This window comes from Vibrio sp. 10N.222.52.B7 (assembly GCF_041474275.1).
Taxonomy (GTDB): domain Bacteria; phylum Pseudomonadota; class Gammaproteobacteria; order Enterobacterales; family Vibrionaceae; genus Vibrio; species Vibrio crassostreae_C.
Window position 1 is genome coordinate 1 of sequence record NZ_JBFRTU010000004.1, and the last position, 47,339, is coordinate 47,339.

Sequence of the window (47,339 nt, forward strand, 5' to 3'; positions counted from 1 at the left end):
TAAATTGTTAAAGAGCTTTACTTGTTGAGCCTTCCTTTTAGTAAGGAGCCTCTCGAAGTGGACGGCCATTCTAGCGGATTAGATTCCAGTGTCAAACACTTTTTCCAGCTAATTTTTCAAAGCATCTTAAATGCTTATCACCGTCTTGTTACTCAGTTCAAACCGCTTGGTTATCCTTGGCAACGGAGGCGCATTATAGAGAGAATAATCCTTTGTACAAGGCTAAAAACGAAAAAAAGCCGCCACCGGCGACCGTTCGAACACTATTCACACAAAGCGTTTAAAATAGGTACGATTAAGCCTTAATTTCGGCCAATCGTACCTACCGTTCTTACTTCAACTATTGGTGAGCAATAATGCGGTCGTTGTTTACTAATAGCTGCACTTTCTTATCTGGATTAATTTTTCCTGCCAGTATCGCTTTCGCTAACGGGTTCTCGACACTTTGTTGAATCGCTCTTTTCAAAGGTCGTGCACCATATACTGGATCAAAACCAACTTGAGAAATTAACTTGAGTGCTTTATCCGAAACTTCAAGCTCATAACCATTGTCTTCCATTCTCTTCTTAAGGTGCTCAAGCTGAATAGCGGCTATCGACTGAATGTGCTCTTGACCCAATGGATGGAACACCACGCTTTCATCAACTCGGTTCAAAAACTCAGGACGGAAATGTTTACCTACCACTTCCATCACTTCATTCTTTATTCCTTGGTAGTCGAGCGTATTGAAGTTCTCTTGAATTCTCGAAGAGCCAAGGTTGGATGTCATGATCACTACCGTGTTTCTAAAATCGACTGTACGACCTTGTCCATCAGTTAAGCGTCCATCATCAAGCACCTGCAATAAGATATTGAAAACATCAGGATGCGCTTTCTCTACTTCATCTAGCAAAATCACTGAATAAGGCTTGCGACGCACTGCTTCTGTTAAGTAACCACCTTCTTCATATCCAACGTAACCCGGAGGAGCACCAACCAAACGAGCAACAGAGTGTTTCTCCATAAACTCAGACATGTCGATACGCACCATTGCATCGTCACTATCAAACATGAAGTTCGCGAGTGTTTTACACAACTCCGTTTTACCAACGCCAGTTGGACCAAGGAATAAGAAAGATCCAATCGGCTTGTTTGGATCAGATAAACCTGCACGGCTACGACGAATCGCATTCGATACCACTTCGACTGCTTCCGCTTGGCCAATAACTCGCTTATGTAGAACACCTTCCATGTTAAGAAGCTTCTCTTTCTCGGCTTCTAGCATTTTAGAAACAGGTATGCCTGTTTGCTTCGATAGCACGTCTGCAATTTCTGCATCAGTGACCTTATTACGCAGCAGCGTCATTTCTTGCATTTCAGCTTGAGTCGCAAGATCTAACTGCTTCTCTAATTCTGGGATTCGACCGTATTGCAATTCAGACATTCGGTTAAGATCACCAGCACGTCTCGCAAAATCCATATCCATACGAGCTTGTTCTAGCTCTGACTTGATGTGTTGCGTGCCAGAAAGCGCGGCTTTCTCTGCATTCCACACTTCTTCAAGCTCTGCGAAATCTCGTTCTTTGTCAGAAAGCTCTTCTTGTAATGTTCGAAGGCGTTTTTCACTGGCTTCATCATTTTCATTGGTAAGAGCTTGCTGCTCGATCTTCAATTGAATGATTTTACGCTCGAGCTTATCTAGCGACTCAGGTTTTGAGTCGATCTGCATACGGATACTCGAAGCCGCTTCATCAATCAGATCAATCGCTTTATCCGGCAGTTGACGATCAGAAACGTATCGATGAGATAGTGTTGCTGCAGCCACGATTGCTGGGTCGGTAATTTCTACATGATGATGAAGTTCATAGCGCTCTTTCAAACCACGAAGAATCGCCACCGTGTCTTCAACCGTTGGTTCATCGACAAGCACTTTTTGGAAGCGGCGCTCTAACGCTGGATCTTTCTCTATGTATTGACGGTATTCATCAAGAGTCGTTGCGCCAACACAGTGGAGTTCACCACGAGCCAACGCTGGTTTTAGCATGTTACCGGCATCCATAGAGCCTTCACCTTTACCAGCGCCGACCATAGTATGAATTTCATCGATGAAGAGAATGATATTGCCCTCTTCTTTAGACAATTCATTGAGGACTGACTTCAAACGCTCTTCAAACTCACCACGATATTTAGCGCCAGCTACCAAAGCACCCATGTCTAATGAAAGTACGCGTCGGCCTCTTAAACCTTCTGGCACTTCATTGTTAATAATGCGCTGAGCCAAACCTTCAACGATAGCTGTCTTACCAACACCAGGTTCACCGATAATGACTGGGTTGTTCTTAGTACGACGCTGAAGTACTTGGATAGTACGGCGGATTTCGTCATCTCGGCCAATTACCGGATCCAGCTTGCCTTGCTCCGCTCTTTCAGTCAGATCGATGGTGAACTTCTCTAACGCTTGGCGTCGGTCTTCGGCATTTGGGTCATCAACTTTTTGACCGCCACGAACCTGCTCGATAGCTTGAGATAATTTTTGCTCAGTAAGACCTAGCTCTTTAAGCAGGTTACCTAAAGGGCCTTTATCTTCAATTGCGGCAAGTAGGAAGACTTCCGAAGAAATGTATGTGTCTTGACGCTTTTGTGCGACCTTGTCACATAGGTTGAACAAAGTACCCATTGCATTCGACAGTTGAACATCACCACCGATACCACTTACTTTCGGTACACGGTCTAATATTTCGCTTAGCTTTGAACGCAATTGAACCACATCAATATTCAGCATGGTGAGCAATGGACGAATTGCACTACCATCTTGATTAAGCAAAGACACCATTAGGTGCACAGGCTCTATATATTGGTGATCACGACCTAATGCGAGCGACTGAGCATCAGATATCGCAATTTGGAATTTACTAGTGAATCGATCGAGACGCATGCCAACCTTCCTACTCTTAGATATGTTTATCTTATGGTTAGAAGATGGATACGGTAACGCGGATTTTCAAGGGATAAGAATGAAGAATAGAGCTGTTATAAAAATATAAATGAGCTGGATGACTGGTTGCACTAGTTAAAGGTTACTCTAACCAAATAAAAGTAGCTTGGCGTCCAGTAATACCATCACGACGATAAGAATAGAACGCATCGGCATCAGCGAAGGTACATAGATTAGAGTCTGTCACAGAAGTTACACCAACTTTGTTCAGTCGTTGCGTTGCAAGCTGAGACATATTCGCTAGCCATTTGCCTGGTTCAGCTTTGGCTTCAAATGCGAGCTTAGCTTGAGAGTCAAAACTAACGAAAGCTTCCAACACATCATCGCCTACTTCAAAAGCTTGTTTGCCTATTGCAGGACCAAGCCAAGCAATGATCTTATTCTCTGAACCTAAGTTTGAAAACTTTGCGACGGCATTTTCAAGAATACCACCAGCAAGACCACGCCAACCAGCATGAACTGCAGCAACTTGAGTGCCTTTGGTATCAGTAAGGATTACAGGTAAGCAATCGGCTGTCATCGCAGAACAAACAACATCTTTAGCTGTGGTAAATGCACCGTCAGCATCAAGAATATCTGCCGTAGGGTGTAAAACCGTTACGACATCTGTTGAGTGAGTTTGATGTAGCCATACCGGAGCGGCAGGCATATTAGCGTGTTGCTTGAGCCAGGCTCTGTTGTTTTCAACAAGCGAAGCATCATCCCCAACATGCGTACCTAGGTTTAATCCTTGATACGCACCAGTAGAAAAACCATCAAAACGTGTCGAAGCAAATGCTTTCACGTTTTTTGGTGCATTCCAGTTAGGGATGATCATCGACATGATTAAATGTCGTCTTCCAAGTTTTCGCGCGCATCAACACGTAACGCTTCAGCCATCACGACCATGTCATTTGGCACAGGAGCGTGGAACTCAACTTCTTCACCTGTAATTGGGTGAACAAATTTAAGCATAACGGCGTGCAGTGCTTGGCGATCAAAAGAACGAATCATTGTTGTTAGTTCTTCAGATGCACCTTTTGGAATACGAGCACGACCACCGTATGCAACGTCACCTAGCAGCGGATGCTGAAGGTATGACATGTGAACACGAATTTGGTGAGTACGACCCGTTTCTAGGCGTAGACGAATACGAGTATGCTCGCGGAAGTGCTCAGCAACACGGTAGTGAGTTACCGCTGGCTTTCCTAATTCATTTACATCCATCAAGGTACGCTTAGTTGCATGACGGCTAATGCCTTTCTCTACCACACCACCAGCGGTCATTTTGCCAATTGCAATTGCTTCATATTCACGAGTAATACGACGCTTAGCAAGAGCACGCACAAGACGAGTTTGAGCTGGAACCGTTTTAGCCACAACCATAAGACCTGTTGTGTCTTTATCAAGACGGTGCACAATACCTGCACGAGGCACTTCTGCAATCTGTGGGTAATGGAAAAGCAATGCGTTTAGTATGGTTCCATCCGGTGTGCCTGCGCCTGGGTGTACAACCAGATCGCGAGGCTTATTGATAACCAATAAGTCATCATCTTCGTAGACAATGTTTAGAGGAATATCTTGTGCTTCCCAGCGCTCTTCATCTGCAAGTTCAGCTTGCAAGATGATCTCTTCACCGCCCAAAACCTTAACGCGCGGCTTTGTAATAACTTCGCCATCCACTTGGATTTTGCCGTCAAGAAGCCACTCTTTAATGCGAGAGCGAGAAAAATCGGTAAATAGTTCAGCGACAGCTTGGTCTAAACGTTGACCTAACTGGCTGCTTTTTACTGTGTCTGTTAATGTGATCTGCTGAGCCATATCGAACTTTTTTAAAAACCGTGAGACTAATACCCATTAGTATGGATAAAATAGAATAATTGCATCATTGTATCTGTTACTGGTTAGAAAGTAACGGAAGCTTACGAAATATTTAATTCAAGGAATCGACGCCTGACATGAAACACCTTACTTTATCGGGTCTATTAGCCGTATCACTCTTGGTTGGTTGTTCAAGTAGTGAAGAGATAGTGCCAGATGTACCACCATCGGTTCTCTACTCTGACGCTCAAGAATCACTGCAGAGCGGTAGCTGGCTTTCAGCAATAGAAAAGCTAGAAGCCCTAGACTCACGTTACCCATTCGGCGCCTATTCTGAGCAAGTACAGCTCGATCTGATTTACGCTTACTACAAAAATGATGACTTGGCACTTGGCCTCGCTACCATTTCACGTTTCCTACGTTTGAACCCAACGCATGAGAAACAAGACTGGGTTCTTTACATGCGCGGCTTAACGCACATGGCGCAAGACCGAAACTTCATGCACGATATTTTTAATATCGACCGTAGTGACCGAGATCCTGAACCAGTGAAACTTGCGTTTGCTGACTTCAAGCGACTACTCGAACGTTTCCCTAGTAGCCCTTATGCTGAAGATGCACAAAAACGCATGTTCGCACTTAAGAACCGCCTAGCAGAGTATGACTTAGCAACCGCTGATTTCTACCTACGCCGCGAAGCTTGGATTGCTGCGATCAACAGAACGCAAGAGCTGCAAAAAACTTACCCAGACACCATTGCTGCGCGTAAGTCTTTAGATATCCAGCTAAAAGCTTATCAACAACTCGGCCTAGATGACGCTGTGTTAAGAACAGAAAAGTTGATTGAGTTAAACCCACTACCTTAATCAAACCTCTTACATCTCAATCCTAAAAGCGCGCTAATTTACTAGCGCGCTTTTTTTCATCTACATATCGCAAACTTGATGGATCGCATAATACACGGTATCTTCAAAAGATAACTTTTAACAAAACATCAACATGGAGTGTGGATGTGAGTAGGTTGTTATTATTTATCTGGATATCGCTATTTAGCCACTTATCCTACGCATTAGAACTGTCTCCATTAAGCAATAAGCCTTACATGGGTGACTTGGATGTGCTCAAAACCAAAGGAACGGTTAGAGTGCTAGTGTCTGCCGATCTTGGTTTCTATTACATCGAGGATGGCAAGCCAAAAGGCATCGTGGCAGAAATGCTCTACCACTTTGAGAAAAGCCTTCGTAAGAAACATCCCTATCTCAATGTTCAAATCATCCCCGTGCAACGAGATGATCTACTTCCCTCTTTAGAGTCTGGCTATGGTGATGTCGCTGTCGCTAACCTAACGATCACCGATAAACGATTACGAACCATCGATTTTTCGGATCCGATGATTAAAGATGGTAAAGAACTCATTATCACAGGGAAAAAGGCCGAACCTATCACCGAAATCAAGCAATTGAGTGGCAAAGAGGTGTGGATACGAGCAAGCTCGAGTTACTTCGAGAGTGTACAAAGAGTTAATAAGGAGCTTAACGAGCTAGGTTTACCACCACTGCATGTCCACTTTATCGAGGAGTCATTACAAGACTACGAGCTGATAGAACTGGTTAACCAAGGTTATATACAAGGCACAATTCTGGATAACCATAAAGCCAAGCTCTGGATCGATGTAATGGAAAACATTCAAGTCCATAACGACTTACCTTTACGAGAAAATGGTCGTATTGCTTGGGCTTTAAGAAAAGACAGCCCTCAACTGAAGAAAGAGATAAACAAATACGTCAAGACCGCACGAACAGGCACCCTGCTTGGGAATGTCATCTACCAGAAATACATCGACAATACTCGCTGGTTAGGCCGAGCACTCAACCCCAATAAAGTAGACCGAGTAGCTAAACTCTCAGATGTCTTTGAAAAGTATTCGAGCAAGTATGAATTTGATCCTTTGATGATGTCAGCTCAAGGTTTCCAAGAATCAGGACTGGATCAGAGCCGGATTTCTCATCGCGGGGCTATTGGTGTGATGCAGGTATTACCGAGTACCGCCAAAGATAAAAACGTCAACATCAAGAACATCCATAAGGTGGATAACAACATCCATGCGGGTGTGAAGTATATGCGCTTTATCAAAGACCGATATTTTGACGACCCGGCAATATCACCCGACAATCAAATCTACTTTACCTTGGCTTCTTACAACGCTGGTCCTGCTAAGATCAGAAAGATGAGGAGCATTGCCAAGCAGAAAGGTTACAACCCAAACATCTGGTTTAAAAACGTAGAAATCATCACTCGCAAATACGTGAGTAAAGAACCCGTAACCTATGTTGCCAACATCAATCGTTACTTCGTAATCTATAAACAATTACAAGCTATCAATGCTATCCGAGAGGACGGCACAGCGAGATTACTGAACACTAACGACTAGGATCGCCTCCATCCCAGAGCTGGGGAGCCAAAGGTATTAGGTAAAGCTAAAAAACACAAAAGCCGCATAAGAATACTTATGCGGCTTTTGTTTATCTAATTCTGAAGAAGCTTATGTAGCGACCTATATTACAAGACCTATATCACAAAACACTATTGAGTAAATTTCAATCAAGCACTTTCCATAGGCTGTAGGACGCCCCTAAAAACTGATTTAATTTTTAGCGAAGCCTTGCCTCCAAGTTATCGTTTTTCATAAGGATAACAAGCATTTTTCGCCAAAAAGATACTAAGACTTGCGTAAGATCACATTTGATTTTAATGCTTATCCTACCCAACCAAAACAAGATCTAGATCACATTCTTTATTCCTAAAAGTCGTAATCTGAAGTTAACCCATGAGGGATACAACAGAGGAAAACTTCTATGAAAATGAACATCACTGGTAAAAACATCGACATTACCTCTGCAATCCGTGATCACATAGAAAGCAAATTTAAAAAGCTAGATAAATGGCAAGTAGACATCATTGGCTGCCAAGCGAGCTTTAGCGAAGAACCAAACAAGAAGAAGAAATTTGAAGCGGTACTAACCGTACCAAAAGGCCAACTTGTTGCTTCATCAATCCATGACGACCTCTACGTAGCGATCAACGAAGTAGAACAAAAACTAGAGCGTCAACTCAACAAGCTACGCCATAAACCAGAAGCGCGCCGCGCTGAAAAGCCTGAAATCGAAGAGCTAGAAGCTGAAGTAGAATAAGGAAAGAGAACAGATTAAAAAATAGCGCCTCAGGGCGCTATTTTTTTGCTTGACGCTCGTAGCTCGCTTGCTTATTGTGTTTAAACATTCATAAAACAATCACTTTTTATGCACACTCAATCTTTGTTTATTTTTGACTTCTTTTTTCTTCCGTAAATCGGAGGCTAAGTCGTTTTAGAAAAACAAGTCAAAAACGAACAAGAAGCCTCCCACACTAGGGAGGCTTTTTTATAAGGACACATTTATGACTGACCGCTCAATTTCACTGGATGATATCCGCCTTCGTCTTAATGATTTAGACGACGAACTCCTGAAGTTACTTTCAGAGCGTCGCAAGCTAAGTATCGAAGTCGCTAAAAGCAAAGTAGAGACATCAAAACCAGTTCGTGATGCAGTACGAGAACAACAACTATTAGTTAAGCTGATCAACAACGGCAAAGATAAATACGAACTTGATGCGCAGTACATTACCAAGCTGTTTCACACCATCATCGAAGATTCCGTTTTACTACAACAGTCATACTTACAAAACCTAGCGAACCCGCAAAGCCGTAAACCATTGGCTCGCGTTGCATTCTTAGGTTCTAAGGGATCGTATTCTCACCTTGCGAGCCGCGAATACTTCAGCCGCAAGAATATGGAATTGATTGAGCTGAACTGTAATCACTTCAAAGAAGTCGCATCAACAGTAGAGTCTGGCCATGCCGACTACGGTGTCCTGCCGATTGAGAACACCAGTTCAGGGTCAATTAACGAGGTCTACGACCTGTTACAGCATACGACTCTATACATTGTTGGCGAACTTTCTCAACCGATTGAGCACTGCCTTGTTGCTAAAAGTGATATCCGTTTAGAAGACATCAAAACACTCTACTCGCACCCACAACCTCATCAACAATGCAGTGAGTTCTTGAGCCGCCTTAAGGGTGTCAACCTTGAGTCTTGCGCAAGCACCGCTGATGCAATGAAAAAAGTTAAAGAATTGGGTGGTAATGACGTAGCTGCTATTGGTAATGCATCGAGCGGTAAGCTTTATGGACTACAGCCAATCCAGAGCAATATTGCAAACCAAACAGAGAACCACACTCGTTTCATCGTTGTGGCGCGTAAGCCTGTTGAAGTATCGACTCAAATACCAGCGAAAACAACGCTCATCATGTCGACATCTCAAGAGGCGGGGTCTTTGGTAGAAACACTACTGATCCTGCAACGCTTAGGCATCAACATGACTAAGCTAGAATCTCGTCCTATCATGGGTAACCCTTGGGAAGAGATGTTCTATGTCGATTTAGAGGCGCATCTGGATTCAGATAATATGCAACAAGCGATAACGGAACTAACAGCCATTACTCGCCACCTTAAGGTGTTGGGTTGCTACCCAAGTGAGAACATCAAAGCGACTCAAGTTAAGTTGTCATAGCTGAAAGTGAGTATCAGCTTTTAGCTAACATAAGTATTTGGCCTACAGCAGGCCAAATACTTAAATCACCCTCTAGTCGAGTACTATTCTCGCTAAGAAAACTCACCCTAGCATGCCTGAAACACAATTCACTTGTTTCGCACATTCGGCACGCTTACTCTCTCCACTACTTGAGCCTTTCTAACAAAAACTCATTAGTGGCTTTTTTTATCAATAAAGACAAAACCTTACCCCCTTCACAGGAAATCATCGAACTACGTATAATTAATAGCGAGTAAGCATTAAGTAACATAAACTTATGCGCTTAATTTATAAATAGTGTTGTCATTAACTATGAAGCTAAGTACTAAAATCTTACTACTGATAGCCCCTGTGATACTGATCAGTACCGCGGCTTCTAGCTATATTATTTATTCGACGCAAAAAAGCAGTTTCATCAAACGCGAAGACAACGCACTTCAACTGAACATGGAAAAACTAGCCGGATACTTTCGCCAATCTCGTTCGTTCCTCAATAGCTACTCTTACACCTTGACCCAGAGTGATATGGTGAAGCGTTATTTTCTCACTGACCAAAATCTATCTCGCGATCTTGAACTGGTCAGTAACCTTCGAGAAGCCATTCATTTCCTGCAAGATGACGATGAAAGCTATACAGGTTTAGCGCTTCTTAATGGTGATCGAAAACTGCGTTATTACGCGGATAATAGCAATGACTCACGCACTCAGATTGACAGTAAGATATTGGAGTATGTTGACCTGCACTATCAAGACACCTTAGCAACATCGAGTACCAACTATATTCAAAACTCCCAAGGCGAAGGGATGTTGGTTCACTATGACAAGGTAGATAGAAAAGCGATTTTCCCAACCGTTAACAATCAACCCGACGATGTGTTCTTTGTTGTTGTCTCTGTCTCTCTCGACAAATTTAATGCGCTGAGAAAACAGATAGAGTTCGACTACCAAACCAGTTTATTCTTCACATCCATAGCGGTTTCTTTGGAAAATGATGTCACCCACTCAGTCAAGCTTGCTCCAGAACTGTACGCCACGGTCGATCCGGCGCAATTCCTATTAGAAAACAAGCTCGATTCAATTTGGAACAAGCTGAGTTTGTCGTTTGCCCTGTCTGCGTTTGTGACTGTCGCTCTGCTACTCATGCTTCTGTCTCGCACTGTGATTACTCCAATAACGCGGCTCGATCGACAGCTACAGCAAGTCGAAAAAAAACAACGTAAGAACATCGAACGCTTGGGCACTCGTGATGAGCTTGGCCGCCTATCACAGCGTTTTTATGACATGTACCAAGAGTTAGATAACACCTACCAACAGACCAAGCTCTTGGCCGAAAATGATCAGTTAACCCAAATAGCCAATAGGCATCAGTTTCAAACCTTCGTTCAGCAATCGTTGCCAAAACCGAGTTCGAATACCGAAACCTGGGTTCTCTATTTTGACTTGGACAACTTCAAGTTTGTGAACGACAAATACGGACATCAAATCGGCGACTCGATTCTGGTCTCTTTTGCTCAGCGTATTTCAGATATTTGTCGTCACTATAAAGAGGAATTCGACGCTCATTGTATGCCAGCCCGACTTTCTGGAGACGAGTTCGTTGTCTACATTAACGCTCCTAGTCACCGAGGAAATGTCGCGCATCGATTCTCGAACGATTTGCTCACTCCACTGCAAAAAGGTTTTGTCACCGAATCAGGCAGCTTTCCGATCACGGTCAGTATTGGTATTGCGACCTACCCTAATGATGGCAACTCAATCGAGAAGCTACTGTCCAACGCGGATACTGCGATGTACCAAGCCAAGCGTGCCGGTAAAAACCAATTTGCTGACTATTCACGGGATTTAGACAAAGCCATTCAGCGCCAAGCAGACATTGAACGTGCGCTTAGAGGTAAGAATTTTGATGATGAATTCAGGCTCGTTTACATGCCCTACATGGATTCTACCGGGACTGATGTTATTGGCGTTGAGGTGTTATTACGTTGGAATTCAAAGCAACTTGGTTTGGTTCCACCGGATGAGTTCATTCCAATAGCCGAACAAACCGGGCTGTTCGAACATGTTGACCGCTGGGTAATACAGAATGCGTTTGCTTCATTCCATCGACTTCAGACTCAATTTGATCACTCGATTCAATTGTCGATCAACTTATCTTCTGCTGGCATTGAAACCACTCACCTTGCGGGTTTCATTAAAGAACACGCGGAGTTAAATCGAATTCCACCAAGCCTAATCGATTTTGAAATCACTGAAACCTTTTACTCAAACTCAGAAGGCTTCCCATTGCTGAATGAGCTGTCATGCATGGGTTATCGACTGGCGATTGATGACTTTGGTTCCGGTTACACCTCTATCACTCAACTGGTGCAGTATCCAACTCAGAAAATTAAATTGGATAAAGCGTTTTTGGATACCTTAATTGAAACCGATAACCAGAACATCGTAAAACCAGTTATCGGGTTGTGTCATGCTCAGGGAAAAAAGGTCACCGCCGAAGGGATTGAAACTCAAGACATGCACCAGTGGTTACAGGATGCACAGTGCGATATGCTGCAAGGCTATTACTTTGGTAAACCCATGCCACTAGAAGAGTTGAGTGACTGGTACCGACAACATCAACTCAATCTAATCGACAACAAAAAGAATCCGACACATGAAATCTGTAATCATCGCATCGCTGAACCCAGCTAAAATAAACGCCGTTAAAAGTGCGTTCTTATCTGCTTTTCCTGATACTGAATTTGATTTCAAAGGCATCAGCGTCCCTAGTGGTGTCGCCGATCAACCGATGAGCAATGATGAAACCTATCAAGGTGCCGTGAATCGAGTTCACAACGCAACTCAAGCTCAGCCTGATGCAGACTTCTATGTTGGTCTAGAAGCGGGAATAGAAACAAACGTCACCTTTGCCTGGATGGTGATCGAAACGAATGGCCAACGTGGCGAGTCTCGTTCAGCAAGTCTGATGCTGCCACCAGCCGTGCTTGAGAAACTAGAGCATGCAAACGAGTTAGGGGATGTGATGGATGAAGTGTTTGGTACCGACAATATCAAACAGAAAGGTGGTGCCATTGGCCTACTGACACATAACCAATTGTCACGCAGTTCGGTCTATCATCAAGCTTTAATTTTGGCTCTGATCCCATTTGTGAATCCTGAACACTTTCCTATTTAGTATTTGAGGCTTCCTTAAACTTCAAAAGATTCCAAGAACAATCTTCAGAAACAAAAAACGCTAACATCCAGTTAGCGTTTTTTATCGAATTCGTATTCATACTATCGCGTGATAGCTTAATTCCATTATTACTTTAGCAATAGGTCGGCGATCACGACTTTCTCTTGCTCAGATTTGGCCTTTAGCTCATTTGAGCCTCTGGTTATCGTCGCTACGCCTACGCCCAGCATTTGACTCACCTGTCGTTGAGACATATCGCCTTTCATCAGCTCACAGAAGATATTAATTCGAGCAACCAGAGCATCTCGCTCGTCTGGTGTCATCATCATAGTCAACAACAGCTCGTGCTGATCTTTTTCGACAGCCGTCTTTACCAAGTCCATCAGTTGTTGCCAATTATCATATTCAGGTTGTGATGCCATATCTCTACACTTACTTTTAAATTCTGACTTTAAAGAGTCGCTTAACGATTGAAAGCGTTTAACACTTTATACCGAAACACTTGATGCGATCCAATGTAAAAAGGCAGTAAGTGGAAATGGTTAGCACTCACTGCCTTTATTCTTACTCAGTTTCGGGCCAAATGCCGAAGGCTTAGTATTTCGTTTTTGCCTCATGGGGCGCTAAAAACGTCCCTTTCTCACCCAAGATATCTCGATAGTAGGTCTCAAACATCAAGATATTCTGAACGTAGCCACGTGTCTCTTTGAATGGGATCATTTCGATAAATGCAAAGGCATCGAGCTTTTCATCGCTGCGTGAACGCCACTGTTTCACACGGCTAGGTCCAGCATTATAAGCCGCAAACGCAAAGATACGGTTGTCATCATATTGAGCGAGTAAACCATCTAAGTAGTGACTGCCAATCTCAATGTTTTTGCCGACATCATAAAGATCATCGCTGCCCTGATACTTAATCTTATGTTTGTTCGCTGTGTATTGCGCCGTCTTGGGCATAATTTGCATAATGCCACGCGCGCCAACTGGAGAGCGAGCTTCTGAATCCATCGCACTCTCTTGTCTTGCTAAAGACATCAAAGTGATTGGATCGAGATCGTGCTTTTCAGCGTAGAAGTTAAACCACCACTTATGAGCAACAGGGAAGCGCAGCGCAATGTTATCCCACATCTTCGCAGAGATACTCGCTGTTACGGTAAAGTGATTCCAACGCTGTGTCGCAGCGTAAGCGGCAAGCATCTCTTTTTGCTCTTTATCTGCATTGGTCAGTAACCAGCGCCATTCACTTTTCGCTGCCGCAATTTTGTCTCGGTCAATCAGTTCACCAATACGCACCAAAGAGGTGTCGAATGGCTTCACTGTTTCAGCATTGTATTTAAGTGTCGATGTTGGATATTGAACTGGCTTACCTAACTGCTTAGCCGCAGCCACACTGTAGAAATTACGCTGACCCAAGATATCTGACAGTCGCTTATTGCCTTTGTCAGTATCGCCCGTCGCGATTTCAGCTCTGCCCTGCCAATATTGCCAACGAAGCGAAGCCTGATGTTTATCATCCAAGCGCGCTATCCACTCTTTCAAACCCGTCCAATCGGCATGTTGAATTGCTAAGCGAGCACGTCGTTCCAGCAGAACTTGCTTTGATGAACTCGCGAGCATTTTGTCGCGCCACACCATTAACTCTTCAGAGTCGGTGTTGATCAGACGAAACGTTAGGTAATCAGCGAGCTCTTGAGATTTCTCTTTCGAAAACTTCTGAGCCTTGATGACATCATCAAACACCTTTTGAGCACTGCTTGATGATTTCCTTGCTAGCTTCTCGAAAGCAAACTCGGTTTGAGCTTGGTAGAATTCATTCGCTGGATGTTTTTTAGCAAACGCGAGTACATTTTCAGGCTTGTTGTACAACGCCTTCATCTGCTTCGCTTGAGCAATTGACTCATCATGATCCAATTGCTTAATCAGATAGCTCATTAACTTACCGTTACGGCCCTCGAACGCTAGCAGCATTCTATCCAGAATCAGCTCATCAGTTCTTAGCCCAGCTTGATCCCAGCTTTTAAATAAAGGGTCACAAGCGTCATCAACACCACTACCACTCAACCAAAGTTGTTTAGCTCCTTTAAAGGCAAGCTCTTGGTTACCTTGCTCGTAATGCGCTCGATAATAAATACATTGGTATTTTTCACCGACAGGCTCTTTGGTTTGAAACTCAAGGATCGTCTTCCACTGTTTTTGAGAAGCCAATGAGTCCAAATAAGGTGCGCGCATTCGATTGGAGAAAGGCAATGCCTTGTTCTCTTCAATGAAAGCATCGACCTCAGCAGGTGTGCGATCACCTAAGCCAATCAGAAAGGCCCGATAATCGGTGTAAGGTGTTAAAGGGTATGTTTGAATTTTGTTACGCAGCGCGGAGTAAGCTTTTAGATCACGGCTGTCTAAAACCTCTTGCGCTTTGTCATAAACGTCACGCTGCATTTCAAGCTCGGATGCATTGCTAGCCATAGCGACCGGAGCCAGTGAAACCGAAGACAAAATTGCCGATGCAGCCACAGCAATTTTCGTATTACCAATGCGGAAAAACATTCGCTCTTTCCTTAGTGCGTGTATGAATACGTGAAGTCTATTTACGCCCGACATCACATCAAATGTAAAGGATTTGAGTGTAAATATTATTAATATTTAACACTTCGCCTCAGAAGCCCATTAAATATAGTTTTAATGACCAATGTGACAATAATAGGTAAGGATTAGTTCAAGAGTGGCTTTTCTGCCCTAGGAGTAACATCTTTGAGGATATTGGTATAAAATAGCAGACAATTTTGAACAATAATTAGGATCGATCGGCAATGGCTGAATACGTATATACCATGTCTCGGGTGAGCAAAACTGTTCCACCTAAGCGTCAAATTCTTAAAGACATTTCTCTTAGCTTTTTTCCTGGCGCTAAAATCGGTGTTTTGGGTCTAAATGGTTCAGGTAAATCTACCCTACTACGTATCATGGCTGGTATTGATACTGATATTGATGGTGAAGCACGTGCACAACAAGGCCTTAAAGTAGGTTATCTACCACAAGAGCCTGTGCTAGACGAATCAAAAACTGTTCGTGAAATCGTAGAAGAAGCGGTTTCTGACGTTGCTGACGCACTTAAGCGTATTGATGCGGTTTACGCAGCTTACGCAGAACCAGATGCAGACTTCGATGCACTGGCAAAAGAGCAAGGCGAACTAGAAGCTCTGATTCAAGCAAAAGACGGTCACAACTTAGAGACTGCTCTAGAGCGTGCTGCTGATGCACTTCGTCTTCCTGAGTGGGATGCGAAAATTGAATTCCTATCAGGTGGTGAGCGTCGTCGTGTTGCTATCTGTCGTCTACTTCTTGAAAAGCCAGACATGCTGCTTCTTGATGAACCAACCAACCACTTGGATGCAGAATCAGTAGCATGGCTTGAGCACTTCCTTGTTGATTACAGTGGTACTGTTGTGGCGATTACCCACGACCGTTACTTCCTAGACAACGCAGCTGGCTGGATTCTAGAACTTGACCGTGGTGAAGGTATCCCATGGGAAGGTAACTACACGTCTTGGCTAGAGCAAAAAGACGAGCGTCTTAAGCAAGAAAAAGCGGGCGAAAGCGCACGTCAAAAGACAATCGAGAAAGAACTTGAATGGGTTCGTCAAAACCCTAAAGGCCGTCAAGCTAAGTCTAAAGCTCGTATGGCTCGTTTTGAAGAATTGACAACTGGCCAATACCAGAAGCGTAACGAAACTAACGAACTGTTTATCCCGCCAGGTGAGCGTCTAGGTGACAAAGTTCTTGAAGTGAACAACCTAACTAAATCGTTTGGTGATCGCGTTCTTATCGACGACTTATCGTTCAGCATGCCTAAGGGTGCAATCGTCGGTATCGTTGGTGCCAACGGTGCAGGTAAATCAACACTATTCAAGATGCTAAGCGGTGCAGAACAGCCAGATTCAGGTACAGTTGAACTAGGCGAAACCGTTAAGCTTGCTTCTGTTGATCAGTTCCGTGACAGCATGGACGACACTAAGACAGTATTCCAAGAGATCTCTGAAGGCGCTGATATCATTAAGATCAACAACTTCGAAATCCCTGCGCGTGCTTACTGTTCTCGTTTCAACTTTAAAGGCAACGACCAACAGAAGATCATCGGTGAGCTTTCTGGTGGTGAACGTAACCGTGTTCACTTAGCGAAACTGCTAAAAGCGGGCGGTAACGTACTGCTACTCGATGAGCCTACCAACGACCTTGACGTTGAAACGCTACGTGCTCTTGAAGAAGCACTGCTTGAATTCCCGGGCTGTGCAATGGTTATCTCGCATGACCGTTGGTTCCTTGACCGTATTGCGACCCATATCTTAGACTACCGTGATGAAGGTCAAGTTAACTTCTACGAAGGTAACTATACTGAGTACACTGAGTGGCTTAAGCAGACTCTAGGCGCACAAGCGGCAGAGCCGCACCGTATCAAGTACAAGCGTATAGCTAAGTAAATAAGCTTGTATTTTGAACAAAGGCCGCGATAATAGCGGCCTTTGATATATCTGGCTTACGTGTAATGCATCGATATAGAGAGATTACTTATGGTTGAAAGACGTCAATTTTCACGAGTTATTTATCAAGTCCCGACTGAGATCTCACAAGGACAAGTAAAGGTATCAGGCTCAGTGCAAGACTTATCACTCCATGGTTTACTCATTCAATGCAATGAATCAAAACAACTTAGCCATGATGTCCCTGTTCAAGTGAGCTTTAAACTCGAAAACAGTGATATCAATATTCAGTTAGAAGCAACGATAGTCTCTACCATCAATACCTCAATGCGTTTACGCATAGAGCATTTAGATATTGATAGTATCAGCCACCTTAAGCGCCTTGTTGAGCTTAATGTTGGTGACGATGACCTGCTTTATAGAGAGATTGAACACCTTACCGACTTAGGTAAGGAATAATATCTCCATTACCCTTTTTCTATTAGAAGCATTTAGTTAATACAGAACCATGTCTAAAAAAGTGTCCATTACTATTCCCTCTAGTCAGGGGGAACAGACGTTTTACTTCGGCCGTAAAGCCGTGCTCATTTGCACTACTGCCATTTTTTCAGTACCGCTATTGATTGGCGGAGCGGCGTACATGCACTTCGAGAGTAAACAAGAACTCGCACTGCAAGCGGGTGATGCCCAACAGTTGATTGAAACACTGATTGTTGAAAAAGAACAAACAGAATTTCTTTATGCTGAGCAAGTAGAAACCAACCATTCGCTATCGCAAACACTGACCGAGAAAGAAGGCACGATTCAGCTACTTGGTAAGCGTGTATTCGATGTGGAATCAGTACTGGGTCTTGCTGATGAAGATCTGCTTACCGATGATATTTCTTTAGAAGATCGCATTGATGCGGCTGCAGTCGATTCAGCAGTAAGAGCCACAATGTTCCGCTTGATTCCAAACGACAGTCCGATGGCTTATCAACGTATATCTTCTTCTTATGGTAGCCGCACTAACCCTATTTCAGGGAAACGCCATGTACATACTGGTATCGATCTAACGTGTAAGCGTGGTGAAGATATTGTCGCGCCCGCAGATGGAGTCATTGAAACGGTACGCCCAAGTAAAAAAGGCTTCGGCAACTTTATTACTATGCGTCACTCGTTTGGTTTCATGAGTTCTTATGCGCACCTACAGAAGTTCAAGGTACGTAGCGGTCAGTTTGTCAGTAAAGGTGATGTGATTGCGAGCTGTGGTAACTCAGGTAACTCAACTGGGCCACATCTGCATTATGAAGTACGCTTCCTTGGTCGCTCATTGAACCCTCAATACTTGATGGATTGGACACCAGAAAACTTCAATTACGTGTTTGAGAAAGAGAAAAAGGTGAAATGGGGCCCACTCGTTCAGCTGATTGATAACGTGGTTCGCTTGCAGATCAACCTAACTAACGTGCCTTACATCAGTTCAACTATCGACACAGTATCCAGCGATGATAACCGAGTATCGAACGAGAATAACAAAGAGCCTATCGTGACTAACTAGGTTTGTTCGTTTGGCCCATAATGATCCAAATGCATTTCGCCTACTATAGGCCAGATGCAATATCGGCATTCAACACAAACAAAAAGAGCGACCAAATGGTCGCTCTTTTTTATTTTTCAAACCACACTATTAACCGCGATGAATCGAGTCATGTGCTTGTTTTAACAGGCTTTGGCTCTCTTGTAAAAATTGTTGTGAGTAGTCACCAAACCAATCACTCACTTGGTTGAAGCTCTCAACAAACTTAGCCTTATCTTTGCCATCTAGGATTTCTAACGCTTCTCCGAAACAGCTATGGAAGCGTCGAATCATCTCTATATTCTCATCCGAAGACAGAATGATATCACCGTACAAGTTCGGGTCTTGAGCAAATAGACGACCAACCATCGCAATCTCAAGTCGGTAGATTGGTGAGCTTAGCTTCAGAAGCTGATCAATATTCGGGTTCTCTTTACTCAGGTGTAAGCCGTAAGCAAAAGAGGTGAAGTGACGAAGTGCTTGAATCAAGGTCATGCCGTGATCGTGTTCAGCTGCATCCATCTGGCAAAGGCTCGCGCCCCAAATACCAAATTGATTCAGTAGCCATTGGTAGCTCTCAGAACCACGACCATCACTGTAAACAATCACCTGCTTAGCAAGGCTTGGAACATCAGGACCAAACATTGGGTGCAATCCAACCACTGGGCCTTGGTGCATGTTCATCATTGCTTGCAGCGGTTTAGATTTAATTGACGTCAAATCACATAGAATACAATCACTTGGTAGATTACCTAGCTTCGCAATCACACCTTCGGTTAAGTGAATTGGAACAGTCACAACCACAAGTCCTGCATTATCCAAGATTTCATCGGCTGTATCCCAATCTTGGCTGCCAAGGACTTTCACTTCGTAGCCAGACAGTTTGAACATACGACCAAACAAGCCACCAAGTTGACCATTGCCACCAACGATCACCACTGAACGTAACTCTGGGTTAAGACACTTAAAGCCAGAATCTTTCTCACTGGCATAAGACTCACGCATAGTACGACGCAAAATATCTTCGATTAACTGTGGTGGAACCCCTATTTTCTCGGCTTCTTGACGACGAGATGCCAGCATCGCAGCTTCACGTTCTGGTACATAAATAGGTAAACCATGTTCACTTTTTACTTCGCCTACTTTCTCTACTAGAGCAAGGCGTTGAGCCAGTAAATCCAACATTTGTTTATCGACAGCATCGATTTGGTCGCGTAATTCGTTCAGTTCAACGGCCATTTTATTCCTTACTAATCTATAAGCCCGTGCCAATCTATCATCCCACAATCACGTAGGTTCGCTAGCAACAGATCTTAAAATGCCCCATTAGATGAGGCACTTAAATTTAAACTCTGACTAACCTTTCAAGCGGTTCTCTAAGAACGGGACTAATTCCGTATGTGCATGTTTTAATAGTGCCTCAGTTGAATCCCAATTGATACACGCGTCGGTAATAGAAACGCCGTATTTCATCTCATTGAGAGGTATATCCGAAGATTGATTTCCTTCGTTAATATGGCTTTCAATCATCAGGCCGATAATCGACTTGTTGCCTTCACGAATTTGGTGAATCACATCTTCTGCAACTAAAGGTTGGCGACGGAAATCTTTACGAGAGTTCGCGTGGCTACAGTCGACCATTAGCGCGGCCTCTAAGCCAGATTTACCCAGCTCTTGCTCACATTCGTGTACCGATACTGAATCGTAGTTCGTCTGCTTACCGCCACGTAAAATCACGTGACCATTTGGGTTACCTTGCGTTGTTAGTAGTGCAACTTGACCTTCGCGGCTGATACCCATGAAACGGTGGCTAGAAGAAGCCGCCTGCATTGCATTGATTGCAGTGCCTAGGTTGCCATCGGTACCGTTTTTAAAACCGATTGGCATTGAAAGACCACTTGCCATCTCACGGTGAGTTTGAGATTCAGTCGTACGTGCGCCAATTGCCGCCCAGCTGAAGGTATCTGCTAGGTATTGCGGGCTGATTGGATCTAATGCTTCAGTCGCCAATGGAATTTCCATCTCAGCGAGTTCAACAAGTAGCTCACGACCCACATGCAGACCATGCTCAATATCGAAAGTGCCGTCTAGATGCGGGTCATTGATCAAACCTTTCCAACCTACAGTGGTACGAGGTTTCTCAAAGTAAACACGCATAACAATATACAGTTGATCGCTAAGTTGCTCAGATAAGGCTTTAAGGCGTTTCGCGTACTCTTTCGCAGCTTCAATGTCATGGATAGAACATGGGCCACATACAACAAGCATGCGATGATCTTTCTTATGAATGATGTTTGCGATAGTTTGACGAGACTCTTGAATGAAACGACGAGCATTATCACTCAAAGGCAGTTTTGCTTTTAACTCCTCAGGAGTAATCAGTACCTGTTCGTCGATGATATTGACATTGCTTAATTCACTTTTCTGCATAACTCAACCTGTATATTTATTTTTACACCCAACATTTCCATTTGGGCTAACAATCTTTAAAAACACAATAACAGCTAAAAAAACGATTGCAAGTGTAAACAATAAAAAACATTACTGTAAATTTTATATTACACATTGAATTTAGTTCACTCTAAGAGATAAATAGGTTTAAACCATGGATCACACATACAAAAAAGGCGATATTTATCATATCGCCTTATCTAAAATTATTATGTGTTTATTTATCACTCACTGCCTAGCATTCGCTTAATCGTCTCTGAGGTCTCTTTCCACCTAGCATCCGAGTGAAGTGTCGACAAATCAAAGCTGTGTTTTTTAAGCAATGAGTTGGCTAAAGGCACCTCTTGAATCGCTAAGTTATCCAGAGCTTCAATTTGTGCATCTCGTTTATTACACATCAACACCATGTCACAACCTGCATTCAAGGCCGCTTTCGCTCTGTCGGCTGGTCCACCCATAATGGCAGCGCCTTCCATCGTTAAATCGTCAGAGAATACCAAGCCTTTAAACCCAAGCTGCTGCTTCAATACTTTCTGTAGCCAATACTGTGAACCACTCGCAGGTTGATCATCATAGTGAGAGAAAACCACGTGAGCTGGCATCATGGCATCCAATATTCCAGCTTCAATTTGCGCCTTGAAGATTGCCATATCGGTTTCGAAGATGTCGTCTCTAGGGTCATATGGCGTCTCTAAGTGTGAGTCAGCAATCACGCCACCATGTCCAGGGAAGTGCTTGCCTGTCGTCGCCATGCCAACCGACTTCATGCCTTTGATGAAAGCGCTGCTATGACGAACAATGGTATCAATATCTTCACCAAACGCTCGGCTACCAATCGCTTTACACTCGTGGCCTTTGTCTAATACTGGCGCAAAGCTCAGATCGATATCATGGGCAATCAATTCTGCCGCCATCAACCAACCCGCTTGTTCTGCTAACTGTTCGCCATTATTCTTAGTCGCGAATTCTTGAGCAGCTGGGATAATTGAAAAGCCATCGCGGAAGCGCTGAACTCGGCCACCTTCTTGATCGACACCAATCAAAATAGGACGTTTCGCTACCTTGCGAATTTCTTTGTTTAACGCCGATAACTGTTTGCTATCGTGGTAGTTTCGAGCAAATAAGATGAGACCACCAACAGTTGGGTGCTCTAAAATCTCTCTGTCTTCAGCGGTCAGCTCGTAGCCTGCAACATCAACCCACAACGGTCCCATATTTATCCCTTATTAAACCTAATTTCATAAACTTCCCGAGATTATTCTCTTTAAATTTGCTTTACAATGTTTTTAAACCAATCTGTGGAAGACTTTAAGAATGCAGTGCAAGAGCTTAGAAATGGATCATAAAGAACTGTATATCGGTGTGATGTCAGGGACGAGCATGGACGGTGTTGATACTGCCTTAGTGTCGATTGAAGATACGCGCATCACATTGCTAGCTCATGATGAGTTCCCAATGCCTGACGACCTAAAAGCGCGTTTGCTTGAAGTTTGTATTGGTCAAAAAACCGATTTGATTTCCATTGGCGAACTCGACCACCAGCTTGGCCACCTGTTTGCTGATGCGGTTCTGCAACTTCTCGAAAAGTCAGGTACACCTGCATCTTCTGTGACTGCGATTGGTAATCATGGTCAAACGGTATTCCACCAGCCAAGCGGCGAATCTCCATTTACCATGCAGTTGGGTGATGCCAACATCATTACCGCTAAAACACAGATTCAAACGGTTGCCGATTTCAGGCGTAAAGACATGGCATTAGGCGGACAAGGTGCGCCATTAGTCCCTGCCTTCCACCATACAATTTTCCAGCCGCAAGACAGCTCAGTTGTAGTGTTGAATATTGGTGGTATCTCGAATATTTCAGTGCTGCGCCCAAATCAGCCAACACTTGGTTATGATACTGGTCCGGGCAATATGTTGATGGACGCTTGGGTTGATAAACACACGGGTGAGAAGTTTGACCGTGATGCGCAATTTGCGCTTAAAGGTCAACTCAATCAAGCTTTACTCGAACAGTTGTTAAATGAGTCTTATCTATCTCAAATGCCACCGAAAAGTACTGGTAGAGAACTATTCAACCTACCTTGGCTAGAGCAACAATTAACAGAATTTAAAGATCTTGCAGTAGAAGATGTTCAGCGCACGCTTTGTGAATACACCGCATTGACGATAGCCAATGAAGTGGAGACTTATCGCTTGGGTAACCAGCCTGCACTGTATGTGTGTGGCGGTGGTACAAGAAACCCATTGTTGATGAAGAGACTGTCTGAATTGCTTCCAAGTTGGGAGGTTGACTCAACCACCAGTAAAGGCGTGGATGCCGATTACATGGAAGCAATGGCCTTTGCGTGGCTTGCTCAGCGTCATGTTCATAAACTGCCAAGCAATTTACCAGAAGTGACTGGCGCAAGCAGAGCGGCCTCTCTAGGCGTTCTCTATCGAGCTGACTAAACAACTTTAGAACCATCATTTTAGAATCACCATTTAAGGATCATTATGAGTAACGACGCTCTCATATCAGCGCTCTCGCACCTCGTTTCGGAGGGGAGAAACCCTGACACTATGGATATTGATCTGCTCACCTCTCTCGAAGTGGTTGAAAAGATTAACCAACAAGACAAACAAGTCCCACTGGCGATTGAAGCGGAACTGCCACAGATCGCGAAAGCGGTCGATAAAATTGCTCATGCCTTTCAAAACGGTGGTCGACTGATTTATATGGGCGCAGGCACCAGTGGTCGATTAGGTGTGTTAGACGCCTCAGAATGCCCACCGACTTTCGGTGTTTCGGACAAAATGGTTATCGGCTTAATTGCAGGCGGACCAGAGGCGATTTTAAAAGCCAAAGAAGGTGCAGAAGACTCGCTAACTCTCGGCATTGAAGATCTGAAAGCGATTCAGTTTTCAGAAAATGATGTCGTGGTAGGTATTGCTGCGAGCGGTCGCACACCTTACGTGATTGGTGCACTCAACTATGCCAATCAGCTTGGCGCAGTAACGGTTGCATTATCTTGTAACCCTGACTCTCCAATTGCTGAAATCGCTCAAATCGCAATTAGCCCGGTGGTTGGCCCAGAAGCATTGACTGGTTCAACACGACTCAAATCAGGTACAGCACAAAAGCTGGTGCTTAATATGCTGACCACTGCCAGCATGATTCGCATTGGTAAGAGCTACCAAAACCTTATGGTCGACGTAAAAGCGACCAATGAAAAGTTGGTTGCCCGCGCCGCTCGTATCGTTATCCAAGCAACGGAGTGCGATAAAGCACTGGCGGTGTCGACACTTAAAGCGACTGATTACGATGTGAAGTTATCTATTTTGATGATTCTAACAGGGCTAGATTTAGAGTTAGCCAAGGCTCAGCTTGATAAGCAAAATGGCTTCTTGAGAAAAGCCGTCGAGAATAATCAGTAATCTTAATTTGGCTTGTAGCTTCTCATTTAGACAGCTACTTCAACGACATACAAAAAGACCAGCACACACGCGGTACTGGTCTTTTTTTTAGTTTTAATTTTTTATGGCTAGCTTGGGCTTAATAGTCGTTTGAGAACTCGTCCCAGCCGCGTTGCCATTCCATACGGAAACGTTGAGCGTCTTCCGTACCAGAACACACGCCTTCATACACCTGACCAGATAAACCAATCTGATAAGCATGGTTCGGATTACAATATTCAGTCACACCTAGGTGATAACCTTCTGTGTAACTCGCTTGATCGACTGCGCCAAGCTCAGTCATCTCTGAATACGAACGCTGAGTGTGGCCTTTGATACCATCACGATAGCCAATCTCTTGCCAATTGCCTTCAGCTGCTAAATCTTGAACATTGGCGCTGCATCCTGCAAGGCTAAATGCCACGGCGAATAGTACGATTATTTTTTTCATTTCAATCCTTTATATTGTTACTTCACCACTTTCTGACGAAGCGCTGCCTTTGTGGTGATTCTCCGCTGAACGCCTATCGATGTCCACTTATTGTCTAATGTTCGCCACTTTAGGTTCATTCCGACCACTCAGAATCAATAGTCGCCGTTAAGCCAACTCAAACAACCTCTCTATAGAGCTAATAGGCCTCTCGATAGAAATATCGGCCACTCAGCACAGTGAACAAACCACTAAATCAGTTATAACACCACTTAATTGACTATTCGACCACTCACTCTCATAGCGGAAGTTTCTTTTCATACTCTTCTTTAATATACACCCTGACTTAATTAATACATTCAGGGATAACAAATTATGATGTGGTTTCTTACCTGTGTTGCAGCACTCATTGGTGGCTACTTTATTTACGGTGCCTTTATCGAGAAGATTTTCGGTATCAATGAAAAGCGTCAAACACCCGCTCACACTAAGCAAGATGGCGTGGACTACGTTCCAATGTCGACACCAAAGGTTTACCTAGTTCAACTGCTTAACATTGCAGGTGTCGGTCCAATCTTCGGACCTATCATGGGTGCCCTTTACGGCCCAGCAGCGATGCTTTGGATCGTGCTAGGTTGTATCTTCGCAGGTGCAGTACACGATTACTTCTCAGGTATGTTATCTATCCGTAATGGTGGTGCTTCGGTTCCAACCATCACTGGACGTTACCTAGGCAATGGCGCAAAACACTTTATGAACATCTTTGCCATTGTTCTACTGCTTCTAGTTGGTGTGGTATTTGTTTCTGCTCCTGCAGGCATGATCACTAACCTAGTGAACGACCAAACTGATTTCGCGATGTCTGCAACAACCATGGTTGTTATCATCTTTGCTTACTACATCATCGCAACGATTGTCCCTGTCGATAAAATCATTGGTCGTTTCTACCCACTGTTCGGTGCACTACTTATCTTCATGTCTGTTGGCCTAATCACTGCGATTGGTCTATCTGACGAGCACCAAATCATGGGTGGCTTCGAGATAAAAGACATGTTCACCAACATGAACCCGAATGACCTACCACTTTGGCCTGCTCTATTCATCACTATCGCTTGTGGTGCAATCTCTGGCTTCCACGCAACTCAGTCACCACTGATGGCGCGTTGTATGGAAAACGAGAAGAACGGTCGCTTCGTATTCTATGGTGCAATGATTGGTGAAGGCATCATCGCTCTAATCTGGTGTGCACTTGCTCTTTCATTCTTCGGTTCAGTTGAGTCTCTATCAGACGCAATTGCAAACGGCGGCCCAGGTAACGTGGTATACAGCGCTTCATTTGGTCTACTGGGTGTATTCGGCGGTATCCTTGCTTTCCTTGGCGTGGTTATCCTACCAATCACTTCTGGTGACACAGCATTCCGTTCAAGCCGTCTTATCCTTGCTGAATACTTCAACATGGAACAGAAAACACTGCGTAACCGCCTACTGATGGCTCTGCCACTGTTCGTTATCGGTGGCATCCTGACTCAAGTTGATTTCGGTATCATCTGGCGCTACTTCGGTTTTGCTAACCAATCAACAGCTGTAATGATGTTATGGACAGCTTCGGCTTACCTACTTCGTCACAATAAACTGCACTGGGTAACTACGGTTCCAGCTGTGTTCATGACATCTGTATGTATCACATTCATCCTGAACAACAGCCAACTAGGCTTCGGTCTACCAATGCAAATCTCGACCATCATTGGTGTGGTGAGTGCACTTGGTATTGCGGCTTACGTTATCAAGATTTCAAAAGGCAAAGGTGATATCGACCTTGCTGATGAAGAAGAAAAAGAAGCAAAAGGCGTCACCAAAACCGCCTAGTTCTTTAAGGCTCTTGGGAACAAGAGACCAATCTTCAGAGAAAGAGACAAAAGAACAGCCAAACACAACTTCGCTTGCTCCCGTAATCACTCAGTGATTCGTGGAATCTAAGACTAAAGCCCGTCCACTGTGATGGGCTTTAGTGTTTTCAGGCGTTAGTGCTTTCGACTCTGGGAAGCGAATATAACCTACGAAAACACAAGCAAAGCTACCGTTACCAAGCAATGAGCTTTACACTTAACAAGCGTCTCAATAGGTGAAAATATGGAACTCATTCTCTCTCTGCTGCAACAAACCTGCGTCTACTTAGTGATTGCTTACATGCTGAGTAAAACCCCACTGATTCTCCCTTTGTTGAGCATCTCATCTCGCTTAAGCCATAAGATCAGCTGCTACGTTCTGTTTTCCCTGTTCTGCATTATGGGTACCTATTTCGGACTGCAGATCAATGATGCCATCGCCAACACGCGTGCGATGGGTGCGGTAATGGGAGGTCTGTTTGGCGGCCCTGTCGTTGGCTTTGCCGTCGGCTTTACTGGTGGAATTCACCGTTACTCATTAGGCGGCTTCACAGACTTGGCTTGTGCGATTTCAACCACAGCAGAAGGCTTGATTGGCGGCCTGTTACACGTTTATCTCGTGAGAAAGAACAAAGCCAGCCAACTGTTTAATCCGTTAGTGGTTTTCTCGGTAACCCTGTTTGCAGAGATCATTCAGATGCTGATTCTGCTGGCGGTCGCAAAACCCTTCGAACAATCCTATGCTCTGGTCTCCGATATTGCGGCGCCAATGATCATCGCTAACTCGGTCGGTGCAGCACTGTTCATGAGCATCATCCAAGACAGAAAAACCATCTTCGAAAAGTACTCGGCTACCTTCTCACGCCGCGCACTGACCATTGCCGAACGTTCGGTGGGTATTTTGCATGGTGGGTTCAATTCCGATAACGCACAAAAAATCGTACGTATCGTTTATGAAGAGACCAACGTAGGGGCGGTAGCGATTACCGACCGAGAGAAAATCCTCGCGTTCGTTGGTATTGGTGATGAACACCATATTCCGAACACCCCGATTTCATCGCAAAGCACGCTCACTTCGATGGAACAGAACGACATCATCTACCTTGATGGCAAAGAGAACCCATACCAATGCTCCTTGTCGCAGGATTGTAAATTGGGTTCTGCGTTGATTATTCCATTGCGCGCGGGTAACGAAGTGGTCGGCACTATCAAGCTCTATGAGCCAAAGCTGAAACTATTCTCAACTATCAATATGTCGATGGGTGAAGGTATCGCTCAACTATTATCGAGCCAGATCCTATTTAGCAACTACCAGCAGCAGCAAACGCTACTGACACAAGCAGAAATCAAACTGCTGCACGCTCAAGTGAACCCGCACTTCTTGTTCAATGCGCTTAATACTATCAGCGCAGTAACACGTCGTGACCCAGATAAAGCTCGAGAGTTGATTCAACACCTGTCTCACTTCTTTAGAAGCAACCTAAAGCAGAACATCAACACCGTGAAGCTCAAAGACGAACTGGCACACGTCAACGCTTACCTGACCATAGAGAAAGCACGCTTTACCGATCGACTAGAAGTGGAATGGGATATCGACCCGCAGTTATATGAATCTCAATTGCCGAGCTTTACCCTGCAACCGCTGGTAGAAAACGCCATCAAACATGGGATATCTAATATGTTGGAAGGCGGTAAAGTAAAGATCTCTAGCGAGGCTTTCGAGGGTGGGTTCAAGTTAACCGTTGAAGACAATGCAGGTAATTATCAGAAGCCATCTCAAGATCATGTAGGATTAGGGATGGAAATTGTTGATAAACGACTCACTAATTTCTTTGGACAAGATTCAGCACTAAAAATAGAATCTCAACCACAGCAATTTACTCGAATGAGTTTTATCATACCTATACTCAAATAATGGTATTTTCGGAGACGGATCGCTCCGAGTTGAAACATTTAGAAGCAGACATTTAAAAGATAAGCGTGAACCAAGCAGGGATAGAACCAAGATGAAGATTGTAGGATGTTAAAGGCACTAGTTATCGATGATGAGCTTTTTGCTCGCGAAGAGCTGATTGAGCTGCTGACCGAAACCGGAGAAGTGGAAGTCATTGGCCAAGCGAGTAATGCAATTGAAGGGCTAAAGCAAATCAACCTTCTCAAGCCTGACGTGGTGTATTTGGACATTCAAATGCCTCAGGTTACTGGGATTGAATTGCTGAGCATGCTTGACCCGGAAACCATGCCTTATGTGGTGTTTGTGACCGCCTACGATCAATATGCGATTCAAGCCTTTGAAGACAATGCCTTTGACTACCTACTCAAACCCGTCGAACCTTGTCGATTAAACAAGAGTGTTTGCCGTCTGAATAAGGTCATCAAGCAGAATCAGAAAGCGCCAGCACAAGACATCTCTGCGATTGCTCCCTGCCACTTAGAGCAGATTCCGTGTATTGGTCATAACCGCATTGTGATCATGGCAAGCCAAACGGTTGAATGCGCCTATTCTGATATCAGTGGCGTGCATGTTCGTAGCTCATCACAAACAGCAACCTCACAGTTAACACTAAAGATCTTGGAAGAAAAAACCGATTTGATCCGCTGTCATCGCCAATATTTGATCAACATAAAATCGATCCAAGAGATCAAACTGCTAGAGAATGGATTAGCGGAGATCATTACCCTGACTGGCTTTGAAGTGCCTGTCAGTCGACGCTACTTAAAGACTTTAAAAGAGCAACTCGGTCTCCAATAACGCGTTAGAAGTTCGACGCCTAGTTCCAAAGCACGATCAAAAAAGCCAACGTATCAACGTTGGCTTTCTGCTGTTTACAAATCAATAGTGTTTGCAAATCGATAGTGTTACGCATCGATCTTGTCACCAATCAATAGAGATTAGTCGACTTGCTTAATCTGTAGCTCTTTTGGTACTTCAAAGAACATGTTCTCTTCACGACCTTGAATCTCTTCAACGTCAGTCGCACCTAGCTCACGAATACGATCTAGAATTTGGTTTACCAGCTCTTCAGGAGCAGAAGCACCGGCTGTTACACCGATTTTCTTTTTCCCTTCAACCCACTCGGTTTGAATGTCTTCAGGACAGTCAGTTAGGTAGCCTGGTGTGCCTAGTTTCTCAGCTAGCTCTTTTAGACGAGTTGAATTCGATGAGTTCTTAGAACCAACAACAATCACTACATCAACGTCATTCGCCATCTCACGCACGGCATCTTGACGGTTTTGAGTCGCATAACAGATGTCGTCTTTACGAGGGCCTTGAATCTCAGGGAATACACGACGCAACTCTTCAATTACATCTGCCGTTTCATCAACAGACAAGGTAGTTTGGCTAACATAGTGCAGGTTACTCGGATCGTTCACCACTAGATTCTGTACGTCCTCTGGTCTTTCAACCAAGTACATACCACCAGTTTGGCTCGCGTACTGACCCATAGTGCCTTCCACTTCAGGGTGACCCGCGTGGCCAATCAGTACTACTTCCATATGTTTGCGGCTCGCACGAGCAACCTCCATATGAACTTTAGTCACCAAAGGACACGTCGCATCAAATACCGTTAACTCACGCTCTTTCGCTTCTTTACGAACCGCTTGAGAAACACCGTGAGCCGAAAAGATCACGATGTTGTCGTCTGGCACCTCACTCAGTTCTTCGACAAAAATAGCACCACGCTGCTTGAGCCCCTCAACAACAAAGCGGTTGTGTACCACTTCATGGCGAACATAGATCGGTGGCTGATACATTTCGAGTGCACGCTCTACGATGCTGATCGCACGATCGACACCGGCACAAAAGCCACGAGGGTTAGCTAACATTATTTTCATTTCATTGCTCATCATTTACCGCGGTACTAAGGTTGCTTCTATAGAGTTCGCCGTCAGCGAGGTTCGCATTCTACAGTGAAGCGTCTAGACAGTGAAGCTCTGGGTGAGATCACAGCTGTAAGGCTATCTTATTCTAGCGTGAAGACAGCTATTCTAACGTTAAGAGAGTTATTCTACCGTTAAGATATTGACGTCAAAGCTAACGTCTTGACCAGCGAGTGGGTGATTAAAATCAACCGTCACTGAATCACCTGCGATCTCAGTAATAATACCTGGAATTTCCATACCGTCAGGACCTGAAAATGCCATGATAGTGCCCACTTCAACTTCAGAGTCGCCAACAAACTTAGCACGATCCATATAGTGAATATGATCTGGGTTTGGCATACCAAACGCGTCTTCCGCCTTCAGTTCGATAGACTTTTCAGTGCCGGCTTCAAGTCCAAGTAAGCACGCTTCAAAGTTCTCACTTAGGCTGCCATCACCCATGACGAACTTCGCTGGTTTGCCCATGTTCTCCGTACTATCGGCAACTGAACCATCCTTCATTTTAATCGTAAAATGTAGAGTTACTGCTGAATCATTTTTAATTGCTGCCACGTTACTTTCCTTAGACTTCTTTATTATTTGAGGATGCGCTGTGCTTTGCTTCCTTGTTGACTGAAGCATAAAAAAAAGCGCCGTCGGAATCAACCGACAGCGCTTAGGGCTATTCTATTCTGTGAGTCATAGACTGACTTTGAAGCAAGCTATTTGCTTTCGTCTTTCTTACGGAAACCATCTAAGATGATCATCGCAGCACCGATACAGATTCCCATATCCGCTAAGTTAAATGCAGGCCAGTGGTAAGTGCCCCAGTAGAAGTCTAAGTAATCGACAACAAAGCCATGTACGACTCGGTCAAACACATTACCTACTGCACCACCAATGATGATCGCATAAGCAATGTTATTCCACTTCTCTGTTGCTGGTAGTTTGCTCATCCAGTACGTCAGCATACCTGTTACCGCAAATGCGATACCCGTAAATAACCAACGCTGCCAACCACTTTGATCACTCAAGAAGCTAAACGCTGCACCGTAGTTATGCACGTACAAAAAGTTAAAGAATGGCAGCACCTCAATACGGTTTGCCCAACCATAACCCATATTGTCCATGACAAAGAGTTTAATGCCGATATCAGCCAAGAAGACCAATAGAGCCAGCCATAACCAACGTACACCAGATTGTTTTAACGAAACTTCACTCATTTCTATTCCTAGTATTTACGAAGTTGGTATTCATTGTTAGTCACCTTACGTGACCTTGATTACCAACTTGGTTAAACACATTTCCTATAACTAAAAATAACCCCAGTTGATACTGGGGCTATGATTTTTACAAAAAGTTCAGTCTTTCTCTGAGTCGTTATGCGAACTTACGCACTTCGCCTTCACCGTCGATGTTCGACACACAACGACCACAAACTTTCTCGTGACCTTCGATAGTGCCTACATCTGGAGTGTGGTGCCAGCAACGGTCACACTTCTCAGCTTCAGTAGCCGCAACTTCAACGAATAGACCAGCAACGTCTGTCGCTTGCGCTGCATCAGACTTCTCGCTCAGTGGCTTAACAACAGCTGCAGAGGTGATAAGTACGAAACGTAGCTCATCTTCTAGCTTGTTGATTTTAGCCGCTAGTGCATCGTCAGCGTATAGAGTAACTTCAGCTTGCAGTGCACCACCGATCGTTTTCTCTTTACGAGCATCTTCAAGAAGCTTGTTCACTGCGCCACGAACAGACTGAATTTCAGTCCAGAATTCGTTGCTTAGCTCTTCGCCTTCTGCAAGACCAAATAGACCTTCGAACCACTCACCAGTGAATACGAACTTGTCACGTTGACCAGGCATCTCGTTCCAGATTTCATCTGCAGTGAACGACATGATAGGTGCCATCCAACGAACTAGAGCTTCTACGATGTAGTAAAGCGCAGTCTGACAGCTACGTTGAGCATGACTGCCCTGCTTCGCTGTGTACTGACGGTCTTTAATTACGTCTAGGTAGAAAGAACCCATTTCGATAGAACAGAACTGCATTAGACGCTGAGTCACACCGTGAGTGTTGTACTCGCCGTATGCTTTAACAATCTCTTCTTGTGCAGCTTGAGCACGGCCAACAGCCCAGCGATCAAGTGCAACCATCTCTTCAGCAGGAACTAGGTCAGTTTCAGGGTTGAAACCGTTCAAGTTCGCTAGGAAGAAACGAGCCGTGTTACGAATACGACGGTAAGCATCCGCTGAACGCTTCAGGATTTCATCAGAAACCGCAACTTCACCCGTGTAGTCTGTAGAAGCAACCCATAGACGCAGGATATCTGCACCTAGCTTGTTGGTTACGTCTTTAGGAGCAACAACGTTACCGATAGATTTAGACATCTTACGGCCGTTACCATCCACTACGAAACCGTGCGTTAGTACTTGCTTGTACGGTGCTTCGTCTTTCATCGCGATAGATGAAATTAGAGAAGACTGGAACCAGCCACGGTGTTGGTCTGAACCTTCAAGGTAAAGATCAGCACTGTGAGTGCGCTCTTCGTTCGGGAAGTTGTACTCTTCACGAGAATCAACAACAGAGAAGTGCGTAACACCTGAGTCGAACCATACGTCTAGCGTATCCATTACTTTTTCGTACTTATCAGCGTCTTCTGCGCCCATAAGTTCAGCAGCGTCTACATCCCACCAAGCTTGAATGCCTTTCTCTTCAACTAGCTTCGCAACTTTTTCAATAAGCGCTGGGCTTTCTGGGTGAAGTTCTGCTGTTTCTTTATGAACAAACAAAGCAATTGGCACACCCCAAGTACGTTGACGAGAGATACACCACTCAGGACGACCTTCAACCATGCCTTCGATACGGCTTTGACCCCATTCAGGCAACCACTCAACACTCTTGATTGACTCTAGTGCTTTAGCACGTAGGCCAGCTTGATCCATAGAGATGAACCATTGTGGTGTTGCGCGGAAGATGATTGGAGTTTTGTGTCTCCAACAGTGTGGGTAGCTGTGCTCGTAAGCGTGGTGATGCAGAAGTGCACCTTTCTCTTTTAGAACTTCTAAAACAGAGTCGTTCGCTTTGAATACGTGCTGACCAGCAAATAGCTCTGTATCTGGCAGGTAAACGCCGTTAGAACCAACTGGGTTAGCGATTTCTAGGTTGTACTTTTTACCAACCACGAAATCTTCTTGACCGTGACCAGGCGCAGTGTGAACCACACCAGTACCTGAATCTGTTGTTACGTGATCGCCAAGAACTGCAGGAACAGTAAAGTCGTAGAACGGGTGGTTGAACTGAGAAAGCTCAAGATCAGCACCTGTAGCAAAACCAAGGTTGTGGAAGTGCTCGATACCTGCACGATCCATTACGTCTTTTGCTAGTTCAGAAGCAACAACGATACGTTGAGCAGGCTGGTCGCCATTCGCTTCAACTTGGATAAGCACGTATTCAAGATCATCACGTAGACATACTGCGCGGTTAGCAGGCAGAGTCCATGGTGTTGTTGTCCAGATAACGATAGAAATTTCGCCTTGACCCGCATGACCTTCAGCTAGAGTAAATTTCTCTAGAAGCGCCGCTTCGTCAGCTGCTGTAAATTTCACATCGATAGATGGAGAAACTTTATCTTTGTATTCAACTTCAGCTTCAGCCAGAGCAGAACCACAATCAGTACACCAGTGAACGGGTTTGAAACCTTTAAGAAGGTGACCTTTGTCTGCGATTTTGCCAAGAGAACGAATGATGTTCGCTTCTGTGCCAAAATCCATAGTGCGATAAGGTTTGTCCCACTCGCCCATGATGCCAAGACGTTTGAAGCTCTCTTTCTGACCTTCAACTTGACCCGCAGCGTACTTTCGACACTCTTCGCGGAATTCAGCCGCCGAAATCTTCTGACCAGGCTTACCTTTCTTCTTCTCAACCATTAGCTCGATTGGAAGACCGTGACAGTCCCAACCAGGGATGTACGGTGCATCAAAACCAGAAAGGGTCTTAGATTTGATAATAATGTCTTTAAGAATCTTATTCAGCGCGTGGCCAATGTGAATATCGCCGTTCGCGTATGGAGGGCCATCATGCAGTACGAAAGATTTTTTACCTTTCTTTGCCTTACGGATTTCGCCGTAAAGATCTTCTTTGTACCAACGCTTCAGCATTTCTGGCTCACGATTTGCCAGATTGCCGCGCATTGGGAACCCTGTTTCTGGTAAGTTCAGGGTATCTTTATAATCACTCATCGATTCTTAATTCCGTTATATTGGGCGAAGTTAGACATTATGTTAATCGGTGGAATCATCCGATTAATTCTTTAGCTGAAGCAGCCACACCCTTGCGGCTTCAGCATCCAATTCTATTTGATTCTTTAGTGCGTCGAACGATTCAAATTTTATCTCGTCGCGCAGTTTGTGCAAAAGTCGTACTTCTAACTGTTTACCATATAAATTGGCTTTAAAGTCAAAAAAATGCACTTCCAATTGCTGCCTTACCCCATTAACTGTTGGTCGTTGTCCAATATTAGCAACGCCACCGACAGGAACACCGTCGATATCCAAAGCTTCAACAACATACACTCCCGATACAGGAGAAACACAACGCTTTAATGGAATATTAGCGGTAGGGAAACCGATAGTTCTCCCTAGTTTTCGACCATGGGACACTCGACCACTAATACTGTAATCACGTCCTAACATGGTAGCACTTGCAGCCAAGTCATCGACCGCTAATGCATTTCGTATCTCAGTACTGCTTACTCGTAATTGGTTTAAGCAATAGCTTTGGGTGCTGACCACCTCAAAACCGTACTTCTCGCCCGCCTCTTTGAGCATAGCGAAATTACCGGTACGACCTTTACCAAAGCAAAAATCGTCACCAACCACCAAGAACTTCACACCAAGCTTATCAACCAAAAGATCCTTAATGAATGCTTCCGCGGATAAACTTGCAAAATACTGATTAAAATTAACACACAATAAGCGACTGATATCTAGCTTACTCAGTTGCACGTATTTGTCTCGTAAACGAGTTAAACGTGCTGGCGCTCTATCTCGGGCAAACAGCTCCATAGGCTGCGGTTCAAACGTCATAACAACAGAAGGTAGCCCTAATGCTGCAGCTTGTTTAGAAACCTGACTCAAAACCTCTTGATGTCCTAAATGAACACCATCGAAGTTACCTATGGTTAATACACAGCCATGATGCTGCGCTTTAATATTGTGTATACCTCGGATCAGTTCCATTATGATCAGCTAAAACCTGTTATTTGCATCATTTATTGTGTGAAACCGACGGATTATATACTAATCAGTATTAATCTGTCGCTGCTTTTAAATGTTTTACTCGGATACCTAAAATCAGTACCGAAACAATATAAACAAAGCCACCAAGTCCAATCAAGCCAGTTAATGTCAGCGCTCTCTGGCTAAAGCTCCATTCAAGCCAATGTTGCATATTATCCAGCTGCCATAAAATAGCCGCTACCATCACCACACCTGAGATAATTAATTTGGCACTGAACAACAAGGTTGTCTTAGTTAATTGATACACACCCGCAAGGTGCAATCCTCGATATAACAAGGCCATATTCACAAAGGCAGACAGTGCCGTCGCAATCGCCAAACCCACATAGCCATAAAAATAAGCAAAGATCGCGTTAAACACCATATTGGTCACCATAGCGATAATGCCGTACTTAACCGGTGTTTTGGTATCTTGGCGAGAGTAATAGCCCGGAGCTAAAACTTTAATCAGCATGAAATTAAGCAAGCCTGATGCGTAAGCTACCAATGACATCGATGCTTGCTGTACATCGTGTGGAGAGAACTCACCACGCATAAATAGCACCATCAACATGGGTTTAGCTAAAACGATAAGACCTAACATCGCAGGAATACCAAGCAGCAACACCATGCGCACGCCCCAATCCATGGTATGCGCGAACCCTTCCCCTTGAGCATCTACGTGTTTACGAGACAAAGCAGGAAGAATCACAGTCGCAATCGCGATACCGAATAAACCGAGAGGAAATTCAAGCAGTCGGTCTGAGTAGTACAACCAACTGATAGAGCCTGTTGCGAGGAAGCTGGCAATAAAGGTATCAAACAATAAGTTGATTTGGCTGACCGATACACCGAACAGAGCAGGGATCATTAATGTGCGGATCTTAACCACACCCGGGTCTCTCCATCCCCACTTCGGCTTAACCAACACACCCGCTTTGATCAAGAAAGGCATTTGGAAAAGGAATTGGACTAAGCCACCAAGAAACACACCAATCGCCAAACCAATTTCTGGTTGTTCTAAATTAGGTGAGATAAACCATGCAGCGCCTATGATCATCACGTTCAAGAACACAGGAGTAAAAGAAGAGACCGCAAATTTACCTAATGTATTAAGAATGGCACCAGATAAAGCGACGAAGGTGATAAACCATAAATAAGGAAAGGTAATCTTGAGCATAAAGCTCGCTAGCTCAAATTTGGGTGCTGATGGGCCATCATTTAGCCAGTCGATAAACCAACCCGCACCAAACATCGCGGTGATCACGCCAGAGCCCAATACCCCGATGACGGTGACAATAGAAACTAAAACCCCGAGCGTCCCCGACACCTTAGCAATTAAATCTCGTGTCTTATCTTTATCACCTGCGGCGTGATATTCCGTTAATACAGGAACAAACGCTTGAGAAAACGCACCTTCTGCAAAAAGTCGACGTAAGAAATTAGGAATTTTATTAGCGAAGAAAAATACGTCGGCACTCGCTCCTGCCCCCATCAAATTTGCTACTACTACATCACGTACTAGCCCCAATACACGGGAAACAAAAGTCATTGCGCTGACAATCAGGCCTGACTTTAATAGTCGTTTACTCACAGAAACCTCTGACACTGGTTGATTACTTTCAAGCGAGGATAAATACTATCCTGTCCTAAGAAGCATATTTATTAGCATTGGTCTAAAAATGCTGTTAGAATCCCCGCCATCTTAACCGCGATGACCTTTCCATACCAAAGTTTGTTTGGCTACGATTGGTTTTTGCACAAATCATTTGACAATTAAGCGCTAATGAGGGATAGTCCTCGCCCTTAAATTGTCACCGAACTAAGTTTTTGGGAGTTAGACCCTTGGCAAACAGTAAATCTGCTAAGAAGCGCGCTATCCAAGCTGAGAAACGTCGCCAGCACAATGCTAGCCGTCGTTCTATGATGCGCACTTACATGAAAAAGACTATCGCAGCTATCGCAGCTGGTGATAAAGAAGCTGCAACTGCTGCTCTTGTAGAAGTTACACCACTTCTTGACCGTATGGCGACTAAAGGCCTTATTCATAAGAATAAAGCTGCACGTCATAAGTCTCGTTTCGCTGCTGCAATCAAAGCTCTTTAATAGAAATTTGATTACAACGCAAAACGAAAAAAACCGGCCTAGGCCGGTTTTTTTATATCTAAATTTTGAGTAACGCTTTTATTTTACGTGCTAACAGCCGTTTTTCTGACCGATAAACAATTTAAGCAGATAGATAAAACAAACAATCAGAAAAATAAATAGAGAAGCAAATTGGTACGTAGATAGATAGGTAAACACTAACGTTCAATGTGAAATGCTAACACTTCCTTGTGTCATTCTATCGCTGATAAGAAATCCCCCTCCCACCAGCAATAAGCTACTTGCAGTAAATACCATGCAGTAGGTTAATCATCGCTTTTACTTCTTCACTACTCAATGTGTAATACACAGTTTGAGCTTCTTTGCGAGTTTCGACCAAACCATCTCTTCTCAACCAAGCAAGATGTTGAGATAAAGCAGACTGACTCAGTTCCAACTTGCCACACAACTCCCCAACCGACAGTTCAGTGCCATGTAATAGGCACAAAATCTGTAAGCGACGCTCGTTAGCCATGGCTTTGAGTAGAATCACAGCTTGTGCTGAGTTCTTCTCCATCTCTTTTAAGTTCATAGTTTGGCTCCCTACAACCTTTACGCCAACTACGGGCTATCAGTATTTCCGGCATATTGCGGAGTTATGATAATCGATATCAATTCATTAACAAACTATCTCACTCGAACAATTTGCTAAAATCTGCGTCACATACGTTTTTTACTGCTGGATGTTGGATCATCCTCTCAGCAAATATGACGTAGTACTCCTCTTTTAACTCTTCAATACCGCCTAATAGTTGCAGTGATGTGTCGTCTTCCACTTCAGACATATAAATCGTCGGTGCTAAAAATATTACGTCATGATGGTAACGAGCAAAAGCCTTCATCAATGCGGCATCATCAAACTCACCTAAAATATCTGGCTTAAGCCCTTGTCTATCAAACCATTGCAGCACTTTACGACCCATTGAGGTTCGGCTGCCAGGGATCAAAAGCTTTCTTTGCTCCAATACAGCAGGGAAATTAACCCCTTCAACCTGACCTGAACTAAAAAAGCTCATTCCACTCTCACCCAGCTTTTTACTGAACAGGCCCGGGCTTTGACTAGAGTCCACCGGACAGTCAGACAAAATCATATCGAGCTTATGTTGAGAGAGTTGCTCAAGTAGCATTTCATGGGTCGATTCAAAACAGCGCAAGTGAATGCTGTTATCTGGAGGGATGGTCGACATCAGTATCTTACTGACGAGTCTTTTAGAGAGCGCATCCGCGACGCCAACATCAAACAGAATATTGGAGTGCTGGCTGTAATTCACGATGTCCAGCATCTCGTAACTCAGGCCAAACATACGATCGGCATATTTAAAGACCAGTTGCCCAAGCTCTGTAGGCTCAACACTTCGGCCATTACGCTTGGTCAACTTGCCATCCATGCGTTCTTCTAAGGCTTTTATCTGCCCCGTTACCGTTTGTGGTGTTAGGAATAGGGCTTCTGCAGCTTTAGTAACAGAGCCTTGCTTGCAAACCATCCAGAAGTAATACAGATGGTTGTAGTTGAGATGCGACATAGATGTGCCGTAATAAAAGAGTAGATACCCTTTTATATCAAATATGACACCGCCACTCAACAAACTCGGAAAAACCTAACCAAACATAGATTTACCACTTATTTTTTCGAAGTGTCTGATTTCATAATGTAATATTTCATCGATTATTTTCAATTTTTTTCTAACTTTTAAGATCTATATCACCTATAGAATTTCCATTAAAAAACAATTTAAAACAACAACTTAAAACAACCACATTAGCAATTGGAATATTTAAAGAGTAAATCATCACAAAAAAGTCGCACCTAAACCAAAATGTAATATTACTGAAATATTTCCCCTCTAACATCACGCTCAGATTAAACAAACAGACCAAACACAGACTTAAACGGTCCAATGGAGAAAACATTATGAACCAAGCTACTACTGCAGCAGCGCCTATCTCGAGCACTACTCGTTGGCTACGCTGGGCTAACTTGGCATTCATGCTTTACCTACTATTACTTTCAGTTTCAATGGTTGGTACAGGCTTCAAATGGGCAACAGGCGAGCAAGCAAAGGTTCTTTTCGAATTTGCTTCACACCCAGTTGCAGGCTTAATGATTGGTTTAGTAGCAACAGCGCTTATTCAATCATCAAGTACAGTTACTTCAATTATCGTTGGCCTTGTGGCAGGTGGTTTACCTGTTGAGCTAGCAATTCCTATGATCATGGGTGCTAACATTGGTACTACGGTAACCAATACGCTAGTTAGCCTTGGTCACGTTCGTTGTAAAGAAGAGTTCAAACGTGCATTCGCAAGTGCGACAATCCACGACTTCTTTAACCTATTAGCCGTTGCTATCTTCCTACCACTAGAGATGGCGTTTGGAATTCTAGAGAAAATTTCTCACTGGTTAGTATCACCGATGCTAGCAACAGGTGATATGAGCATGGGTGGTCTTAACTTCATCAAGCCAATCACTAAGCCTGTTGTAAGTGCGATTAAAGAACCACTATCAACGTTTGGCGACACTGTTGGCGGCATCATGCTTATCGCTCTAGGTATCGCAACTATCTTCGTAGCTATTACTGTAATGGGTAAGCTGATGAAGAGCCTAATGGTTGGTCGTGCTCGTGAGATTCTAAAGAACGCAATCGGTCGTGGTCCAATCCACGGTATCGCTTCTGGCTCTATCGTGACTATCCTTGTTCAGTCTTCTTCTACGACAACAAGCTTGATGGTTCCACTAGTAGGTTCAGGTGTTCTTAAAGTACGTGACGTTTACCCATTCACTCTGGGTGCAAACATCGGTACATGTATTACGGCTCTACTTGCAGCTACAGCAGTGTCTGGTGAGTTCGCAGTATTCGCACTACAAATTGCTCTAGTACACTTGGTGTTCAACATCATGTCAACGGTATTCATCTTCGGTATCCCGTTCCTACGTGAACTTCCAGTTAAAGCGGCAGACATGATTTCAGACATGGCTGTGAAGAACAAAGCTGTAGTGGCTGGTTACCTTGTTGCGGTATTCCTTGTACTGCCTGGTAGCGTGTTAGCTCTTACCGCTTAATAGCAAAATAAACATCGCTTATAGCAAAGCCCGCTACCTCCTAGGTTGCGGGCTTTTTCTTTTTAAGAGCAGATACGGGATTCGGGTAAACGAGTAACGAAGAGCTAAAATCAAATTCGAGATATGAGTAAGCTTGTGACAAGAGCTGAAACTGATACGATATAAGAGTAAATCGGTAAGGTAAGCATTACTCACCAAAGAAGTCCGTTCTAGCTCTTCGTATCCCGCATCTCGTTTACCCGCATCTATATATTTCCGTCATTCCCTACAGCGAGGAACGAGCGTGATAGGGAATCCCACAAACACACCACGAAAGAGACTCCCAACTCCTTCCTTCGTCAGTCTAGGGAATGATGAATCGAAAAAAGATTCGAGATGCGTGTAAGCGAGTATCGAAGAGAAAGAGCCAATGCGCGTTGAGAGTATACGAGTAACATAAAGCATCACACAGCATATGATTTCTCTGCTCTTCGAATCTCGATTACTCGTCACTGTAACTTAGATACAAAAAAGGCTGCACAGAGGCAGCCTTTCAATCAAACAAAGCGAGTGAGATTAAACCGAGAATGGGTACTTAATCGCTTCGTGGCATTCGTAACCTTCAACCCAGAAGTCATCCATCGTTACCCATGTTTCCAAATCTTCTAGAGACTTAATCTGAGGATTGATATGGAATGTTGGGCCAGCTAACGGCTCACGCTTTAACTGGATATCACGCATAGGTGCAAGTTGATCTTCGTAAATATGAGCATTTACTAGCTTATGGTAAGCCACGCCAGCTTTCTTACCCGTGATTTGCGCCATGATAGCTAGGAAGACATACACTTGAACCATGTTGAAGTTCAGGCCTAGGGGTACATCGCAAGAGCGCTGAGTGCTGTTTAGGTACAGAGTATCACCAAGTAGTGAGAAGTGATGGCTGTACATACACGGACGCAAACATCCCATGTGGAACTCACCTGGGTTGTAGAAGTTTAAGATCTCGCCGCGGTCATCAATACCGTTAGTTAGATCATCAACAATCTTCTTCAGTTGGTCGATATGACCGCCGTCAGGTTTTGCCCATGCACGTCCTTGAACGCCATAAACACGGCCCATGTCATCTTCACCCTTGCGGTAAGGGTTATTCAGCCATGCTTCATTCAGGTTAGAATTCGCATCCCAAGTTTTAGTCCCTAGCTTACGAAAATCTTCAGCATTGTCGTAACCACGGATATAGCCAAGCAGCTCAGCAACTGCGGCTTTCCAAAAACTCTTACGCGTTGTTACCAGTGGGAATTGGTTATTACCAACATCATATTCAAGGTCAGCATTGATCACGGTTAGGCAACGCTTGCCCGTGCGTTCATTTTCAATCCAAGTACCGTCATCAACGATACGCTGACAGAGATCTAAATACTGTTTCACACCAATTCCTTACTTCGTTTGTTGTGGTAATTCGTCTTTGTAGTAACCACGCTTGTATGCCCACACCATCATCAGCACACCGATGATAACCATTGGCAGTGACAAAATTTGTCCCATAGAGATAAATCCACCGAACAAACCTAGGTGAGCATCAGGTTCACGTACGTATTCTACTAAGAAGCGGAATGTACCATATCCAGCTAGGAATAACCCTGATACAGAACCAAGAGGACGCGGCTTTTTGATAAACCAGTTCAAGATGAAGAACAGCACGATACCTTCAAGCGCCATCTCGTAAAGTTGAGATGGGTGACGAGGAAGTGGACCACCGTTAGGGAACACAATCGCCCATGGCACATCAGTCACACGGCCCCAAAGCTCGCTGTTCATGAAGTTACCTAGACGGCCCATACCTAAACCAAATGGGACGAGTGGTGCAATCATGTCTGCCACGCCAAAGAAGGTGCGACCATTCTTTTTCGCATACCAGAACATTGCGGTGATAACACCCAGCAAGCCACCGTGGAAAGACATACCGCCAGTCCATACCTTAAATAGGTACAGTGGGTCTGCTAGGAAAAGGTCAAAGTTGTAGAAAAGTACGTAGCCAATACGACCACCCAACACCACACCTAGAAAGCCAGCAAACAGTAAGTCTGATACTTGCTCTCGAGTCCAACCACTACCCGGTTGATCAGCTCGGCGATTTGCTAACCAAAGAGCAAACATAAAACCGACAAGGTACATTAGGCCGTACCAACGAACTGAGATTGGTCCTAGTTCAATAAGAACAGGATCGATATTTGGGAATTCGATAAAACCCTGAGACATACTTGGCTCTCTATCTAAATTGATTAACGGTTAGCTCAATGACTAACAGAAAAGACACTACAGCAGCATTGTGGCTGCTATAAACATTAAAAATACCGCAAAGAATTTCTTCAGCACAGGGGTTGGCAATTGAGTGGCCAGTTTCGCACCCACTCGAGTGGTCAAAACTGAGGTACAAGAAATCGCGATCAAAGCCGGTAGATAAACATAACCCAAGCTATACGCAGGAAGATCATCGACAGAAGATCCATGCCAAATAAAACCTAGCATTCCCGAAATCGCGATAACACAACCGCATACCGAAGATGAGCCGACGGCTTTACGCATTTCCACACCGTGATGGTTAAGGAAAGGTACCGATAAAGACCCACCGCCAATGCCCGCTAAGCTTGATACCAAACCAATCCCGCCGCCACACAACACGGTTTTAGCTGAACCCGGCATCGATTTTTGGCTCTTGGAGCGAATCGACAATAGCATTTGCAACGCCAACACCAAAACAATCACACCAAAGACTTTTGGTAAGTATTGAGCTGGAATTACATCGGCCACGAAAGAGCCGAGGAAGCCACCTATCACCACACCTGGCATCAACCATTTAACGACAAACATCTCTACGTTACCCAACTTTAGATGGTTAATCGCAGACGATCCCGACGTAACGATGATGGTTGATAGCGAAGTAGCCAATGCCATTTGCATCGCAAACTCTTGGGGGATACCCGCTTTAGGAAGCAAAAACAGTAAGGCAGGAACAACCAGCAAACCACCACCAATGCCTAGCAAGCCTGCTAAAACACCAACAATAGCACCAAGGCCCGCTAACAAGCCTATCAGTTCATATGACACGTTAAATCCTATTTTTTACCTGCTCGAATGAAGCCTGTAAATTCACGCTCTTCGAAATAGTTCAGCATCATACTATAGATGTCACTACCATACGGTTTTGAAAGTGCCTTATTTGCCAAATCCTGTAATTCAGCCAAGTTCGATTGACGAATCAAATATTTGGTTCTTGCGACATTCGAGGTATTCATACTTAACGTCTCATACCCCAATCCAATCAATAGCAGCGCGCCCATCGGGTCACCGGCTAACTCGCCACAAATACAAACAGGTAATTGATATTGCTTACAAGTATCATGAATTTGTTTTAATGCCATGATCACCGCAGGGTGCATTGATTCATAGACATCGGATACTCGTGAATTGTTCCGATCAACCGCTAATAAATATTGGGTTAAGTCGTTGGTACCGACTGAAACAAAGTCGACCTTATGCGCAATCAGCGGCAGTATGTACAGCATGGATGGCACTTCAATCATGATACCAACGCGAGGCATACGCACTCGGTTATCAAGCTCATGCACTTCATCATACGCTTGTTCAATCAACTGTAGCGCGTCATCCAACTCCTGTGCACCAGAGATCATCGGCAGCAAAATACTCAAGTTATGGCTTTCACAGCTCGCACGTAGCATGGCACGTAACTGAATAATAAAGATGTCAGGATGATCGAGCGTAAACCGAATACCACGCCAACCAAGGAATGGATTGTCCTCTTCGATAGGAAAATACGGTAAGGCCTTATCACCACCGATATCGAGTGTACGCATCACCACTTGTTTCTCTGGGTAGCTTGCCAGTACAGAACGATACTGCTTGAATTGTTCATCCTCTGACGGGAATCTTTGCTGCAACAAGAAAGAAATTTCAGTTCGATACAGCCCTACGCCATCAACGCCTTGGTTGATAGCGATGTTAGTGTCTGCACTTAAACCCGCATTAAGCAGAATCTCAACTTGCTTGTTGTCTTGCGTTTTTGCCGGTAGGTACAGCTCGCGATTGACCATAGAGGAGAGCTCACTCTCTTCTAGAATCAGCCCTCGATACTCTTTGAGCAGGCTTTTAGTCGGCTCAATAAAGATCTCACCGCTATACCCATCAACAATCGCTCGCTTGCCATTAGCTTGAGCTAGGTTGAGGTTTACCCCCATGACGGAAGGTATGCCAAGCGCTCGAGATAAAATCGCTGCGTGCGAGTTCGCCGCCCCTTCCAAGGAAATCACCGCTAAGAGCTTTTCTTTGGGAATAGACGCTAATACCGAAGCGGTTAACTCACGAACCACTAGGATAATCGGCTTATCTAACGTGCGAAGTTCATGTTCAGAGTTGTGGAGGAAATAGAGCAGCCTTTGTCCGAGCTCTCGGATGTCTTGTGCTCTCTCACGAAGATACACGTCCGACATACGAGCAAAGCGATTAGAATAACTCTCTACAACCTGTCTTAGTGCCCAATCGGCTTTATCGCCTTTCTGGATTTGGCTTTTTAGATCCTTACGCAACATTGGATCGTTGAGTAAGTGAGTAAACAGATCAAAGATCGCCAGCGCGTCTTTATTGATTTCGCTATCTAAGCGCTTTCGCATGCGCTTAAAGTCATTGAGGGCGTTTTCAACCGCTACCGCCAACAACTCATGCTCTCTCTCTATATTGAGCGTCGAAGCAGGATAAACATCGGTGAGTTCAGGCTGAGTGTTGTCCCACCATAAGTCACCAATCGCCACGCCCGATGAAGCTGCAATACCTTTAGTAGCCGGTAGCTTCTGTTGCTCTAACAGCCAATGGCCTTGAGTTTGGGCGTGCGCCACAATAACGGCAAGTTGTGCAGAGAGCGTGACAAGGAAGGATTCTTCCATCTCACTAAATAAACGTGGGGTCTTCTGTTGAATGACCAATACACCGAGCACTTGCTTGCGGTGGATAATCGGAGTACCGAGAAAAGAGTGATAGACGTTTTCTCCAAGCTCTGGAAAAAACTTATAAGCAGGGTGAGCAGACGCTTGTGCAAGGTTGATAGGTTCAGCACTTCTTTTAACAAGGCCAACCAGACCTTCGTCAAAACCAATGTGAATGCTATTGCCTTTGAAGATCAGGCCTTGAGTTGCCATCAACTCAAGGCGCTGCATATCATTATTTGCCAAATACACGGTGCAACATTCCGTCTGCATCGCACTGCATGTCTCTTTAACCAAAATATCAAGAGCCGTCGACACATCTTCAACTCTTGATACGTGTTCAACTATTTCCCTTAGTTGACTGAGCATGCTTAACCTCTACGCAATTTGCGCTTTCCTTTTATTTTTCGCTCTTTAAACGGCATTGCTAAAGATGCGAACTCTTTCATCGCTCGACGGTAAACATCTCGCTTGAAAGAAACAACTTGTCGAACTGGGTACCAGTAACTCACCCAACGCCAACCATCAAACTCAGGTGTACTTCCACGCTGCATATTGATATGCGATTCATCGCAATCTAAGCGCAAAAGGAACCACTTCTGTTTTTGTCCAATACAGACAGGTTTAGAATCCCACCGAACCAGTCGTTTGGGTAGCTTGTAGCGTAACCAATGACGACTTGTCGCGACGATCTTTACATCCTTTTTAGTAAGGCCAACCTCTTCATACAACTCGCGGTACATTGCCTGTTCCGGAGTCTCACCTTCATCTATTCCCCCTTGAGGGAATTGCCATGAATGTTGCCCGTATCGTTTAGCCCAGAAGACCTGACCATGGTTGTTACAGATTACAATACCAACATTTAATCGGTAACCATCGCCATCTATCACTGGCCAACCTCTATCTAAATTTTTAATTACTCTGATTTTTCCACATATCCCCAATCGGAGCAAACTTAGTGACGTGATAAGCGCTATATTTATGAATAATAACTAGGAATATGGATAAGTTTTGCTCAAATTCTAGTTACCCACACAATAGTGAGACATAGACCACATTTATTCACCTTTTCTGTGAATAACTATGTGAAGAATTACCCGCAATCGTTTTTTTTAATCCATAGATTCATCAACACCAAAAACAACAAATCAGTCAAAATGATTTTATTATTATATAAATCAGTAAATTAAAATAACATTCTAG

At 44.2% G+C, this 47,339-nt stretch carries 38 protein-coding genes and 1 other annotated feature; of the genes, 16 read left to right on the forward strand and 22 right to left on the reverse strand.

The window, feature by feature from the left end; all coding sequences use genetic code 11:
- Positions 1-340 precede the first annotated feature (340 nt).
- From clpB to rluD, 3 genes are all read right to left on the reverse strand, one after another.
- Positions 341-2,914 (reverse strand): ATP-dependent chaperone ClpB, encoded by a 2,574-nt coding sequence (gene clpB / locus AB4512_RS01925; RefSeq protein ID WP_017062851.1) that lies wholly within the window; start codon positions 2,912-2,914, stop codon positions 341-343.
- 142 nt (positions 2,915-3,056) lie between these two features.
- Positions 3,057-3,797, reverse strand: a complete 741-nt coding sequence (gene pgeF, locus AB4512_RS01930; protein WP_065584732.1) for a peptidoglycan editing factor PgeF — start codon at positions 3,795-3,797, stop codon at positions 3,057-3,059.
- Positions 3,798-3,799: 2 nt separating this feature from the next.
- Complete coding sequence (gene rluD, locus AB4512_RS01935) at positions 3,800-4,774, reverse strand: 23S rRNA pseudouridine(1911/1915/1917) synthase RluD (RefSeq protein WP_017059364.1); 975 nt, start codon at positions 4,772-4,774, stop codon at positions 3,800-3,802.
- Between the two features lie 137 nt (positions 4,775-4,911).
- Between rluD and AB4512_RS01940 the strand changes: the two genes are divergently transcribed.
- The 6 genes from AB4512_RS01940 to yjjX all read left to right on the forward strand — a co-directional run bounded on the left by AB4512_RS01940 (position 4,912) and on the right by yjjX (position 12,581).
- A complete protein-coding gene (locus AB4512_RS01940; RefSeq protein WP_017059363.1) occupies positions 4,912-5,640 on the forward strand; it encodes an outer membrane protein assembly factor BamD in 729 nt (242 codons plus the stop codon).
- A 140-nt stretch (positions 5,641-5,780) separates the two neighbouring features.
- Positions 5,781-7,205, forward strand: coding sequence for a lytic transglycosylase F (locus AB4512_RS01945; RefSeq protein ID WP_346393666.1), 1,425 nt, complete (start codon positions 5,781-5,783; stop codon positions 7,203-7,205).
- A gap of 424 nt (positions 7,206-7,629) precedes the next feature.
- A complete protein-coding gene (hpf, locus tag AB4512_RS01950) occupies positions 7,630-7,965 on the forward strand; it encodes a ribosome hibernation-promoting factor, HPF/YfiA family (protein WP_004735034.1) in 336 nt (111 codons plus the stop codon).
- Between the two features lie 110 nt (positions 7,966-8,075).
- Positions 8,076-8,197, forward strand: a sequence feature (Phe leader region).
- 12 nt (positions 8,198-8,209) lie between these two features.
- A complete protein-coding gene (gene pheA, locus AB4512_RS01955) occupies positions 8,210-9,385 on the forward strand; it encodes a prephenate dehydratase (RefSeq protein WP_017059361.1) in 1,176 nt (391 codons plus the stop codon).
- Positions 9,386-9,718: 333 nt separating this feature from the next.
- Entirely contained in the window at positions 9,719-12,097 is a 2,379-nt protein-coding gene (locus tag AB4512_RS01960; RefSeq protein WP_017059360.1) for a bifunctional diguanylate cyclase/phosphodiesterase, read from the forward strand.
- The gene (gene yjjX / locus AB4512_RS01965) at positions 12,060-12,581 is read left to right on the forward strand and encodes an inosine/xanthosine triphosphatase (RefSeq protein WP_017059359.1); all 522 of its coding nucleotides are present in this window, start codon (positions 12,060-12,062) and stop codon (positions 12,579-12,581) included. Before AB4512_RS01960 ends, yjjX begins: the two co-directional genes overlap by 38 nt.
- A gap of 128 nt (positions 12,582-12,709) precedes the next feature.
- Here the strand turns inward: yjjX and trpR are convergent, their stop codons facing one another.
- Positions 12,710-13,003 carry a trp operon repressor gene (gene trpR / locus AB4512_RS01970; RefSeq protein WP_017059358.1) on the reverse strand — a complete coding sequence of 98 codons (294 nt, stop codon included), beginning with the start codon at positions 13,001-13,003 and terminating at the stop codon, positions 12,710-12,712.
- 172 nt (positions 13,004-13,175) lie between these two features.
- A complete protein-coding gene (gene sltY, locus AB4512_RS01975) occupies positions 13,176-15,125 on the reverse strand; it encodes a murein transglycosylase (protein WP_102321444.1) in 1,950 nt (649 codons plus the stop codon).
- 263 nt (positions 15,126-15,388) lie between these two features.
- On the opposite strand from sltY, the gene ettA reads away from it, so the two are divergent.
- The 3 genes from ettA to AB4512_RS01990 all read left to right on the forward strand — a co-directional run bounded on the left by ettA (position 15,389) and on the right by AB4512_RS01990 (position 18,596).
- Positions 15,389-17,056, forward strand: a complete 1,668-nt coding sequence (ettA, locus tag AB4512_RS01980; RefSeq protein WP_017056147.1) for an energy-dependent translational throttle protein EttA — start codon at positions 15,389-15,391, stop codon at positions 17,054-17,056.
- 90 nt (positions 17,057-17,146) lie between these two features.
- Positions 17,147-17,515, forward strand: a complete 369-nt coding sequence (locus AB4512_RS01985) for a PilZ domain-containing protein (protein WP_017059356.1) — start codon at positions 17,147-17,149, stop codon at positions 17,513-17,515.
- 49 nt (positions 17,516-17,564) lie between these two features.
- The gene (locus AB4512_RS01990) at positions 17,565-18,596 is read left to right on the forward strand and encodes a M23 family metallopeptidase (protein WP_372102423.1); all 1,032 of its coding nucleotides are present in this window, start codon (positions 17,565-17,567) and stop codon (positions 18,594-18,596) included.
- A gap of 129 nt (positions 18,597-18,725) precedes the next feature.
- Here the strand turns inward: AB4512_RS01990 and tyrA are convergent, their stop codons facing one another.
- From tyrA to nagZ, 3 genes are all read right to left on the reverse strand, one after another.
- On the reverse strand, positions 18,726-19,853 hold the full coding sequence (tyrA, locus tag AB4512_RS01995; protein WP_017062859.1) for a bifunctional chorismate mutase/prephenate dehydrogenase: 1,128 nt from the start codon (positions 19,851-19,853) through the stop codon (positions 18,726-18,728).
- A 117-nt stretch (positions 19,854-19,970) separates the two neighbouring features.
- Entirely contained in the window at positions 19,971-21,044 is a 1,074-nt protein-coding gene (locus AB4512_RS02000) for a 3-deoxy-7-phosphoheptulonate synthase (RefSeq protein WP_017059354.1), read from the reverse strand.
- A gap of 245 nt (positions 21,045-21,289) precedes the next feature.
- Positions 21,290-22,279 (reverse strand): beta-N-acetylhexosaminidase, encoded by a 990-nt coding sequence (nagZ, locus tag AB4512_RS02005; protein WP_372174244.1) that lies wholly within the window; start codon positions 22,277-22,279, stop codon positions 21,290-21,292.
- 121 nt (positions 22,280-22,400) lie between these two features.
- Between nagZ and AB4512_RS02010 the strand changes: the two genes are divergently transcribed.
- Both AB4512_RS02010 and murQ read left to right on the forward strand, forming a co-directional pair.
- A complete protein-coding gene (locus AB4512_RS02010) occupies positions 22,401-23,516 on the forward strand; it encodes an anhydro-N-acetylmuramic acid kinase (RefSeq protein WP_372174246.1) in 1,116 nt (371 codons plus the stop codon).
- Positions 23,517-23,561: 45 nt separating this feature from the next.
- Positions 23,562-24,482, forward strand: coding sequence for an N-acetylmuramic acid 6-phosphate etherase (gene murQ / locus AB4512_RS02015; protein ID WP_050651903.1), 921 nt, complete (start codon positions 23,562-23,564; stop codon positions 24,480-24,482).
- A gap of 118 nt (positions 24,483-24,600) precedes the next feature.
- Here murQ and AB4512_RS02020 read toward each other — a convergent pair whose 3' ends face one another.
- On the reverse strand, positions 24,601-24,951 hold the full coding sequence (locus AB4512_RS02020; protein ID WP_017059350.1) for a DUF2799 domain-containing protein: 351 nt from the start codon (positions 24,949-24,951) through the stop codon (positions 24,601-24,603).
- Positions 24,952-25,305: 354 nt separating this feature from the next.
- On the opposite strand from AB4512_RS02020, the gene AB4512_RS02025 reads away from it, so the two are divergent.
- The 3 genes from AB4512_RS02025 to btsR all read left to right on the forward strand — a co-directional run bounded on the left by AB4512_RS02025 (position 25,306) and on the right by btsR (position 29,568).
- Complete coding sequence (locus AB4512_RS02025; protein WP_372174248.1) at positions 25,306-26,796, forward strand: carbon starvation protein A; 1,491 nt, start codon at positions 25,306-25,308, stop codon at positions 26,794-26,796.
- A gap of 264 nt (positions 26,797-27,060) precedes the next feature.
- Positions 27,061-28,731: a sensor histidine kinase gene (locus AB4512_RS02030; protein WP_017080271.1), complete on the forward strand. Its 1,671-nt coding sequence runs from the start codon at positions 27,061-27,063 to the stop codon at positions 28,729-28,731.
- 105 nt (positions 28,732-28,836) lie between these two features.
- Entirely contained in the window at positions 28,837-29,568 is a 732-nt protein-coding gene (gene btsR / locus AB4512_RS02035) for a two-component system response regulator BtsR (protein ID WP_055319044.1), read from the forward strand.
- Positions 29,569-29,708: 140 nt separating this feature from the next.
- Here btsR and ispH read toward each other — a convergent pair whose 3' ends face one another.
- The 6 genes from ispH to murJ form a co-directional block, all read right to left on the reverse strand.
- Positions 29,709-30,665 (reverse strand): 4-hydroxy-3-methylbut-2-enyl diphosphate reductase, encoded by a 957-nt coding sequence (ispH, locus tag AB4512_RS02040; protein WP_029235087.1) that lies wholly within the window; start codon positions 30,663-30,665, stop codon positions 29,709-29,711.
- Positions 30,666-30,821: 156 nt separating this feature from the next.
- Positions 30,822-31,253, reverse strand: a complete 432-nt coding sequence (fkpB, locus tag AB4512_RS02045; protein ID WP_017059345.1) for an FKBP-type peptidyl-prolyl cis-trans isomerase — start codon at positions 31,251-31,253, stop codon at positions 30,822-30,824.
- A gap of 149 nt (positions 31,254-31,402) precedes the next feature.
- Positions 31,403-31,903, reverse strand: coding sequence for a signal peptidase II (lspA, locus tag AB4512_RS02050; RefSeq protein WP_004739521.1), 501 nt, complete (start codon positions 31,901-31,903; stop codon positions 31,403-31,405).
- 157 nt (positions 31,904-32,060) lie between these two features.
- Positions 32,061-34,919, reverse strand: coding sequence for an isoleucine--tRNA ligase (ileS, locus tag AB4512_RS02055; RefSeq protein WP_102398325.1), 2,859 nt, complete (start codon positions 34,917-34,919; stop codon positions 32,061-32,063).
- Positions 34,920-34,982: 63 nt separating this feature from the next.
- Complete coding sequence (gene ribF, locus AB4512_RS02060; protein WP_017062867.1) at positions 34,983-35,918, reverse strand: bifunctional riboflavin kinase/FAD synthetase; 936 nt, start codon at positions 35,916-35,918, stop codon at positions 34,983-34,985.
- Positions 35,919-35,988: 70 nt separating this feature from the next.
- Positions 35,989-37,551, reverse strand: coding sequence for a murein biosynthesis integral membrane protein MurJ (gene murJ / locus AB4512_RS02065; protein ID WP_032545655.1), 1,563 nt, complete (start codon positions 37,549-37,551; stop codon positions 35,989-35,991).
- Between the two features lie 251 nt (positions 37,552-37,802).
- Between murJ and rpsT the strand changes: the two genes are divergently transcribed.
- Positions 37,803-38,063 carry a 30S ribosomal protein S20 gene (gene rpsT, locus AB4512_RS02070; RefSeq protein ID WP_004739529.1) on the forward strand — a complete coding sequence of 87 codons (261 nt, stop codon included), beginning with the start codon at positions 37,803-37,805 and terminating at the stop codon, positions 38,061-38,063.
- Between the two features lie 277 nt (positions 38,064-38,340).
- On the opposite strand, the gene AB4512_RS02075 is transcribed toward rpsT, so the two are convergent.
- Complete coding sequence (locus AB4512_RS02075) at positions 38,341-38,634, reverse strand: metalloregulator ArsR/SmtB family transcription factor (RefSeq protein ID WP_004735028.1); 294 nt, start codon at positions 38,632-38,634, stop codon at positions 38,341-38,343.
- 100 nt (positions 38,635-38,734) lie between these two features.
- The gene (nhaR, locus tag AB4512_RS02080; protein WP_017059341.1) at positions 38,735-39,625 is read right to left on the reverse strand and encodes a transcriptional activator NhaR; all 891 of its coding nucleotides are present in this window, start codon (positions 39,623-39,625) and stop codon (positions 38,735-38,737) included.
- 389 nt (positions 39,626-40,014) lie between these two features.
- Between nhaR and AB4512_RS02085 the strand changes: the two genes are divergently transcribed.
- Positions 40,015-41,160, forward strand: coding sequence for a Na/Pi symporter (locus AB4512_RS02085; RefSeq protein WP_017059340.1), 1,146 nt, complete (start codon positions 40,015-40,017; stop codon positions 41,158-41,160).
- 555 nt (positions 41,161-41,715) lie between these two features.
- Here AB4512_RS02085 and AB4512_RS02090 read toward each other — a convergent pair.
- From AB4512_RS02090 to rppH, 5 genes are read right to left on the reverse strand one after another with little or no spacing between them, the layout of a single operon-like run.
- Positions 41,716-42,567 carry a thymidylate synthase gene (locus AB4512_RS02090; protein ID WP_017059339.1) on the reverse strand — a complete coding sequence of 284 codons (852 nt, stop codon included), beginning with the start codon at positions 42,565-42,567 and terminating at the stop codon, positions 41,716-41,718.
- Between the two features lie 9 nt (positions 42,568-42,576).
- Positions 42,577-43,398 (reverse strand): prolipoprotein diacylglyceryl transferase, encoded by an 822-nt coding sequence (lgt, locus tag AB4512_RS02095; RefSeq protein ID WP_372174250.1) that lies wholly within the window; start codon positions 43,396-43,398, stop codon positions 42,577-42,579.
- Between the two features lie 57 nt (positions 43,399-43,455).
- Complete coding sequence (locus AB4512_RS02100) at positions 43,456-44,247, reverse strand: sulfite exporter TauE/SafE family protein (protein ID WP_017059337.1); 792 nt, start codon at positions 44,245-44,247, stop codon at positions 43,456-43,458.
- 8 nt (positions 44,248-44,255) lie between these two features.
- Positions 44,256-46,505 carry a phosphoenolpyruvate--protein phosphotransferase gene (gene ptsP, locus AB4512_RS02105; protein WP_017059336.1) on the reverse strand — a complete coding sequence of 750 codons (2,250 nt, stop codon included), beginning with the start codon at positions 46,503-46,505 and terminating at the stop codon, positions 44,256-44,258.
- Between the two features lie 2 nt (positions 46,506-46,507).
- Positions 46,508-47,026 carry an RNA pyrophosphohydrolase gene (gene rppH / locus AB4512_RS02110; RefSeq protein WP_017059335.1) on the reverse strand — a complete coding sequence of 173 codons (519 nt, stop codon included), beginning with the start codon at positions 47,024-47,026 and terminating at the stop codon, positions 46,508-46,510.
- Between the last annotated feature and the right edge of the window lie 313 nt (positions 47,027-47,339).

Coding starts and splice junctions, on each gene's coding strand:
- clpB (WP_017062851.1), bottom strand. CDS start 2,914: ATGCGTCTCGATCGATTCACTAGTAAATTCCAAATTGCGATATCTGAT.
- pgeF (WP_065584732.1), bottom strand. CDS start 3,797: ATGTCGATGATCATCCCTAACTGGAATGCACCAAAAAACGTGAAAGCA.
- rluD (WP_017059364.1), bottom strand. CDS start 4,774: ATGGCTCAGCAGATCACATTAACAGACACAGTAAAAAGCAGCCAGTTA.
- AB4512_RS01940 (WP_017059363.1), top strand. CDS start 4,912: ATGAAACACCTTACTTTATCGGGTCTATTAGCCGTATCACTCTTGGTT.
- hpf (WP_004735034.1), top strand. CDS start 7,630: ATGAAAATGAACATCACTGGTAAAAACATCGACATTACCTCTGCAATC.
- pheA (WP_017059361.1), top strand. CDS start 8,210: ATGACTGACCGCTCAATTTCACTGGATGATATCCGCCTTCGTCTTAAT.
- AB4512_RS01960 (WP_017059360.1), top strand. CDS start 9,719: ATGAAGCTAAGTACTAAAATCTTACTACTGATAGCCCCTGTGATACTG.
- yjjX (WP_017059359.1), top strand. CDS start 12,060: ATGAAATCTGTAATCATCGCATCGCTGAACCCAGCTAAAATAAACGCC.
- trpR (WP_017059358.1), bottom strand. CDS start 13,003: ATGGCATCACAACCTGAATATGATAATTGGCAACAACTGATGGACTTG.
- sltY (WP_102321444.1), bottom strand. CDS start 15,125: ATGTTTTTCCGCATTGGTAATACGAAAATTGCTGTGGCTGCATCGGCA.
- ettA (WP_017056147.1), top strand. CDS start 15,389: ATGGCTGAATACGTATATACCATGTCTCGGGTGAGCAAAACTGTTCCA.
- AB4512_RS01985 (WP_017059356.1), top strand. CDS start 17,147: ATGGTTGAAAGACGTCAATTTTCACGAGTTATTTATCAAGTCCCGACT.
- AB4512_RS01990 (WP_372102423.1), top strand. CDS start 17,565: ATGTCTAAAAAAGTGTCCATTACTATTCCCTCTAGTCAGGGGGAACAG.
- tyrA (WP_017062859.1), bottom strand. CDS start 19,853: ATGGCCGTTGAACTGAACGAATTACGCGACCAAATCGATGCTGTCGAT.
- AB4512_RS02000 (WP_017059354.1), bottom strand. CDS start 21,044: ATGCAGAAAAGTGAATTAAGCAATGTCAATATCATCGACGAACAGGTA.
- nagZ (WP_372174244.1), bottom strand. CDS start 22,279: ATGGGACCGTTGTGGGTTGATGTTGCAGGCTACGAGCTGACCGCTGAA.
- AB4512_RS02010 (WP_372174246.1), top strand. CDS start 22,401: ATGGATCATAAAGAACTGTATATCGGTGTGATGTCAGGGACGAGCATG.
- murQ (WP_050651903.1), top strand. CDS start 23,562: ATGAGTAACGACGCTCTCATATCAGCGCTCTCGCACCTCGTTTCGGAG.
- AB4512_RS02020 (WP_017059350.1), bottom strand. CDS start 24,951: ATGAAAAAAATAATCGTACTATTCGCCGTGGCATTTAGCCTTGCAGGA.
- AB4512_RS02025 (WP_372174248.1), top strand. CDS start 25,306: ATGATGTGGTTTCTTACCTGTGTTGCAGCACTCATTGGTGGCTACTTT.
- AB4512_RS02030 (WP_017080271.1), top strand. CDS start 27,061: ATGGAACTCATTCTCTCTCTGCTGCAACAAACCTGCGTCTACTTAGTG.
- btsR (WP_055319044.1), top strand. CDS start 28,837: ATGTTAAAGGCACTAGTTATCGATGATGAGCTTTTTGCTCGCGAAGAG.
- ispH (WP_029235087.1), bottom strand. CDS start 30,665: ATGAGCAATGAAATGAAAATAATGTTAGCTAACCCTCGTGGCTTTTGT.
- lspA (WP_004739521.1), bottom strand. CDS start 31,903: ATGAGTGAAGTTTCGTTAAAACAATCTGGTGTACGTTGGTTATGGCTG.
- ileS (WP_102398325.1), bottom strand. CDS start 34,919: ATGAGTGATTATAAAGATACCCTGAACTTACCAGAAACAGGGTTCCCA.
- ribF (WP_017062867.1), bottom strand. CDS start 35,918: ATGGAACTGATCCGAGGTATACACAATATTAAAGCGCAGCATCATGGC.
- AB4512_RS02075 (WP_004735028.1), bottom strand. CDS start 38,634: ATGAACTTAAAAGAGATGGAGAAGAACTCAGCACAAGCTGTGATTCTA.
- nhaR (WP_017059341.1), bottom strand. CDS start 39,625: ATGTCGCATCTCAACTACAACCATCTGTATTACTTCTGGATGGTTTGC.
- AB4512_RS02085 (WP_017059340.1), top strand. CDS start 40,015: ATGAACCAAGCTACTACTGCAGCAGCGCCTATCTCGAGCACTACTCGT.
- lgt (WP_372174250.1), bottom strand. CDS start 43,398: ATGTCTCAGGGTTTTATCGAATTCCCAAATATCGATCCTGTTCTTATT.
- ptsP (WP_017059336.1), bottom strand. CDS start 46,505: ATGCTCAGTCAACTAAGGGAAATAGTTGAACACGTATCAAGAGTTGAA.